The sequence below is a fragment of the Nostoc sp. NMS9 genome (assembly GCF_017114995.1).
Taxonomy (GTDB): Bacteria; Cyanobacteriota; Cyanobacteriia; order Cyanobacteriales; family Nostocaceae; genus Nostoc.
This window is the reverse complement of the sequence record NZ_JABXKL010000022.1, coordinates 1-55,329: the sequence shown is the minus strand read 5'-3', so window position 1 is coordinate 55,329 and position 55,329 is coordinate 1. Positions and strand designations below refer to the sequence as shown.

Below are 55,329 nucleotides of genomic sequence, written 5' to 3'. Positions count from 1 at the left end.
GATTCACACGGCAAAATCCATCATCTTACCATAAAATAATTTTGCAAGAGGTCTAATAATTACACTTTTATGTTTTGCAAATGTGTATTTGAGATACTGAGCATTAGTAGAAATTTTGGATGGAAGAACACCCATAATATTAATAGGCGGCTTTCCTAAACCTTCTTTATTTTCATTAATTTCTTGTTGAATAAAATTTTTAACGCTAGGTAATCCTTGATTGGAAAATGGCTTTAAGTCTGAAGGAATTATTAGGTAATCAGCAGCAGTTAAGGCAGCTTGTGCATACACATCGAGTGATGGAGGTGTGTCAATAATTACAATATCATATTCATTTTTTACTTTTTCTAATTTTTTAGCTAGTCTAGATCGGCTTGGCGCAGATTGGACAAGATTTTGCTGCAATGCAATCAAGGTGATATGTGAAGGGATAACATCAATTTCTGGATTGTTAAAAAACTTAGATTTGCAAACAATATCTGGAATAAACTTAATGTCGTTTTTTTCTAATAAATGATAAACATTGCAGTCTTTTAAATCATCATCTTCCTCAAATTGGAATTTAATCAATCCTGTAGCAAAACTTGTATTTGCTTGAGCATCTATATCAATCAGAAGAACTTTTTTTCCTTTTTTACTCAACGCAGCCGCTAAATTGATAGCAACTGTAGTTTTCCCTACGCCACCCTTATGATGGTAAATTGCAATTGTGTTCATTGAATGTTGCCTCTTAGTTTCCAAAATTAAATTATTTTCAGTTATTTGAACTTTTGGTTTATTTATCAACTCTTCTTCTTTCAGACTATCTCTACCAATTAAACTTTGAATTTTCTCTAACTTTATCTCAACTTCCTTCCCAGAACATTGAAATATTAACTGAATATCATATTGCAATTTTTGATAAATTCTAATTTCTTTGCCATTAGTCAGCAATCCATACCTGACATTCAAGCTGGTTAAATAATGCCTAAGTCGTGGGACATGATGATTTAAGTTTTGTTTGGGATGCTTTGCCTCCATGACGACACTCAGCGGTGAGTTGGCATCTAAGACAAAAGGAATCACTTGTGCGGCAAATGCTAAGAAATCTAAGCGGATGCTACCAATGGCAACTTCTTGATGCCAGGTGTCAGGAGTATAACCTAGCTGTGGTAGCAAATATTGCACTATGAGTTTGCTTTCAACTTCGCTTTCGTTACGGCATAGCTCAGGATTAAAAGGCAATATTTTTCTACCTCTAAATAATTATTGGACTTGGGACAAAACCTCATATTTGCTAGATTATGGCATAGCCTTAATTATGTTGAGTGATATAAATCACTTATAAAATCTAAAAAATCATCATAAAATTAGTACTTATGCTGATAAAGTAACCAATTTTGAAAGCTAGCCATATTCAAAATTAACAGGCTACGTATCTATTTCCCCATTATCCCTGTAAATGGCTAGAATCAAAGTGTTTACCTATTTGCGCTAAAGGTTTTGGCTACTGTATCTTGTTCCCACTGCCATCAACTTGTTGATAGTCAAGCTATTAGTTGTCCCTATTGCCGGACGACACTTAAAGCTTACGGTCATCCCGGTATTCCATTGCACCGCGCCGCTGGGGATGGGTATCTGTGCGACACTTGCACCTATCACGCTGATGATACTTGCAATTTTCCTAAACGTCCCTATGCCAAAGACTGTACCCTCTACCAAAATATTGAAGAGACAAAATTAGAGTTGGAACAGCAGCGTTACACTAACAGTTTTGCTGTAGCTGTGAAAAGTTGGGTCAAACGCAATCAGGCTTTACTGTTGCTATTGGGTTTATTATTGGTCTGTTTGTTGTTCGTGATATTAAGGCCTTGATTTGGGTTTTTTGGGAGTGGCGAATATAACGCTTCTGTGTTGAGTCTAATACAGACCTAAATAGTTACGATTTTATATTTAAATTGTCTCCCCAGCTAAATTGGAATTGATGATGTATCAAAAAAATCCGGGTTTATGCATCGGAATTATCGACTATTTTAATTTCTTGCTCGTATTGTGCGTAGTTTACCGCCGTAGGCATCGCTTCTTCAATTGTTTCATTACTAACATCTGAAATATCGGATTTGGAATAAATTGTAGCGAATATAATTCCTCGATCAGTTTTCAGATAATAAATGACTCGATAGCCTCCACTTTTTCATTTTTGAGACGAACCTTGAAAACCTGATATTTAACTCCAGCAATTCTATCACCGAGGAATAATGATAGTGTTATTAAATATCGAGTCAATTCAACCTACTTATAGTTTAGTGCGGCAATCCCTTCAAACGCTTCATCCAAAATCGCCAGTATAGGGAATGTTCAAAAATAACAAACCATGCCCAATCCCTAATAGACTTCTTGCATGAATCAATGAGCTTTCACCCTAAATCCCTCTCCCAAGCTTGGGAGAGAGACTTTGAATTTGGCTCCCCTTCTTCCAATTTTGGGAGAAGGGGTTGGGGGATGTAGCAAGATCCCGCAGGGTGGGCAGATTTTGCATTTGTGCAAGAGGTCTAATCTTCAGGCTGTGATGATTTTGGATGCTTCCGGAATTTTCAAACTGTGGTGATTTTGGATGCTTCTGCAATAGGTTCAACTTGTATCAGTGGCGCTTTTTCTTCAAAGGTAGCTAAGTCGAACCAAAAAGTTGTGCCAATGCCGACTTCACTCACTAGATGGACTTTACTACGATGTCTGTCGATGATATTTCTAACAATCGATAAACCTAAACCCGTGCCTTCTAGGGTGTGAACTCGGTTTTCTACGCGGAAGAAGCGTTCAAAAATTGAGTGTTGATCTTCTGTGGCGATGCCAATTCCTGTATCGGAAATTTCAATCCGCACTGGTGCAGATTCGGTGTGACTGGGTTTGAAATCTAGTTGGTAGGCGCGGATTGCTACTTTACCACCGGCTTTGGTGAATTTAAGGGCATTACCAATCAGGTTGCCAAACACTTGTACTAACAGATCGTAATTACCTAATACTAGCGGCAAATTAGGGGCAACTTCCTGAACAAGTTCAACACCTTTATCTTTTGCGTTGAGTTGGTAAGTACGCAGGGTTTGCTCGATCGCTTGGGCTAAATCTACGCCATCGAAGCTATAGTTGCGACCAGATTCGAGTTTTGACAAATCCAAAACATCGTTAACTAGGCGAGTTAGGCGATCGGTTTCATGGTTGACTGTTTGCAGAAACTCTTGCCGTTCTTGTAAAGCTAAGTCTTCGCCGTAGTCGTGCAGGGTTTCAATATAAGTTTTAATGTTGAATAGAGGCGTTCGCAGTTCGTGAGAAACGTTGCTGATAAATTGACTTTTTGCATCGTTTAGTTCAACTTCACGGGTTATATCTTGAATAGTAATCGCAATACCTTTGATGCTTTCCCTTTGCAGGTTGAGTACTGTAGTCAAGAGAATGCGGATCGTCCGCGGGGTGGGTTGGTTAATAAAAATTCGGAATTCGGCGCTTTCGCATTCGCCTGCTGCCATTTCGTACAAAGGACGGGTGATTTCGATTTGTACTGATGCTGGCAAGTGATGTAAGACATTGCAACCTACTACATTAGCGGCTTCCCAGCCAAAAATTCGCTCTGCTGTGGGGTTGACTAAAATCACCTGCATGTTGTTATCAATCAACACGGCACCATCTGCGATCGTGGAAACTAGGGTTTCTAGTTTGGCTTTTTCTGCGGTCAGTTCTTCAATGTTCTGTTCTTCATAGCGCTCTAATCGCTCTGCCATCTCATTAAAGCTTAAAATTAATTCCCCTAGTTCGCCGCCTAAAGGTAAATTAATGCGCTGCTTAAAATTCCCGGTAGCAATTTGCTTCACCCCAACTAGTAGTTCTTTAATCGGCTTGGTGATGGTCAAGGCGTTAATCACTCCGGCCAAAATCACCATTACCCAAATTGTGATAAAAACGGCAATGGTGACATCGCGGGTAAAATTGGTGGAGATAACAGCGGTCTGATTGGGGTTGATCCCGATCGCTAATACACCTAAGTATTTTTTATTGACAATCAGGGGAATAAATACATCGGTAACTATCCCATCTGGGGTTGTGTGTTGCCGCACCATCGGCTTTTCCCCATCACCAGGGTAATCTTCTGGCAGTTGTATCCGCCGTTTAATGGTAAGGGAGTTTTCTACCTCAGCTTCCCAAAAAGGAATGCCAAAAAAGATTTCGCCGTTTTCATCGGCGTAGAGCATATAACGCACGCTAGAGGTACTGCTATAGAAGCGTTGGGAAAATTGGGCAACCTCTGTGAGATTATTGTCAGCGATCAAGGGGGCAACGTTGGCAGCAAGCAGCAGCCCTAAATCACGACCAAAGCGGGTGTCATTCATCCGGGCATCCTGCTGAATTGTATTTACAGCCCAGAAGGTCAAACCACTCATCACCAACGAAACTACCATTGTGGCTACAGCCAGCAGTTTAGTCTGGAGGGTGAATTCCGACCACCAACTAGCGATCGCATCTCGAATTGTTTTTAACAGACTTAGCATCTTAAATAAAGTTGTTAGTAGTCTTTGTTATAAAGCCCAACAACTTAAAAATTAACAGTTAATTTGACAAATATGTTAGGGAAAGGGGGAATGGGGCATTGGGAATGGGGCATTGGGCATTGGGCATTGGGAATGGGGCATTGGGCATAACTCCTAACTCCTAACTCCTAACTCTATAACCGATATCTCTCCGGTAATACATTCCCTGAAACTGAATATGTTTGATACTAGCGTAGGCTTGGGCGATCGCTTGCTCAAAATTTTCTCCGATTCCCGTCACATTTAATACTCGACCCCCATCTGTGACTATTTCTTGTTGCTGGTTCAACTTTGTACCTGCATGAAATACAGTTGCTCCTATTGCCTCTGCCTCTTCAATGCCAGTAATCACCTGCCCCTTCTCATATTCTCCCGGATAACCACCGGAAGCGGCAACGACAGTGGCAGATGCTCCCCCTTTCCAAGCAATGGGCGGCAATTCACTTAAGCGCTGCTGTACACAGGCTAGAATCAACTCTTCTAGGGGTGTTTCTAACAATGGCAAAATCACCTGGGTTTCGGGATCGCCAAAGCGACAGTTAAATTCCAAAACCTTCAAGTCGCCATCGGGTGCAATCATTAACCCAGCATACAGCACGCCTCGGTAATCAATGCCTTTAGCTCGTAAGGTGGCGATCGCTCTTTCTAATACTTCTGTTTGAATTCGTGCCATCAACTCTGGTGTAGCAATGGGTGCGGGGCTGTATGCTCCCATTCCGCCAGTATTTTCTCCTGTATCGCCGTCACCAATTCGCTTATGGTCTTGAGCTGGCAACAAGGGTCTAATTGTTAACCCATCAGTCAACGCTAAAACTGACACTTCTTGCCCAATCAAACATTCTTCAATGACGACAAATTCACCAGCACTGCCAAATTGTCCTTGAAAAATTGCATCAACGGCACTTTCTGCCTGTGCAACTGTTTCAGCTACCGTTACACCCTTACCAGCCGCCAAGCCATCAGCTTTAACAACAATTGGCGCTCCCTGAGATTTAACGTAAGATTTTGCTGCCGCAGCCTCCGTAAATACCGCAGCCCGTGCCGTCGGAATCCCTGCTTCTTGCATCAGGGCTTTTGCCCAAGCTTTACTCGCCTCAATTTGCGCTCCAGCTCTGACTGGGCCAAATACCATCAATCCTTTGTCTTGGAGGTAATTTGTGATTCCCTTAGATAGGGGAACTTCTGGCCCAACTATTACCAGAGTTATGCCATGTTCTAGAGCATATCGGCTCATTCCCTCAAAATCATCTACTGCTAACGGCAAGTTCTGGCAACCTTCCATACTTGCCGTGCCCCCATTTCCTGGTACACAGATAACTTGCTCAATTTGCTTAGATTGCAACAGTTTCCATGTCAGAGCGTGTTCGCGCCCTCCATTACCAACAACTAAAACTTTCACTGATTTCCTCGTGCGTCCCTTGCAAAATGAGAATACCTGATTCGACTCTTGTGGATCAATTTTTTCATCAATTCTCACACTTATGCAATGTAAAAGTCCCCTAACACCCCACCTGCGGGGCTACGGTGTATACACAAGTCAAATTACCCCCCTTAATCCCCCCGTTTATTGGGGGAAACAGGAATCTAGTTCCCTCCCTTTTCCAAGGGGAGGGTTAGGGTGGGGTAAAACTGAGGCGAAAAACAGGTGAGTAAACTATTTTAGACTTGTGTATATACCGTAGGCCTGCGGGGAGGGGAGACTTTGACGTAAGTCAAAGGCGGGGTGGGGTTCTTTTATTTATCCATCACTTTAATTATTCCATTTGCTGACCTATTTTAGCCATTAAATTCTAACTGCATTTATTCTAAAAATTAACTTTCACTAATTAGTAAAGTTTTAATTTTTATTGTTACCAATTGCTAAATAAAGTTAATAACATATTTTCAATATAAGTGTATTACTTTAATTATTTTTTCTGCTGATATAACTAAAATAATCTCTAAAAAAATCCTCAATTAATCACCAATTTTTGATTATAATTATTAACTTGTGAATATAGCGGTTAATCAGGATATAAAAATCGGCAACATGTCTAAAATTATCGTTACTGGAGTCGCAGGCTTTATTGGTTCTCATCTTGCAGAAACATTGCTAAAACAAGGAAAAGAAGTGATCGGGATTGATGAATTCAATGATTATTACGATCCGATGTTAAAGCGAAACAATGTTGCACACTTATATCGTTTACCTGGTTTTGCATTAATTGAAGGAGATATGCAGTTTTTAGATTGGCAGAAACTCCTAAAAGATGTTGATGTAGTTTACCATCAAGCGGCACAAGCAGGGGTCAGAGCAAGTTGGGGTAAAGCTTTTCGAGGCTATACAGAACGAAATGTTAACGCTACACAAGTTTTGCTGGAAGCAGCTAAAGATGCTAAACACCTGAAAAGATTAGTGTTTGCCTCTTCATCTAGTGTATATGGTGATGCAGAAACATTACCTACCCACGAGAGAATTTGTCCTCAACCGGTTTCTCCTTACGGTATTACCAAGCTAGCAGCAGAGTTGTTGTGTGACCTGTATTACAAAAACTTTGGTGTGCCCTGTGTGACATTGCGCTATTTCACAGTTTATGGCCCCAAACAGCGCCCAGATATGGCATTTCATAAGTTTTTTCAATCGATTTTGCACGATGAGGCGATTCCTATTTACGGCGATGGCCAGCAAACGCGGGAGTTTACGTTTGTTAGTGATATCGTCGCCGCTAATTTAGCCGCCGCCACCACACCCCAAGCAGTGGGAGAAATCTTTAATATCGGTGGTGGTAGCAGGGTGGTTTTAGCAGAAGTCTTAGATACGATTGAAGAAATTGTTGGGAAGCGAATCAAAAGAAACCATATAGAAAAAGCGATGGGAGACGCGCGCCACACAGCTGCTGATGTATCTAAAGCGCAGAAAATTCTCGGATATCAGCCGCAAGTCTCCCTAAAAGAGGGTTTGATGCAGGAATGGGAGTGGGTAAAATCTTTATATTCCTTATCTTCCTAATTTTCCTCATTCTCTTTATCTGTTTAACCGTCTTGCCTTAGCTGGTAGTCAAAACAACACCTTGGCATACAGCACGCTTGCGATTGCTTTTACGAGTACCTCCAGCCATCTGATATTGATGGCTATTTTACCAAACTTATGAGCATTTTTTAAGACTAAAATTTGAGTAATTTTACTAATTTTTATTGAGGAAGGCAGAAGGCAGTGTTTCGACTACGCTTAACAACCTCCCTCTCTCCCTTTCATAACCCAATACGCTTGGGTTAAAAAAAATTGTAGGTTGGGTGAAGCAAAGCGCAACCCAACAAAGATAAACGAAGTTAAAGCAGAAGTTGGTAGCGCAAAAGCGGAAGTTGCTACAGAGTGCGCAAAATACCGAAATGTCAAGGCAAAAGTTCTTACAGGCTGCGCGAAACACTGAAACGTCAAGACGGAAGTTCTTGCAGGGAAAGCGGAAGTTCTTACAGGCTGCGCGAAACACTGAAATGTCAAGGCGGAAGTTCTTACAGGGAAGGCAGAAGTTGCTACAGACTGCGCAAAACACCGAAACGTCAACCCTGGAGCAATATTTTTTGATGTATTAGGGATTTCCAATAAATAATACCAATTCAATTAATGATTGCAATACATCCTTGAGTAAAGACGTGATGAATCGCGTCTCTATAAATGGTCTATTTGTCGTATTGTTTTTTCAAATTGGTATTACGATAACAAAAATCATTTCAGGATAGGCAATAGCGATCGCTTTATGAGTCTATCCATTTCAGCAATTATGAAAATTTTTCTCAATAATTTTTAGAAAACCTAAATACTTTCCTTTTTAAGGGAGGTAAAAGAGGCTGTGAAAGAATTCTTGTATTTGAGATTGGTTTCACCGCAAGCATCGAGTTTAGAAAAAAACCTCTAATGCGATCGCAAAATTCCGAAATTGACTAATTGGGGAGTGGAGAAGGAAACAACAGCGATTTTCCCAATAGTGCGAGGGTAAGTAAAAATGTTCAAAAGAAAATCTTTAATCAGTGTCGTTATTCCGATTGCTGTTTTATTAGGAAGTTGCGGAGCTAATTTTAAGTCTGTAGAAGACTTTAGCAAGAGCAAAGAAATAGTTCAACAAGCTTCTAATGATTTTGCTGAAGATATTTATCAATCTTGTTTACGACGTACTAGATATATTAAATTAGTTCCCGATAATGGAATCCCTTATCGCAACGAGCGGCGAGAAAGTTGTGAGACAACTGAACGAGTTGATTCTGATAATTTTAAAATAGGAGTCAGTATTTTAATTGATTATATGGATGCTCTAGGTGCTATAGCAAGCGGAAAAAATTTATCTTTAGATAAATCAATAGATGACTTAGGTGAAAGTCTCAAAAATTTATCTATTAACAGCAACAAACTAGATTCGGATGCAGTGGATGGAGGCAGTCAAATTCTTAAATTTTTATCTGATTTAGCAACTAAAAAAAATCGAGAGGATGCTCTACAAAAAGCGATTGTTTGTACTAATGAACCTATTCATAAATATATTACTGGTAATTCGGTTCCAGCAACCGATGAGAATGAAGTTGATCTTTATAAACCTGCTAAAGGAGGCTTAATATTTCTTGTAAACAACAACTACCTTAGTAAGGAAGGAACTTTAGGCATAGAAGCAAACGCAATTGATACTTACTATAAATCCTACTTTCTTACTTTAAATGAGCTAGGCAAAGATAAAATCAATCCAAGTAATTATCAACAATTTGTCGAGCGAATTACAGTAGGTGAAAAATTAACAGAAGACTATAATCAAGCTATGAAAATAGTGTCTGAGAAAGAACAAGCAGGCAGGGCTTATAATCAAATTCTTGTTATTACAGTTAAAGCTCATAATCGACTAAGTAAAGAATTTGCAGAAGGGCTAAAACCCAAAGATATTAATCAACTATGTCAGTTTAATGCTAAAGTTTCATTCAAGAAAATTGATGAGAAAAAATGAAACGTATTCAAAGAATACTCAATGAATACGTCATCTCAGTAAAACCTCTAGTAGAAGAAGTCGATCGCGCTTTTTAACTAGATTTTATCTAATTTTTTCCTATTGCCAATTCATTAAAAAAAAGGAGAGTTATTATTTATGTCTTTGAGAGATAAGATTAATGAACTAAAGGAAACTCTTGAAAAGAGAGCAACAGAGCTTTTCAAGGCTAAAGAAATTAGTCCGAGTGAATTAGAATCAATTAGTAATGACTGCCAAAAAGTTTTGGACTTTGCCGCCAAGATTAATAGTATAGAATTAAATAAAGTTTTAACCGATATAGATGAACCAGCCCAAAAAATAATTGAGGCTACTAATTCTCTTGATAAAGCGGCTGCAAAAATTCAAGGTGTTCAGAATTTTTTTGATATTTTAAGTCCCCTAATCAGATTAGGGGAAGCTGTTTCAAATGCCATTGTAAGCGGCGGCGTAGCTGCAATTGGCAATATAGTTGGAGAACTTAGAGATATTGGCGATCGGCTTAATACCTAATATCATTTCTTTATGAAGCAGCGCCAAATTTTCTTTCTTTGTGTCCTACCCTGCGGGAAGCCACTTCTCTACGAGACGGTGCGCGTTCGCGTAGCGTTCCGAAGGAAAGGCAGTTCGTTTCTAATATGCTTTGGTGCATCTTCATAAAGAATTGATACAAGTAGTCAGATAGTGCGATCGCCTGTCTAATTAGTTTAATCCTTAGCTTACCTATTCCCATGATTGAAATTCATCAATGGCGCTACGAATTAAGGAAGTTATTTGAGCGCGACGGGTTTCAAAGTTGGCGGCGATATAAATCAGTAAAATGCCAACGAACAAGCCAACAACCCATTTTAAAAAGGAATACTGCAAGCTGAAAATTACTGATTGATAGATTGTAGTAATTAAAAAAGTGGCTGTACCAATGTAGAGAAAAGCCCGTACTCGTAAAGCTAATCCAGCAAAAATAGCGATGAGACTAAAAATTCCCGGAATCCAAGCTGTATTTTGATGAAATAAAATTGCCCACCCACAAATTAAACCACTCCCTAACACTCTCAGAAGATGACGAGATATTTTGTACTCTGGTAGCTTCAGTTGGATATCTACTTGAGCAATATAAAGCAGTGAGAATCCAATTGGTGTTACATACCACAAAGCATCAGTCAAACGTAAGGAATCAAACCAGCGATAAAGTGCCCAATCAATCAACGCCACACTAATATAGGTGAAACGGATGTTTTCACCCACCTTTGCTAAAAAGATGTAGAATCCAGCTGCGAGTACTAAGGTAATGGGGTAAGTTTGCAGTCTGGTTTCCCATAAAATTATCAGTGGTGTGATGTATGCAGCTTGTTGCCAAGGTCTTTTAGACCAACTCCAATTTTCCCAAGGTAGGATGTACAAAAAGTAGGCTACTACACAAGCGATCGCACCATTCCAAGGAACTAATGGCCCAGCCCAAAATCGCCCTACTGCTGTCTCCCGCCAATAAATCCTCATGCCAGCTACCTCTAATAAGCCAAGGTAAACCCAAATCTCGGCGATTGTAATTCCTCCGAAGAAACTGGGGGAAGTGCGTGAATTTCGTCCCTGAAAGATGGCATAGCGAATCAAAAATACCCCAGTTCCCAATCCCACCAAACGGTTAATTCCAATGGGTGTAGTAATAGCAGCCATTAATAAACAACTACTCCAAACCCAATGAATATGGGCAATTCTTTTCAATTCTTGGGGAGTTAGGCGGAAGTAACTGACTAGCCTTGGCGACAGAATGCGGTAAGCATACATGATACTCGCGCCAAGGGCAGACATGGCAATTAATCCATCACCTAATGCTCCTCCTGAAGCTTGTGACATTTGATAAAACAAAAGTTCATAAGCAGAAATTGATACGCCAATAATTCCTAAATACAGCAAGGGTTTGAAATTTTCGCGCCGTCGCCCCACGCCAATAACAATTAAAGCTGCACCCAAGGAATACAAACCTGTCCACTCAGTGAAGGTGTCCAAACGCAGCAATATACTAAATGCACCATAAATTAATGGCAAAATGTGCAGGCTGCTAGGAAACCTTTCTAATTGATGTTGTCGTCGCCACCACTCGCCGACAAGTTGAGCAATTAAACCCAAGGCGATGTTTGCGATTGCAATTCTAATAATTGAGCGTTCCCCCAACCCTAGCACCTGAGCAATCAACAATTCCAAACACCAACCAATCCCATAAAATGCCCAATTTGTTGGTTCTCGCCAACTGCGATAAACAATGGCTGCCAAGGCGATCGCAGTAGCAATTAAGAACAAAAATCCTGAAGTAGTAAACCCTTGGTAAATCAGCACTGAGTGCAGTGTCAAACTTAATAATTCCAAACCACATAAGGCGATCGCCCATTTATCGCTAGCGGCTGCATAGATAACTGCTAATTCGTTACCACGTCGGTTCAAAACAGTCCGCGCTAACCATAGACTTAGAGTTGCGATCGCTCCGGCGACAAACCAACCTGCTACCGCTAGGCGAGGTAAACCAGGTACACCCGTCCACAGCAACGCCCCAATGAAACTTAAAACAAATCCTTCTGTAATTACCGCAGATACTTGGTTCCGCAAATAGTGCGTATTTGCAAACATCAATCCAGCACCTACAGCCAAACCAATTAATCTGATTCCTGGTAGCTGTAAAGTTAGTAGCTGGGCAACTATCACAGCCAAAACACTCAAGTAACGGCTAGTAATCCGCCGCTCTATAATTGTGGCATTGGCAACACCCGTCAAAGCTAAAGGCGTAACTAGCCATAAAACTCCCCAATCAGATCGGCTATCAGCTATGCCATACCAAGATGATTCTGCATTCATCCACAAGAGGAAAAAACTCGCTGCGGCTAATCCTAAACCGATGTCCCATGCACTACGTTGCCATAGTCCTTCCTCCAAGCTAAATCGCCATTCTGCAACCATGAGAGCCAATAAAATACTTGCCCAGGCTTGTTGACTCAGGCTGGGGAATAACCAATTAATCGTAAAGCAAAACGTCAGCACCCCCATGATGTGAGTTAGGTATACCAGGGGAAGGGATGAGGGGGAGCGGCGTTGAGTAACGAATGCGAGAGTGGCGGTGGAAAATAGCAGATTTAGCGATCGCAATGCCGGATTTGCTATAGCGATCGTTGTTAAAAAAGCTCCAAATAACAGGGTGAGCAGTTCGCCAAATTTAGCTAATTCTCGCTTTTGACTGCGATACAAACTATCTGTAAGCGCCACCATCAAAATTACGTAGGGAAGTAAAGCTATACCCAGTAGCGCCCAAGGTTCATTTTGAGAATTGGTGAGTTGGGTGCTAGTTGCGATCGCTAATTTCTGTAAGTTATCAGGTACTAATCGCCAACCTAGCCAAATCGTCTCTAAGCCGATGACAAAAACCGCTGCAAAGTCTCGCTTTAAACTGTATCGCCGCAAGCGACTCCCCACAAACCACAAACCTAAAGCACTTACAGCTATTGCTTGCCAAGGATGATTTACTACCGATACCACCCAACCCAGAAAGAGTAAAACGTCCCCAAGTCTTTCCCAGAGTAAAAGAGATGAGGGAGATAAGGAAGATGAGGAGTATATTAATGTTACTTCCCCCGCTTCCCCTGCTCCCCTGCTCCCCTGCCCCCCTGCTCCCCTTCCCTGCTGTGCTAACCAAGTCATCAACCAGCCGCAAATGCCAATAGCTAACCCCAACAGTGTGACATCTACCTTGGTAACAAAAATTGCCCGCACCAACAATACTATTAAAGAATAAATAATTACAGCAGCAGGTAAACTAATACTTAACCTACGGCGTAGGCGTAGCCCGTCGTAGACATCGCCCCGATCTTCCTCGCTGCCAGTATGAGGCTCTTGGAAAAGATTGTGATAAACGGTAATGATAGTTGTGATGAGCGTTGCCAGATAAACAGCAATTAAGGGAAATCCTCTTAACTGCCAACCCCAATGCAGATAACTCAGCCCTAAAATATTTACCAGAGGTAATTTGCCAGTATGTAAATTGGTAAAAATAGTCCGATTTTTGGAGAGTAAAACAGTTATAGCAGTCAGGGTAGGACAGGCGATCGCAACTACAATCCAATCCACAGGATTTTGCCATAACCGAAAGCTATCAATTGCCCAAAAATTCACTGGCACTAACAAAAGAGTGGCAATCAGCAATGTCTGAGCCGTCAATCTGAGGTTATCTTGCCTAGTCGCCCAAAAGCTTAATCCCCAAAAACTCAAAGTATAAGCAAATAAAACCCCGTATTGCCCAGAAGCGGGGAACCTCGCCCATTGACTAGCAGCCAGCACCCCAGAGGATACCACTACCAGGAAAACCCCTAGAAAAAGTAGCCAACGGACACTCAGTTCTGCCCCCAAGGACTGCAACATTGTGCCGATAAAGTTGGGTTTTGCTGGTTTTTGTTGTGGTTGTTTACCGCTACTAGATTGTAAAGCTCCTATAGGCAACTGCTGCACGGGGTCGGAAGTTGCAAATACTACCTTTGTTTGAGCTTCAGCCTGGGGTTGCAACACCACCGCACACACCAGAAACTCTCGACATAACTGCCTGACTTGGGCATCAGATATTAGACCTAAACGCAGCCATATATCCAGTCCTTCTAATAATTGAGGATGTGAAGATGGCAGTCTGATTTCAATTTTTAGCGGGCGCTCCAGGGGCGATGACATAAGCGGCAGCAGTACAAGTATATACTTAAATTATTTGTTTAATTAAAGTATATTTTTGCTCTAACTGTGTCACTTATAAGGCTAATTGATATTAATTTTTAACCCAATACAGTTCAGATAAGTCCAAAACCCTAATGTAGAGACGCGATTTATCGCGTCTTTCAAGACCAATTATCTACACCAATAACCCTTAATCCAAGTATATTGATTTTTAACTTACAAGCAATATTCAAATGCCATGTCTGCTTTTATTTTCCACCTTGCAATCTCCCAACCCCTAGATATGCCCGTGTACTTGGTTTAATTAGGTTTTGTTATTTTCCAGAGATAGTGGTTTACCTGCTGTAACTTTGAGTTATAAACTTTTTCAATTCCAGCTTTTAAAAAGTCAGATGGCTCGAACAAGAACAAAAATATGTCAGTAAAGCCATTAGTAATCTCTGGTAACTGATTTTTTCCTACAATTTGAAATTGCACTTTTGGGTTGATTAATTCACTAAGTACTTGTAGCGGTGGAATAATGTTATCCTCATCACTAATTAAAAGTGGTTTCTTCCCTTGATTAATAATATTAGCAATTTTAGGATATTCTTGGTATTTTTCAGGGAATTGGTTCCACCAAATCTGCGTTTGAGAGTGAACCATACAAGATACAACTTCGCCCATAACTACCATAAACGCGACAAGTGACCAAAACTTTTTTTGCCAAGCTTTAGTAGAAATAGACGCAATCTTAGTGGTAAATAGGTAAGCAACAGCTAACTGTATACCTAAAATTGAAGGAAGTGTATATCGACTAGTAGCAAATCGTTTTTGAAATACGAAATCTGTTATCAGTAAAGGAAGCCCTACAGATCCAATTAAGGTTAAGACAAATAACCAAACTTTTTTAGAGGTTTTTCGACACACAAAATAAATTGAGTAGCTGATTAAAGCTAAAATCATTAAAATAAAAGGAATTAAGGCAAACTTAAGTTTTCCCGGTTCGTTAGGACTAATACCTAAATCAAGAAACGCACGGCTAAAGATACCAGCCCACCTTGTAGCTAACATCAATAATGTTTGTTTAGTATTCGCCCAAGTGACTGCTTCAGGCTGAGGATTGGTAATAATAATCCAAATCCAAGGTACAAAAGTTATAAACCCCGCAAGCAATGATAGTACGTAGGAAATCGATATTTTACTCAATCGGAAACCTTCGATTACAACTACATAAATTCCCTGTGCAAAAGCAACCAAGATAAAAAATAGATGAGTATAAAACCCTATTGATAATGTTGCTACATAAATGCACCAACTAACATTTGTTTGAAGGCGCATGGCTCGCAGCAGTGCTACGCTCGACATTAAGATGGCTACTATCCCTAAACTGTACGATCGCGCTTCTTGTGAATACACGATATGAATAGGTGAAATGGCTACTAACCCGATGGCTATCCACCCTACTAGTGAAGACTCAAATAATTCTTGACATAGCCAATAAAGACAAGGAAAGGTAAGCAGACTAATAAATGCCGAAAAACTTCTGATCGCTGCTATAGAATTGCCAAAGCACTCTACCCAAAATCGGGTAATCAAGATGTATAGTGGCAAAATCTGCGAATCTTCTAAAATAAGCCCTTTAATTGTATCAATTACATTTTTTTCAGAATTAGGATACTGGTATTTATGTAAATCTTCTATGCCAATCAAACGACCATTACCTAATTGCATTTTCATTTCTGACTGCCTATAGCCAGATATGCGTAATGATGACAGAACTTCATCACCCCAATAAATTTTTTTGTCAATATTGACGAAGCGAAAAAATACGCCTATTACTAATAGGATGATAATTAAAAAACGTAACCAATATTTAGAAATAGTCCATTTCTGTGATAGTTGCTTTTTCATGTAGTTTTTAATTTCCTCAAAGCCTTAATCAACGTTAGTAAAAAGGCAACTCATAATTTGTTATTAGCTTGGTGCTAATGAAAAAATAAAATTAGTATCTTGAAATAGGAGAGGGGACTAAAATTAGGATTTATTTATATAATTTAAAAATGAAAAAATAAATACAAGGTATTATTTTATTTTTAACCAGTATTTGTTTTGCAGCTTTGGGCAAAACTATATTTATAGTAAATATAATTGTTTTTTTGTCATCTTATAGTATAAATTAATCAATCAATCAAATACTGGTGTTACAAATAAAAAGATTTTATAAAGTTTATATAAAAGTATTATAAATACGCCTGTGAGTAGCGAAGAATACAGAGAGGCTATTGTGGAATCGTTGTAAGTTCCAAAAAAGGCACTTGTAGCAAAAATTTAGTGCTTGCTCTATACCCATTTAATTACGTAGCTTGCTTCTTAATCTGTGTTGCGAATTTTAACTTGCCCTTGCTTGGACTAAATCGACCGTTGTTCCAGCAGTCTAAAATACTGCAAGTAGATACTACTGTAAATCTATCGGTTTATAGTATGATAATTGTCATTGCGATCGCTTGCGAACATCGCTCTATCGATCAAATTATGGAGAATTGACATGAGCAACAAACACATTGAAGTCAAACAGGTAGCAGGTTTCATCGGTGCCGAAATCAGCGGCGTAGACCTGTCGCGTCCTTTGCACGATGATGCAGTCAAAGAAATTCGTCAAGCACTATTGAAGTGGAAAGTCGTGTTCTTTCGCGGTCAAAACATCGATCATGCGGCACAGATTGCATTCACGGCTCGTTTCGGTGAAGTGACTTACGCACATCCCCACGAAGATGAGCCGATTGAAGGCTTCTCAGAAATCCTGCCCATTGACCGCAGCCGTTACGAGCGGCGCAATGGTCTGCGCCGTTCCAGCTACGAGAGCCGTTGGCACACCGATGTCACAGCAGTTGTCAACCCACCTGCGGCGTCAATTTTGCGTGCGGTTAATGTCCCTAGCTTCGGTGGTGACACACAATGGACAAATCTAGTCGCAGCCTACGAGGGTCTGTCAGCACCCCTACGGGCCTTTGCAGATACATTAAAAGCCGAACATCGCTTCAATGCGCGTTTGAATTTCCCCAGCAACAGCAAGATTGCCCAGCGCATCGCAGCCAATCCCCTGGTTTCAATCCACCCAGTAGTAAGGGTTCATCCTGAGACTGGTGAACGCGCATTGTACGTCAATCCTGGCTTCACCTCGCACATTATCGACGTATCACGACAAGAGAGCGATCTACTGCTTGAGTTGTTCTTCAACCAGATCGCCAAGCCCGCCTACACTACCCGCTTCCGCTGGAATAACGGTGACATTGCGTTCTGGGACAACCGCGCCACTTCCCATTTGGCTCCTCAAGATTTGGATCATCTGGAAGTCGAGCGCGTCCTCTATCGCACCACCATCACGGGCGATGTTCCAGTTGGTCCCGATGGTTTCCGATCGCAAGTGGTTGAAGGTGAGGCGTTCAATAGCGAACTACCAACCGTATTGAAGAACAAAGCTGAGAAGTTAGAAGCAGCACCAGCGCTTTCATAAGCTACAAAGTGGTAAACAAGGGCTGCGCTGTTCGTAGCCCAGTTTACCTACTGAAGTATTTAGCGAAATATAAATTTATTTGTGTAGCATTAAGTAATTTTTACAGCAACTCCGAATGATTCATGAGAAGATTTCGATCGTTTCTTTTGAGTGAATCCCCAGTGAGTTAATTCAGCAGATGTTAAAATCATCTCTCTTTTGCAGAAAGCTTTGAAGATCCTTTACGCTTCCCTTGACCCCATCAAATTCATCTTCAGTTCTGTCCCACTTATGGGCGATTGTTTCACGGATACCATTAAGATTAATAACTGTCTGTCGTCCATTCAGGAATAAGTGAGCGTGACGAAAGCGAACATCCACGACAGGACGCTTTACAGGCTTCTTGACCTGCCGCCCGTACACTAACTGAGTACCTGGATTGCTGGGATAAAGAAGGAAAGCTTACTGCCCGTCCGCCTGTAGCAGTTGCAAGGTAACGTCCGTCGCCGTGGGTTGGGATGAACCATAGTAGCTGCATGAATACCTTAAAACTACGGTAATTATATCGAATTACCATTATTTATAGTTTTTAGAGTATCACATTCTACTTAACCAAAGAAGAAGTTTTTCAGAAAACTCCGGTATCTCTATCAGACCAATGTATATTAGGCAGTGTTCAATAAGCTAGCGATTAAAAAAAATTGGGAATTGGGACATTGGGCATACCCCTGCCTCCTTCTTTCTTTCTCTAGGAAGAATACAGCAATAGCATCTTTGTGTATATTAGTTTACTTATGCCTAACCTTCTGTTAAATTAACCTTAATGTACGCCAAGCTGATTGACTTAATGTACTTAGTTTTCAGCTATAAACGTGGGTAGCTATCCAGTCCACTGGCAATAGGCGCAAAATTCCGTTCTGTCTCTAGGAGAAATAAGGCAATGGGGTCGATGTTTATTGCTGCCAACGATTGGCCACATATAGCGTTTAGATTGTCTTTGGCGCTCCTGGTTGGTTGCTTGATTGGATTTAACCGTCAGCAAGGGGGTAGACCGGCAGGGATGAGAACATTTATGCTCGTGAGTATGGGGGCAGCACTATTCGTGATGATTCCTTTGCAGGCTGAGGGCGAGAGTCCCTATGCTGCTACCAATGCACTGAGTCGCACAATTCAAGGTGTAGCTACCGGGGTTGGATTTCTCGGAGCCGGATTGATTTTACAAGAGTCTCCGAGAAAATCTGCAACGCCAAAAGTAAAGGGTTTAACTACAGCCGCCTGTGTCTGGACGGCGGCCGGATTGGGGGCTGCAATTGGTTGTGGTCTATGGCAAATGGGATTATTGGGAGGCTTACTGACTCTGATTACCCTAAGTGGGGTGAAGCGCCTCAATCGCGTATTTGTATTTCTGACGAGTCAGGGTAAACAGGGGACTAATCAGGATCTTACAACCACCTCTGATGAAGATGATTGATTATCTATCGTTATGCTCTAGTTGAAAACTATACTTGTATTGTCCAAAATTAGGTCAAATCGATCGGATTGCCGCCTAATATTTTCTTGAAAAATAATTTGTTGTTTCTTAGCCAATTTTAATCAGTTTATCAGGGATAATTCAGAGCGATCGCTGATTATAGTCATTCATGTAGGGAATTCCGTACTGGAATCGATTGCCCAGTGAACCGGAAAATAGAAAATAATAGATATATGGACAAACGCTATTTTTTACAGGCTAGTGCAGTCATAGTCGGCACAGCATTGTTATCAAGGTATATCAATTGGGGGTCACAGGCAATGACAACTTCTCAGAGTGGATTTGAAGTTACCAAACCGGAGTCAGAATGGCGCACGATTTTAACGCCAGAACAGTTTAATGTTTTGCGTAAACATGGAACTGAACGCCCTTACACCAGTCCATTGGATAAGGAATACGACCAAGGCACTTATTATTGTGCCGCCTGTGAACTACCACTGTTTACATCTGATACCAAATTTAATAGTGGTACTGGCTGGCCTAGCTTCTTTAATCCAATTGAAGGTGCGATCGCCACTACTGTAGACAAGTCGTTGTTTATGAGCAGAACTGAAGTGCATTGTAGTCGCTGTGGTGGTCATCTGGGTCATGTTTTTGATGATGGTCCTGCACCCACTGGTAAGCGCTACTGCATGAACGGTGTTTCGCTGAAGTTTGATCCTGCTTGATTAAGTTGCGTAGGCGTAGCCTGTCGTGACATCGCACACACAACCTAAATCATCAGATTTTTAGGCTTGACCAAGGGTGAATAAATTTTTGACAATAACTTTTCCTATTCAATGCTACTGGACGAAGTATTGTCAATTTAAGGAAATGCAACTCTTGGTCTTCGCTAGAACTATTTACCTAAATCGTCCTATTTGCTTGGGTCTTTTTTCTCCTTTTTGTCTTTGGGATCTTTTTTAGGTTTTTTAGCTTCTTTATTACTTTTTCTTTCCTTCGACATCAGCGTTCTCCAACTAGGTGAATCAGTAAAAGCTTTCGTATTCTGCCGTCAGGAAATCAGGATATTACTTACCTGATATTCTTTTATGGCAAAAAAGAAAGCATCAGACATAAATGCTACTAACTACCATGATACGGTGTTGTTTGATTTTCTTCTGACAGCCTTTTTGATCTATTTGAACCACAATCGCCTGTAGGGTAGCATAGCTAGCTATGCTACCCTAATTATTTACAGCGTTGCTACCAGATCCTGCAAGCGATCGCGTCCATCCCGAAAGACCGGCCAACCATCCCCCACCAGTACTGCTTCTACCCGACTCAGTTGAGCCAATCTGCGAACAGAAGCAACAGCCTCCTTTCGATTCAGCAGCTTGTCATCTGGTAAAATCGTTAAGCTACCTGCTTTGCGTGCCCGGACTAAATCCCCTGTAATTAAAGTTGTCTCCTCTAGTAACAGAGCCAACTCACCGGGAGTTTTAGAACCATTGAGTTCAATCACCTCCAGTCCTGGGACAAATTCTTCACCATCAGATAGCCAGCGATCGCAAGGTATAGGAAAAGTGTCTTTTTCTGCAATAGGGCCAGCAATCTTAGCATAAGTTTGATCGGCAATTTCTTTACTTGCCCTGACATGCTCAGAATTCGTCAGCACAATCCAAACCACACCACCGAGGGATTTTAGATGATTCCAATCATGGTTTGATAGGGCTACTGGGTCAATCAAGATGTTGCCATCTGGGCGAATCCAGGCAATCCCATTGAAATCAATATTTCTTGCCGGATTGAAATTAGACCAGCTATACAGATCGGGACGGTGCAAAGATTTCATGATGATTCTGGATCAGTACTTCAATAATTGACTATTAATCTCAATAATTCAGTATATAGATAATACGGGCATTGGGCATTGAAAAGAGGCAGTGGGGCAGCGTGCTGTTCTTGCTGAGGGGAAAACTCTTCTCCCTTGCTCCCTGCTCCCCTGCTCCCTTCCTTCTTCCCCTGGATCTGAAATTTGAGTATACTACGATAAATCTATCAATATTATGGGTTTCGTCTGGTTTACAGAAATTCCCGGATAACAGCAATCAAGGATTAAGGGAGGTATAGGGGTGGGTAAAATTAGGCGGCAAAAAATATCAGCGAAGGCAGAACAGTTTACAGAGTCGGTGATTCGAGAAATGACCAGGGTGGCACTGCAACACGATGCAGTAAATCTGGCGCAGGGATTCCCTGATTTTCCTTGTCCCTTGGAGTTGAAACAGGCAGCATATCAGGCCATAGAGGCAGATGTTAATCAGTATGCCATTACTTGGGGCGATCGCCCATTTCGTCATGCGATCGCTAACAAAGTCCGTTGGTATCTCGGCTTAGATATCAATCCCGAAACCCAAATCACCGTTACCTGTGGTTCCACAGAAGCAATGGCAGCTGTAATGCTGGCGACAGTCGATCCGGGTGACGAAGTAATTGTATTTGAGCCATATTATGAAAACTACGGCCCCGATGCGATTTTAGCTGGTGCTATACCCCGCTATGTGACACTGCATACTCCTCATTGGACATTTGATGAATCACAGTTGCGTCAAGCTTTCAATGCCAATACCAAAGCGATTATTATCAACACACCCCATAATCCCACAGGTAAAGTCTTCACCCGTGAAGAACTCACCCTAATTGCTGAACTTTGTCAAAAATGGGATGTGTTAGCGTTCACAGACGAAATCTATGAACATATTCTCTATGACGGCACTCAACATATTGCCCTAGCTACCCTTCCTGGAATGGAAGAACGCACCGTTACTATTAACGGTTTATCCAAAACTTATAGCGTCACTGGATGGCGAGTCGGCTACATTCTGGCAAACCCTGAATTGACAGGGGCGATTCGCAAAGTCCATGATTTTCTCACCGTTGGCGCACCTGCACCATTGCAACGAGCCGGAGTTGCCGCCATGCAACTGCCACCATTCTATTATCAAGAACTAGCCAAACTTTATCACCAGAAGCGAGACAGCATTTTACAAATTCTAGACCAAGTTGGCATTCCCTATTTCGTTCCCAAAGGAGCCTATTACGTTCTTGCAGATATTTCCAAATTTGGCTATAACACAGATGTTGAATTCACTTACCATCTGATTAAAGATATTGGTGTTGCTGTCGTTCCCGGTTCCAGCTTTTTCAGCCAACCAGAAAAAGGACATTCATTAATCAGATTTTGCTTCAGCAAAAGACCTGAGACATTACAAGCAGCGAGCGCTCGCTTACTCAAATTGCAATCAAATCTATAACCGACATCTTAATATAGATTTCTTCTCTTATTTCAGAAGGCAGAAGTACTCTCGTCAGAAGGCTTTTATGGAACCCCACTTTTAAAAACGTGGGATTGAAGCAAGGACGTCTTGTGTCTCGTGCTATGCATCTCGACACAAATTTTTTTATATTAGTGGGCTTTATACCCAAAAACTTTAGTTTTTATTAATACTTCTTTCCTTCTGCCCTCAGCAAAGCTGGCTTTCTTTGTAAGTTGTGAAAATTATTTTTTTTGAGAGAATTTTGTTTTAAGTGCAGTTGAAATTCTATTATGAATTACGAATTTTTCAGGACATATATCTTCAAATTAATATAAGTTAATAAAACACAGGTTAATATAAATTTATAAATGCTTAGTTTAGGCATTCATTTGTTAAAAACAATAACATTATTTTCGAGTTAAATTTAACTCTAACTTTTGATCACCGAGCTAAAGTTGACTTGCCAAATGAAACCACACTTGTAAATGAGGGTTTATAAGCCTTAATGTATAGTATTTCCCAGAAAAATAACACCAAACTAGTGTAGAATTCCTTCAATTTACCGGTAATTATATCGGGATAGTAGGCTTAAAAATTCTGAATTAAAAACCCCATTGACTATTTAAAAGGATAGGACTAATGTGATGAGTAGTCCTTCCGAGGACACTGTTTATGCATCAAAAAATCAGGAGGTATTTCCGATGATGATGATGATGATGACTGAAACCATGACTCCAGAAATGCAAACTTGCATGGATGTTTGTATGGACTGTCACAAAATGTGCATGGAAACCATGACTCATTGTATGAGTAAAGGCGGTCAGCACATGGACAAGAGCATGATGAGCATGATGAGTATGATGCGTGATTGCTCTGAAATGTGCATGATGTGTATGAATATGATGATGAGCGGTTCTGAGTTCATGGAACGCACTTGTATGCTTTGTGCGGAAATGTGCGATCGCACTGCAATGGCGTGTGAGATGATGAGCGATGACGCAAAAATGATGGAATGTGCTGCTGCTTGCCGCAAGTGTGCAGAGTCTTGCAGAAGTATGCACATGATGCCCGCATAATTCTATAACGATCTAGCAGAAGTTTCTCTGCAACCTAATATTCAAGCGCTCAGACTCTTTGGGGTCTGGGCGCTTGAAGTAAGGACTTCTAAAATTATCGGTTGATACAAGTCTAAACCAATACTTTAACAATAATTAATATTACTTAAATAATTTCGGGATTAGAGCGATGTCTGCGACAAGACGTTCGCCTAGCGTCTCCGACAGGAGAAGCGTCTACGCACAACAGGTTAGTCTTATCCAGTACAATCTTGTCACCTTGGGATCTGTTGAAATCACTAATGGTATTTAGACCAATAGCAGAGCTGTTAAAAGCAGCACTGATGATTGTCAAGGAATCTATCAGTCGCTGCACCACCTGTGAATATGTCATTACCTGCCCAGTTTCTCGCGCTTCATATCTAGCAAGCTTTTTGCCTTTTTTTAACCGTTGAACTCACATTAATTTAATATTTTTTAATCAAGGTAAGTGATTTTACTGAAGTTATGCCTAAAGATAGATGTTAGATTTACGGCATACAGCAAGTACATCATTCTTTGACTTTCAGACCATATTTCATACTCGAATGCCTAGCCCTATAAGGGATTGAAGGCATTAATTTTGCAGCGACTGGATACACTACCACATCAGAAGTTATGTCAAATTGTCAATCAGTGGTTGCATCAGTTACGTCCTGCCTACGGAATAATTCGGAAGATAAAGATTTAGTAAAAAGGTTTTGGCAACAATGGCAGGAATATCGAGATTATCTTCATCGTTGCTGTCTCAAGTGGATGGGTGGGAATCCGACGGATGCTGAAGATGCGCTAAGTCGGGCGATGCTCAAAGCTTGGGAGAAGGTGCAAAAGTATGCGGAGGAAATTGCTAATTTTAAGGCTTGGCTGACTCGACTAACTCATAATCTCTGTGTGGATATTCATCGAGAACGCGATCGCAGTACCAATAGAGTTGAGAATATAGAAGTATACGCCTCGAAAGAGGAGCAAGGACTGGTACGGAGTGAGGAAACGCCAGAAAGTGCAATGGAGACTGGCGAGAAAAGGATTGTGATTCGTCGTGCCATTGATAACTTACCGACTAGGCTGCGCGAGACGTTTATCCTGCACTTTTATCAGGAACTGTCTTATCAAGAAATTGTCCAACAGCAAGAGATTTCTTACCAGAATGTCTGCAAGCGCATCTCCCTGGCGCGGGCAATTCTGCGAGAGGAATTGAGGGGATATTTTATCGGAGAGGATGGAATTGATACGGATAAATCTGTTACGCCAACAATGGAAGTAACTGAGTCTGCAATTGGGGAAATGTCCAAGGGGAATGCGGGAGTTGAACCGATTGCGATCAAGACTATGACATTATCCGTTGCGGTAGAGGAAGTGGAGAGTGTTGTGGGTGAGGAATCGATTGAGGTAGTGCGATCGGTGATTGCGACTCTATCGGATGGGAAGTTAGACGTAAACAAAGATGGTTATCGGTGTGTTGAGGTGGCGAAGTGTGAATTGCCGCCAGCACCGATTTTGACTTTGGCTCAATTAGATGAAGAAACTGGAAGTTGGGGGAATTCTTGTCTGGTGGTGCATAAAACAGCTTTTAATAAAACCGAGCAAGAAGTCGAAAAGATCAGACAAGTGATATCAGCTGAGTTTAATATAATAGCTGCTCAAAATAGTACTACCACATCTGTAAAATCATTGCTGGTCATGATGCCGGGTGTTCCCAATGCGGATATAATTGTTAACCCACTAGCATTAAAGGATCTTCCAATTGACATGGTTTCAACTCTAAAAATCAAGGCAGGATTGGAGAATTATCGATGGATGATATCTGAATCAGGACAAAGCTTACAAAAAGTCAAGGAATAGTTATCTATGAAGATTTAAAAGTGATTGATTAGTTTTCCTGTGAAAGTTGTTTCCAAACAGTCGATTGTACAAGACATTGTAAAAGTGGGTTTCCGCAAAAAATGAAAAAGGAGAAGTGATTATGGCATTAGAGGAAGATAGTGTTCTTAGTTTCCGAGAACTGATTGCTGGGCCTTTGATTGCCACACTGTCGGCGGACTTTGACGCAGGTGCCAAATTTGTAGAGTTTTTTCAAAAATATGGAATGGAAGAGACGGTTGTAACCGGAACAGAAGCGCCAGTCCGCCGCTTAAAAATGGTGACTTTTAGCTACAACCAAGGCGGCAGAGAATACCGTGTAGAAGTTCCTCTGTTGTCACTCATTCCTCTGCCTCTGCTACAAATAGATACCGCAGAGTTTGAATTTAACATTCGCGTTTTTACAGAAGTTCCCCCAAAAGTTTTGGAATCTTTCGACCCCAATAAAACTGGAGATGAAGCGGAGAAAAATAACCCGACGGCTAATCCCCCATACCAGGGAATGAAGGCAAGGTTAGCCCCAACAGCAGGAAAATCGGAGGATGGGAAGCCAATCCCATCCATCGATTCAAACATGAAGGTGACTGTGAAAATGAAGCAAGCAGATTTACCAGTAGGAATGATTAAGTTAATGAAGGTATTTGAAAATAGTACCAATGTTATCCCAGAGGGCAGTCGAAGCCAAACATCTGGGACGATAGAAGCCAGTTAAACAGAGAAAAAGGCAGAAAGTGCGCTCGAAACTGGGTAATCAACTCCAATAGTCATGAAGACAAAAAATTCATAAAGGAAGTTAAGGAAATGAGAAAAAGAGAAGAAAGGCAAGAGAAACAGGTACAGCAACGTACCCCAGGAATGCCATGTCCAGAGTGCGGGTTTCAAATCGAAATGTCGATATATAGTTTACTCACTCAGGCAGAGTTCAAGTGTCCGGGATGCTTGTTGACATTAAGTATGGATAGGGAAGTATCGAGACCCGCGTTGGAACTCCTGCAAAAGGTCAACACGCAGAGAGAGGAGATGGAAAAACATAAGAAATTTTCGTGAATCAGGAAGTGTAATCGTGGGATAATACACGCCGCGAAAGGACGAGGTGGAGGCAGAGAGAGGGGATGAAATACCTATCAAGGGGATGGAAGGGAGAACAAAAGTGAGTCACCCCCCCAGTTGGGATAGAGACGACAAGAATCAAACGGAGAGTGTAAGAAAAGGTGAAAAAGTATGAAAGAAAAAGGGATGCTGAGTAAAATATTCGGAAGTTGTAGTGTGAAGAAAGGAAAAAAGTATGTAGAACAAGAGCGTAAGGAGGTAGAAGAAGAGGAAAAAGAGGAAGAAGAGTCATCGCGGTCGGGGAAAAAATTCATCGGCGCTAAGTATGTTGTCATCGATTAGATGTGCACGCGAAATAAAAGATGGGAGGTCTTGTACATAACACACCATCCCGACGGCTTTAATGCGAAAGGGGCGATGCGGGGGCTTCAGAGATCTTAGAGGGAAATGAGCTGACGTGGAATGAACGTGGATATTGGTTCACAGAGAGTAACAAACAAACCCGAATGAAGGCTTGCAAGAGGAAATGATAGACGATGTCAAATAAGGAACATACGACTTGGTAATGCTGGAGGCCAACTTCGGAAAAACAACCGCAGAGTCACCGTGGACAGAGGCAATGCTTTAGACGTTCCGAGAACCCGAAGAGGTATTAAGTGGCAGTGGAACGTGTTATGAGCCGAAGGAAATCAGTATGATAGGAAAGACAATGTAATAGCGGTAGTAAGAGAGCATCCGTTGATGTCAAAAAGCCTCACAGACGCGGAAGTGCAAAAGAAGTTCTATAAATGGTGGAATACGAATCTGGGAGAATTAAGAGTGAGGAAAGAATGTCGAGAACCGCGCCATGAAAGAAAGCAACTTGTGAAGGGCAGAAGTAAAAAACACAAAATAAAAGGAAAGGAATGGGTTGCGAAATCAAGCGTACACATGGAAATAGTTCAGGTTATTTTTACACAAGCCTTTAACCCAAGTTGCAATCATTCGTCCCAACAAACCACCCTTCACCCATCGCCACCAATTCCGCACATATTCCCCAATGCGCTCAAATGACGCACCTTGCTCATAAAGCCGGGAAATCCGCTCCACGCAGCGCTCGACCGTCTTCTGGGCAATCCCCAACCCCGACGGTGAAAACCAATACCCCAAAAAATCAAAGCCCCGCGATATCCGCCCGATAAAGGTCTTATCCGGGTGCTTTTCTCCTACCCGCAAATCCGCCATTACCTCATTCACCGCCTTAATTGCCTTCCGCAACTTCCAGCGCGTCGGGGACAAAATTACCCAATCATCCATATACCGCACGTAAAAGCAGCCCAGTTCCGCCATGCGGTCATCCAAAGGCTTCAGGTACAGCGCCCCCATCAGTGGCGATAACGGACACCCCAAGGAAATCCCCTGTACGATATCCGTATATTCCCCTCCATCCGAAACAAATCGCTGGAGGTACTGCCCCACCAAATCCAACACCACAGGGTCTTGTACATAGTCAGCCACCAATTTATAGAGAATCTCATGATTAATACTGGCATAGTAGCCCTTGACATCCGTGCGAAACACAAACTCAAACTTAGACACACAATCAGCCACTTCCCGCACCGCCCCCTTTAGCCCACCCCTTCCCGCCAGATGAAAGCAACGAGTGGACAAATGGGGTTGCAAATAATCTTGCAGAACTATAGACACCGCCTTCAATACCAGGGCATCTAACGCTGCCCAAATTTCCTTCACTTCACCCTGACTCGTTACCCGCCTCTGCTCCCGAAAGCGATATTTCCCCGCCCGCAGTTGCTCGACAAGTTGCGGTTTTTTCTCCTGCCACCAGCGCCGGAGCTGCCAAACATCATTGTTATAATGGTAGTTCTCTCGGCGATCGCACAACCACGCATACGCCGCATCCATTACCTCATTGCTGGTGACTTGTTCAATTAACAACATTTGTTCCCTTTTCTGCACAGCTGCCAGATAAAAACACTAGGGAAGTGTGGCGACAATAACAACCGAGCGATCGCGTCCTCTTTGAATAATTTTTTATATATCGGGTAAAACACAATCTTTCTATCAGCAACTGCAAGACGTATTGGTTGTGTTTGTAGAATTGAGATCGCGACGTATATCTCTGCGTTCACTCCATCAAAATCAACCGCAGAGGATCTAAACGCACATACCAAGGAAAAGCTTGGTCTTTCATAGTCGCCCATTTTTCTTTAAAGACTTCAGCTTGCAGATGGTAATCTTGAGAATTCTTGCCAGCCGAATGTAATTTGAGAAATAATGTCATTCGATGAGGCGTTTCACTTGTTCGTACTACCCAGCAGGGAAAGGTATTTTCCTGTGATGAGTCGTTGGTAAAAATGAACTGATGGGCACGAATGCCGACGTGAGATAATTCGCTTTTGACAGGTTCAATTACTTGCAGAGTACAACCCCAATCAATCGCTTCCACCTGTTGAGATGACTCGAGAACAGCGCGGGAGAAGTTTTTACATCCGGTAAGTTGGGCAACACTCACAGTAGCAGGATGCTGGAAAATATCATATTTGCTGCCATAATGAACGGCTCTACCATGCTCCAATACCAATAGATTCGGGCAAATCCGATAAGCTTCTTCCATATTATGAGTGACAAATAGAGTCACACCTTGATAGTCAGCTAGAGTTTCTGTCATTTGCTCCTCTAATTGACTCCGTAGATGGGTGTCAAGTGCCGAAAACGGTTCATCCAAAAGTAACGCTTCCGGTTGACTAGCTAATGCTCTTGCCAAGGCTACCCGTTGTTGTTGTCCCCCTGAAAGTTGGTGCGGATAGCGATCGCCTAATCCCTGCAACTGCATCGCTATTAGTTGCTCCTCTACCTGCACCCGAATACTCCCAGCAGATAGGTTTTTGGGCAAACCGAAAGCGATGTTTTGCGCCACACTCATGTGCGGAAACAGAGCGTAATTCTGCACTAAAAAACCGATGCGGCGATCGCGACTGGGTAAATTAATTCCTTGTTCTGAGTCAAACAGAACTCTGCCATTTAAAACTATCCGCCCGATTGTGGGCGTTTCTATGCCTGCAAGGCAGCGCAAAATCATGCTCTTACCTGCTCCAGAACCCCCTAACAATCCCAAGGGTTGCTCATCAGTAGTGAAAGCAACTTTTAAATGAAAGCTAGGAAGTATTTTTTCAATGTTGACTAACAATCCACCAGATTCAAAGCTGGATCGCGGGGTATAAAGAATTTCTCCCCCTGCTTCCCCTGCTCCCCCTGCTTCCCCTGCTCCCCCTGCTCTCCTCTTATCTCTCAATTCTTGCCAGAAGTTGACTGCAATAATTCCAGATAGAGAAATCACCATAATTGCGATCGCCCAGAACCAAGCCTCATTCATTGCTCCCGCTTCCACAGCAAAATAAATCGCCATTGGGATTGTCTGCGTTTGTCCGGGAATGTTACCAGCCAGCATCAAAGTTGCGCCGAATTCTCCCAAAGCACGGGCAAAAGCTAGCATTGTGGCGGCGACAATGCCGGGCAGTGCTAGGGGTAAACTGATGCGCCAAAAGATTGTGGTTTCAGTTGCACCAAGGGTTCTAGCTACTCGCAGTAGATTACCATCTATTTGTTCAAAGGCTCCTAGTGCAGTTTTATACATTAAAGGGAAAGAAACTACTGTAGCTGCGATTGCAGCACCATACCAAGTAAAGACGATGGTGAAGTCAAAAGCCTCCATGAATTTCCCTACAGGGCCATTTTTGCCGAAAAATAGCAGCAACAAGAACCCGACAACTGTGGGCGGTAAAATCAGGGGTGCAATAAAGATACCCTCAATCAACGATTTACCTTTGCCACGATATCCCAGCATCCAGTAGGCAGCAGCGATACCCAAAAAGAAGGTGATAAATGTGGCAAGTAATGAAGTTTTGAGTGATATCCAAAGAGGCGATAAATCCAATGGCATAGTTGCGTAGGGAAGAATTAGCTCAACTAATCCCTAATTTACCAACTTTAGTCTATATATATTGGTAAAAGTTGGTAAACTACATTACAATAAATAAAGGAAATCCCAAAAACTATCCAAACTTTAAACAAAATTCGCGTTCAGTTGAGTATCAAATATCAGAATTCGATACGGTTTATTATCATTTGATACTCATCTTGGGCGTTGCATATAGGAGTTTAGACTAAATAATCATACTCAAAGCAAAAAATAATAGACAAAGTTCATAGTCCTTCATTGTAAAAATAAAAGCACAACATTGTTGTGCTCTTGTAGATTATTTGTATTCAGTTCATTGTGACAACCAGAAAGTTTCTTAATTTAGTCCAGTTGAGTACTGTAGGCACTAAAACCATAAGCCAAAGTTTCTTTTAAATTATCTGATGGCTTGAGACTTCTGTTGATAGCATTAGCAAACGGCACCGGAATCCCTTTGATGGTTTCCGGTAAAATTGCATATTCTGCTGTTGGTTCGACAATGTATTGTGGACACTTGGCTTTCATCCCAGCAGTAGCTAACATTTCTTCTATTTCAGCAGCTGAATATTGCTTGAGATATACTGGATTTCTCACAAATGGGTTCAGCCTTCTAATAAAATTATGGATAATATGAGAAGGACAGGATTTATTGTGAAAGGAATGATTAAAAACAAAAATTCCACCAGGTTTTAGCACACGAGAGATATCAGCCAATAAATTTCTTAATTGTGCATCTGGGATATGCATAAAGACGCAGTTAGAAATTACCAAATCTATAGAATTATCTTCTAAAGGCAATGTTTCAGCAGAAGTACAAATCAAGTTAAATTCAGCTTCGGGGAAAAAATTGTATTCTTGTTTAACTTTGATTAACCGCCGCAATAAAGGTTCAGAAATATCAATGCCGTAATATTTCTCACATCTCAGATTTTTCGCTTTAGAGAGATGTAAAGGTGCACGACCATAACCAGAACCAATTTCTAGAATAGAACCGACAGATTTATTCAACGGAAATTTGTTCCAAGTACCTCCAGGCGTGCCAGTTAGCAGAGTGTAATCTTGTTTAATGGGCGATGTCTCTGCAACTTTTTCAATTTTTTGGGAACCATAATATGTTTTACCAATTGCGTCCCATGTTTTTTTATGTTGAGTATTAGTTAATTGTTCATAGTCGCTAGGAAAATAAATCCCATCTCGCAATTCAAAGTCATTCAGACTAAATTTTGCATTTGCTAATTGACTCATTATGATTATTCCTCATGAATAGTTAAATCTGTTTTCTGTTATACTCTTAACTCAGCATTACCCGCAAGTGATTTTTACTGAACCCCTTCTCCTGAGCCTTTTTTTAAAGTCTATAGCTATTTTAATTCGATGGAATATGGTAAGGCTGCACAAATATGCTACCAAAGCGCCCATTGCATCCAAACGAAAATCGCTATAATAATCAACTCTTGCTCGATCAAAACACAAGTTCGTATACATTAGTTGATGGACTGCAACAATTGGAGGCTGAGATGGTAGGAGGGTTACAACAAAAACGGGTGGTAGTTGTAGGTGCTGGTTGGGCTGGTTTAGGAGCAACCTACCATTTGGCAAAACAAGGTTATGATGTGACACTTCTAGAAGCAGGCCCCTATCCTGGTGGATTAGTGGCAGGTTGGCAAACGGCAGCCGGAAAATCTGTTGAAGCTGGCATTCATGGGTTCTGGTATCCTTACAGAAATATTTTTTCTTTAATCAATGAATTAGAAATTAATCCTTTTACTACTTGGACTCGTTCTTCACAATATTCGCCAGCAGGTTTGGAAGTTGAATCACCAATTTTTCAAGATTTACCGCGACTCCCCTCGCCACTGGGAACTTTTCTCTACACTCAGTTTAAGCGGCTGCCACTAATTGACCGTCTCAGCGCCCTGCCTTTACTTTATGCTGTCGTTGATTTTGATAATTCTGATGCAGCTTGGCGGCGCTATGATTTTGTAACTGCCCGTGAATTGTTCAAAGACTTTAACATTTCTGCACGACTTTACCGCGAGGCTTTTGAACCGATGTTATTAGTGGGCTTATTTGCCCCTGGCGAACAGTGTTCAGCCGCCGCAACTTTAGGGATGCTTTACTTTTTTATTCTGGCTCATCAACCCGATTTTGATGTGGTTTGGTGTCGGGGAACTGTTGGAGAAAAGATATTTCGTCCTTGGGTGGAACGTATCGAAAAAGCTGGGGTGCGAGTGTTACCCAAGCGTCGGGTTACAGATTTAATTGTTGATAGTAATCATCGAGCCAAGGGTGTGGTTTGCGGTGATGAAGTAATTGAAGCAGATGCCGTGATTTTTGCGGTTGGAATCACGGGGATGAAGAAAATTGTCTCAACTAGCCCTAGTTTACAAAGCCGTGAAGAATTCCGTAATTTGAGCAATTTAGGAGCAATTGATGTTTTAGCAACGCGACTATGGTTTGACTGCAAAATTGATATTCCTCGTCCTTCTAATGCTTGCTTTGGATTCGACGCAACTACAGGTTGGACGTTTTTTGATTTGAATGCCCTACATGATGAATATCGGGATGAATCGGGAACAGTGATTGAAGCTGATTTCTATCATGCGAATCAGTTTCTCAATTTGAGTGATGAGGAAATTTTACCAATAGTTCAGGGTTATTTAGCAACTTGTGTACCAGCATTTCGAGAGGCAAAGATTATTGATAGTAGTGTAATTCGGCTACCTCAAGCGGTGACTCACTTTGCACCTGGCAGCTATCGTTATATGTTGCCCGCTAAGACAAGTTTTGAGAACGTGTTTATGAGTGGGGATTGGATTGTGAACCGTCATGGTTCCTGGTCGCAGGAAAAAGCTTATGTTACTGGTTTGGAGGCGGCAAATTTGGTGGTGTCTTATTTGGGAGAAGGTCAGCCATCTGAGATTTTAGCTGTAGAAGAGGATGAAGTGCATATACAAGTGGCGCGATCGCTCAACCAAACTTTAGGTAACTTGAGCAAATCTATCCTGCCTAACTTTTGGTTGCCGTAATTTGTAGGGCAGCAGTATATCTCGCAAATCTAGTTAATCATCAATTGTAATTTAAATTCGGTAAGCTAAAGAAAGCGATCGCGATACCATCTTTATAATGTAAATCAAATCACATAAGCTTATGGAGCCAGACTCTTTACAAACTGAGGTGATTCTGACGCACCCGCGTGAGTCCCTTGGTAGAGTGCAACTTGATTGGACACCCCAACCCGGAAACTATCTCGATTTTGAAGGTAAAACCTACGCAGTTTTAGAGCGCCGCCATAGATACAAACTTCAAGCTGGGCGCTACCGCTTGCATAATATTGCCATTTATGTACAGTCTGCTAAACGACCATCTGAGAAAAGTTTGGTAGCGGGACGTTGGGTAATCGGTGATGCCACCTGCTGCTATAATGCTCATTCAGAACTCATTCGCTGTGCAGTCAACCCAGATGGGCCTTGCGAATCTTGCCGCTTTTATGAAAGTTAGGAGTTAGGAGTTAGGAGTTAGGAGTTGGGAGTTAGGAGTTAGGAGTTAAAAGTTATTCTCCCTCATCTCCCTCATCTCCCTCATCCCCCTGATCTCCCACCCTACGGGAAGTTAAAGCTACATCTTTCCCAGTCTTTTTCTTCAATTTTGAATTTTGAATTTTGAATTTTGAATTGATTTCTCCCTCATCTCCCTCAACTACCCGCACCAAAAACTTCTCCCACAGTTAAGCGGGTACCATTAACAAAATCCCATCCCGACTGGGGACGTTTACCAGCTAACTGAACCTCTCGCAACAGCAATAAACCTTCCCCTGTTTGGATGATTGCGCCAATTCCTTTGATAATGCTTACTACAACTCCCGGTTGATCTGATACATTTGACAAATCAGGCAATTTATGCATTAATTCTTGCAATTCTGGTGGGAGATCGCGATCGCTTACAGAACCAAGAGGAGCAGAAGCGGTGATTTTCAACAAGTTTTCACGAAAGGTAGCCGTACAGTTAGGGTAGAAGCCTCTAATTTGATTATGTAATTGGATCGCGCTTTTTGACCAATCCAAAGCATAATCTTGTTTTTGAATCAGAGGTGCATAAGTCGCTGCTAAATTATCTTGGGGAATTGGTTGAATTTCTTTACGTTCCAACTTCAACAGAGTTTCCACCAACAAATCCCCACCGATCCCCGCTAGTCTGTCGGCTAAATCTTGGGCATTATCCAGTAATCCAATCGGTGTAGTGGCTATTTGGAGCATTGCGCCGGTATCCATCCCCACATCCATCAACATGGTGGTGATCCCCGTTTCTCTCTCCCCGTTATACAAACACCACTGAATCGGTGCTGCACCGCGATATTTGGGTAAAATCGAGCCATGCACATTAATGCAAGCTAATTTTGGCATATTTAAGATTTTTGACGATAAAATCTGTCCATAAGCGACAACAACAAACACATCTGCATCTGATTGTTTGAGTTTGCTTAAAGTTTCAGTGTCTTTTTTCACCCGTTCGGGTTGCCATACTGGTAAATTGTGAGCATTTGCGATCGCTTTTATAGGTGAAGGCGTAAGTTTATTTCCACGTTCCCGGCGTTTATCTGGTTGGGTGACAACCGCCAGCACCTCAAATTCTGAATGATTCAATAACTTTTCCAAGGTGGGTACAGCAAACTGGGGTGTACCAAAAAATACAATTTTCATTAATAATTAGTAGTTGTTAGTCGTCAGTCATTAGACTTCTTGCATGAATCAAAGAGCTTTCACCCTAAATCCCTCTCCCAAGCTTGGGAGAGGGACTTTGATATTTGGCTCCCCTTCTCCCAATTTTGGGAGAAGGGGTTGGGGGATGTAGCAAGATCCCGCAGGGTGGGCGAATTTTGCATTTGTGCAAGAAGTCTATTAGTTAATCGTAAGTGCGCCCCTCATAACTGACAACATTTAAGTTGCATGTTGAAACAGAATTCACTCAGCCAGCATCTAGCAGCCTCCGGAATTCGGAACAGCAGTTGCAAAATACAGTTGTTAGCTGTAAATCATATTGGCTATTTGGTGGTAGAATATTTTCGTATTCATGAAACCAAAGGCTGCTTGATTAACTTAATAGTTAAGTTGACAAGCATAACAGCTAGTATCAGCCGCATTTGCCTCTAGTGAAACTAATCACTTAGTGGTTTTTCTTTGCGAGTCGCTAGAGCATCTACCGAGTGAATTTTGTTGTGTTCCCGATCGTCTTCCCGAAATTAGCTTTAAATGTAGTTAAATTTCCGAAAAACCATTGCGTCTTTTAACTATCTTTGTAGTTTAGATAGCAATTTATAACTTTGGGTTGCTGATAGCAATATCTTCTGAGTATGATGTATTATGCGTCCGCTTTCCCAGGTTTTTAATTAACGCCTCACGTTTACTATCATGAGGGTTTGCGCTGTTATATTTAGTGTGTAACCTAGCTTATTTGCTGTGTACTAGCGATCGCTAGTACGATCCCCGGTAGCTAAGTTAGATTATCTCTTATTTGCCAGCGTCATTCCTCAAACTATATCCTAAATATCCCTTAACCAAGACTTATTTTTGGTGTATTTGGGTATAGGGACATTATATATCGTGTAGTAATTACTGAGTTCTCAGCATATTTACTATACTCGCATATTTTTGCAAAAAAATATTCCGTACCTAAGTAATAAAAGGTGTAGACAATGATACTTAATTTTTGTAAAACTCTGCAAACTTTGAAGATATTATTTCGTCATTACTTTTAGTTTCTTGTTATACATATAACTACCACCTGCCCCATTGCTGTTGATGTATTGCTTCTCACATAGCAATTGCCCCCTCTAGAGAGTCTACAAATGCTTAAACCCCTTTTGCTGTCAGGATGGTTCCGCACACAACCATTTCTCAATTACGTTGTCGTTGTGATACTGATTGCACCCTTATTAGGAGCATCGGCTCACTCGATCCCAGTAAGATCCGAAGTACATAAACTAACTTCGATGGCTGGAGAATCTGACTCTGTATCAAAGGAAATAGCTGTAATTGGGGAACCTGAGATAGCTGAAACATTAAAAACAGATCAAATCGAATCGATAACAGAAGAATTTGACTCTGTGGCAACACAAAGTACTGCTGTTCAGGAACCGCAAGTATTACCAGCGAATAAAATTGAGTCTTCGGCTGAAGTAGATAATTATCTCTCAAGCAGCGATTTAGATTTAAGCGATGTAACTGTTCCCGATTCTTTGGCAGCAGTTGAACTCGCACCATCAACAGATGTTCCTGTTAGTCAACTTAATTTAATACGCAAACTTAAAGCTGCTAATGTCAAGTCTTTGAGAGGACAAGAAAATTATCTTTCTAGAGAAAAGTCTTTTACTGAATCATTGACAGCAACTCAAGTAGCACCAACTATTAGAGAATCTCAATCAACCACAACGACCGAAATACCTGTTGTGGAACCAGTTAATGAGTCCCAAGCAGAACAAATAGATCCCATCGGTAGTCCTCATCCGATTCCTTGGAAATGGATTACAGCAACTCAAGAAGCTATTGCTTCTAATGGTGGTTCTGGAGTGCGTCACTATCGCAGCGTACCCGTGATTTCTCCAGATGGTAAATATGCTGTTTATAGTCGGGTGCAGCTGGAAGTAAAACCCCAAATGTACAACAGCCGTGTCACCAGCGTTATGTTTGTCCAAGATATGCAAACTAAGAAATTGTGGGTGATGGCTTCAACGACTCCAGTTAGCGATCCTTTATTAAAGGTAAAGGCAGCAAAAGCGGAGTCTTCAGAAGAAACTGATCCGAGTGGTAAGATTGGGGTATTAGTTCCAGTTAGCTGGTCAGAAAAAGGCGATCGCTTCTTAGCACGCAAGTTTGAAGGTCTATTTAACACAGGTGATTCTACAGATAGTGCAGTGATTTGGGATCGGCAAAAAAATCACGCTAACACAGTTGCTCCTGTGAGTGAGGAAGAACATGAAAAAATTGCCGTATTGTTAGGCTGGAGTAAAAGCCAACCGGATCATGTGTTATTCCGTGCAGGGGAATTGGGCGAGGAAAATTGGCCATTGATGCAAGTTGCTAATGATGGCAAGACTATCACTACAACAGACAACGATCGGCCGATTACTTTTGGTAAAAAGGTGACAGAAATTTGGGCAGGCCCACAAGTTGCCTACCGATAGATTATAAAAAACCCTACATACTCCCGTTGTCATCGCTGCTGACAACGGGATTTTTATTTTGTACAGTTTCACATTTTATCCAGAAAACAATCCATATAATTAATTTGTTAGGTGGATTAGGTGTTAACATTTTTTTTAATCACAGCGTTCGTGCTATGAGCATAGGTTTTAGGGTAACTGTAATCGTAGATTGATAGGAGTAAACAGTGAAGCGTACACGCGGTGTAAGAATACTGTTTCTAGTTGCTGATCCGAGTAACGCTTCTAGACTGCGTTTAGGGCAAGAAATTCGAGAGGTTGAAGAAAGATTAAAACTTGCCAGAATGGGAAGTAGTTTCTCTCTAATTACTAGAATGTCGGTAAGACCAGGGGATGTCACCCAAGCTATATTTGATACTAATCCACAGATTGTTCATTTTTCTGGACACGGAATGAACACTGGAGAATTATGTTTTGAAGATGAAGCAGGAACAATTCAGTCTGTGTCTCCTGATGCACTAGCTTCACTATTTGAATTAATTTCTAGTCAAGTCCAATGCGTAGTTTTAAATGCTTGTTATTCTGAAATTCAAGCAAGAGTTATAGCCAAACATATTGATTTTGTTGTTGGAATGAATGAAGCGATTGGTGACAAAGCTGCGATTACTTTTGCTTCCGGTTTTTATAAAGCTTTGGGTGCTGGTCGTTCTGTTGAAGATGCTTATAACTTTGGAATTGTTGAATTAAAGCTATTAAGTATTCCTGAGTATTTAACTCCTGTTCTAATAAAAAAGAATGCTAACAAAAGTATCGTATTGAATGAGTGGGATGATTACACTTCTAAAAAATATATAGACTATACAGTCTTTAGTATGGATTTTGGTTTTAGGAGTAAGTCACCGATTATTCTTATGAATCCGAGTGCATACTATTCGATTCGGTCAATGTTAGATGATTTATTCATTAACTACCTTTCAAATATAGTTAAACCTTATAGTTACGGTGAGGAATGGATAATAGCTGGAGAGCCTTCTAGCACTCGAATACTGGCACCTTTTTCATGGATAAGTAATCCTGGAAGTCCTATCACTGAGTTAGACCCTACTTGGTTTGGGCTAAATCCGTACTATGAACTCGATATAAAACCGAATACTCGTTGGGAAATTTGTATAAGGGACGGAGTTAGGAGTCTATGGTTTCAATCAACTTTAGAAAATTTGTATGCATTTGCCTCAAATAATGAAGAGCTAGCTAAATTACTTTTGTCAAATGCAAAAGCAGTTGCCTTTTTGTATGAAAAAAACTACTTTTCTTTTCGTTCATTAGATGAATTTGACGCGCAAAAATATAAATTCAAATATGTTTTTCGAGATTGGCTTGGAATGGGCTTGAAAGGAACAGTGCTTGAAGGCAAGAACGAAAAAGTTACAGATCAAATCAAATCAATTCTCCAGTGGTAAACAAGCTAACCGAACCGTGTTATTACTCTTCCGATAAGTCTCTGAAAATAATCAACTACAGAATAGTTCTTGCCCTACTCAGTTTCCGAAGAGTATCATATAATTCACCTTTAGCTATGAACCTAAATAAAAATACTTAAATTCAAGCTAGAGAGGCTTATCACCTCTTTCCCATTCAGGTATGGCACCCTTCACCCGGCGAATGGGCAAATTGGCAATTAAAGCTGTGGTTCGTTGGTTGCTTTCTAAAGAGAACTCCAAGCCCTCTGTCTCAATTTCTACATAGCGACAGACTACATCTAGGATTTCCTTCCGCATTTTTTCCAACGTTTGAGGGTCTATATCAGCGCGATCGTGAGCAATCACCAATTGCAGGCGACGTTTGACTTGAGTTCGACTGCTATCAGGGCCGCGAAAAAAAAGTTTTTCTAGAAGTTCAATCATTACGAATAGGTCTGGGGCGGAGACTGGAAAGGTAAGTTAAACAATCTTTGTCCACAACAACCTTCGTAGGCGGGCGAAGATGCTGTCTTGGGACGAGTCGATCTCCAGAAATTCGACACTTTCCCCTTCTAATCTACGAGCAATGTTCTCAAAGGCTGTGGCAGCTAAAGAGGGATTTTCCGCTAACACTAAGGGTTCGCCGCGATTGGTAGATACAATAACACGCTCGTCGTCAGGGATTACCCCGATCAGGGGAATGGCGAGAAGTTCCTGAACATCTTGCACTGACATCATATCATTTGCCTGCACCATTGCGGGTCTGATGCGGTTAATTATTAAATGAACACGCTTGATACCTTGTGCTTCTAGTAACCCTACTACCCGATCGGCATCCCGAACTGAGGAAATTTCTGGTGTGCTGACAACTAGTGCTTCTTTGGCCGGGCCGATCGCATTTTTAAACCCATTTTCAATCCCCGCAGGGCTATCAATAATCACGTACTGATATTTTTGCGCTAGTGCATTCACCAATAACTTCATCTGTTCGGGTGTGACTGCATCTTTGGAGCGATTTTGGGCTGCCGGCAGGAGTACGAGATTGGGTTGGCGCTTATCTTTCACCAAGGCTTGTTCTAAACGGCACTCTCTGGCTAAGACTTCTACCGCAGTATAAACGATGCGGTTTTCCAGCCCTAAGAGCAAATCCAAATTTCTCAGACCAAAATCCGCATCAACCAAAGCAACTTGACGCCCCATTTTGGCTAAAGCCATACCCAAATTTGCTGAAACTGTGGTTTTACCCACTCCTCCTTTACCGGAGGTAATCACAATAATGCGAGTCATGATAGAAATGCGGTCAATGAGGGTTCAGGAAATATAAAACAGTAAATTGCAGTATAAAGTATGAAGTATCGTATCAAGTATGAAGAAATATCTGTTCTCCCTGATCAGGGTGAGGCATGAATATTTGTTTTATTTCATCCTTACTTATATACTTCATTCTTTAAGTAAATATTTATGGCTCTTGATTGCTCTTGGTGAATTGGTTTCTGGAAAAATCAGTCGCCCTAGCGATACGAATTCCTTGGGGCGTAATATGTGCCACCTCTGGAGAAAACTGCATTGGCGGTTTTTCTGGTGCTCTAGCTACAGCATCTGCGATCCGCAGTTGAGTTGGTTCCATTTGCAAGGCCATAATCAGACACTCACTATTGCCTCCAGCCCCAGCATGAGCAATTCCACGCAGACGACCCCAGATAATAATATCTCCATCTGCAATTACAATACCACCTGGATTTAAATCTCCCAAGAGAATTACTGTCCCAGGATGACGAATTTCTACTCCAGAGCGGACTGTCATTTCTAAATAGAGGGCATCTTCTTGGGGGATCGCTGTAGCTGTTGGCTCGGAACTCAGGGAAGTTACGGGCTGTAATTGTTCTACAGAATACCCAGATGTCACGGCAGCGATCGCAGTTTGCCGCCGACTTGTCGAGACAGATATCAGTCGGAGTTGGACTTCACTCAAAGCCTCGGCGAGTTCTTGGAGTTGTCTGGCATCTACCAAACGGTCTTGTGCCATTAAATGCACAGGTGTATTAGATACACGGAAGCGCTCGCCTGCACTCAGACGTTGCCTTATTTGTTGCCAAATATCAGACCAAGTGAGTTCTGAGGCAGATACTTGAGATTCCGAGGGCAAAATTAATAAAAGTCGTCCCTCCTTACTTTTTAACTGGACTTGACTATTATCATTTACACGATGCCCTGGTAATGCTAACTCATCGGGATTTAAGTCAGTCAGGATAAAATCCGATCCGGCATCAGTATTTGACTCTACATCTGGGTCAGCAGGATTTGACTCTACATCTCCAAGAACAGTATTTGATTTTAAATAAAGGAGAACAGATTTTAACTCAGCATCCGGGAGAATAGAATCTGACTCTACATCAGAAAGGATAGAGTTTGATTCTGCATTAGGAAGTGCAGAATTTGACTTTAGATTGGGAATCACAGAATCAGAAGTCATACAGTACTAGCCAAAAGACAACAAATTTTCAATTTTGGGTCGCACCTTTGGTGCGCTGACAGCGCAACTTGGATTTTGGATTTGTGTCACTCACACAACGATCAGCTCAGTAACCACAAGGGGTGTTGGCGTAGCGGAATATTAGTCCGACATTAACCAAAAGACTCTTTAATCTCAAATCTCAAATCTCAAATTGGCACCGTCAACCTCTGATAAACTGTCACCAAGGCATCAGCATCGCCGACATTACCTGGAAACAGCACCACAGGCAAATCAGGAAACTGGGGATGATCGGATGACGTTAATATCATTGAACAACCAGCTAAAATTTGACCTAGTAAACGGGCTGAAGTTAAAGCTAATCCAGTACTCAAGACATCGTTTGAAGTAATACCACCCTTGCTGATTAAAAATCCGATATCAGATGGTAAAGCCCGTACAATATCCATCAATAAACCTGAAACCTTAGTACCAAACTCCAATCGTGTCTTGACATCTTTAAAATTCAGTTCCTGACGGCTAGTATAAACTACTAATGTTTTGCCAGCTTCGTGTACCGCCCGTGTACTTTCTTTGATTTCGGTTAGCAATGCCGCAGATTGATTTGCATCATCAAGTAATCGCGCTACATTCACTTCGATTCCTACAGTTCCCTCTACTTGCAACAGCGCCTCTAATTGCTGAGTAGTCTTTTTCACATGAGAACCAACAATCACCGCACCTGGTTTGCCTTGGCGCACGTACTGCGCCATGTTTTCGGCGGCAATGGGTTGGGGTGGTAAAGCGGCTAAAGCCGTTAAAATACTTGCTGCACTGCGAAACAGAAAGCGTTTCCCTTGACTTGCAGCTGCTAATATATCTACTGCAAAGCGGTTGAGATCGGCTTGAGTTTCACCATCGACGACAGCGCACTGATTACCATGAAGTTGTAACAATCGTTCCAAACTACCAGCACGAATATCAGCTAGGAGAAACCTTTCTACAGCTTCGGCACTAATTCGTCCTTGAGTCTTTTCTTCGACGTACTTGGGTAAGTAACTGTGATGATAGCTGAAGACTGAATCACGGGCAAATTCGGTTTCATGGACTGGGGTGGGTACACCGCCAATAATTAAGTAATGCACGCTATCGCGGGTGATGCGTCCGCCGTCAAAAAATGCTGGTACGAGAAAATGAGCATCAAAGGGGCCAAGTTCTTGTGCGATCGCATCTGTTTCAATAGGATAATGTCCCCGCAAAGTAGAATCAGAACGGCTGACAATCAGAAAATCGTCGATTCCTTCAGCATTCAAAGCGATTTTCAGGTTCTGGCAAACTTCTTTAGTGACAGATGCAGCTGACTCTGGCGTTAGCGATCTAGTATTAGTCAGCACAAAGAAAATCGGCGAATCATCCTGCAACCCGGTGCGTAAAGTCTCCACATCCCAGTGCATTAGCAGCAAGCAGCTGTGGACTGTTTGAGAACCTGTAGGGTCATCATCCAGGACAATTATTTTGGGTTTGTTGCTCATTTAAGTCAACGGGGCGATTGTTTTCTGGGAAATTTATCAACAGAGGTAATCTCTACTCAGCCTTTCTGCAATTTTCTGATTTCTGCTTGGACATCGATCGCAATTTGCAATGATTGATTTAGCAGTTGAGCATATTCGCCTGCTTGATTACTAACTTGTAAAGCTCGCAGACTGGCTAAATTATTCACAAATAACTCTTGGTTATTAGCAAGCAATTTTTTATTATCTCGCAAAATTCGTTCCGTTTTCAGAGCGCGGACTAAATCTTCTCTAATTAGTTGCAAGGCGGCGGTTACTTTATCTCGGTCATGAATACTGCTTTCTACGTTTCCTGATGCTGCCAATTGGTCATTAATATCGATGGCAGCAACCAGGTCATGATATTTATCAACTTCATCTAAAAGTATTGTCAGTCCTTCAGGACAGGTTAATTGTCGCCACAGCCATCGCCCGACTAATATCGGCATTGGCACTAAAATTAGTAAAAGAATTCCTAGTCGAATTGAAGAACCAATTGTTGGCAGAATAATAAACGCGTAAACAAAGCCCACAATTATTGGCGTTAACGCCAACGTCACCAGCATTTCACTGATAAAAAACCCTAATCGCTTTTTGCCATCTCGCAAAACAGAAGGTCTAAAAACATCTTCTGGATCGAATCCAGTCAAACGTCTTAGTTCCCCCTTACTAATTTCCAAGCCTATTAAGTCCGGCTGCACGTCTGCATACTCCTATGGAAACCCAAGTTGCGTATTCACTCTCTGGGGATTAGACTTTAACCACTATTTCTACGTCCACCAGAGACGTTGTGTTCTCAGTATTACAAATGGATGGCTTTTTACGCACCCGTCCAGAAAAAAGAACTGTGTGAGCTATTTCCTGAGATTCAAACACGTTTTACTGAGCGCGTTGGCTGATAATGTACGCAGCGAGTCTAGCAAAGCTATAGCAAGTATACTGACCACTTAAGAAATTCAGCCAAAAGGAATGCGGTTGGTTGCTGTTTACTCTATTAGGCGTAATCTTTCATCATATCATGTAGAAGAAAAAAATATTCTTTATTATTGATAACAAGCAATATTCGATAATATGGATTAAAAATCTTCTCTTGTGAATGGAATCGATAATATGGTTGATACCCATAGAGCAGGTAAATACGTAGAGCAACTTGCTGGATACAAAGCTTTTATACCTAATCCTTTGCCGCCTAAACCTAAATTATGTATTGACGATGAAATGTTTGAACTTTTATCACAAGCAGATAGAGCGTTAGGTCGTTTAGATGGCTCGACAGACGCTTTACCTAATCCTGACTTATTCGTGTTTATGTATGTTCGTAAAGAGGCAGTATTGTCAAGTCAGATAGAAGGAACACAAGCTTCTTTAATAGATGTTCTTGAATTTGAATCTCGTACAGTAGAACCAGACAACCCGCAAGATGTAACTGAAGTTGTCAACTATATTGCAGCAATTAATCACGGACTCAAAAGATTAGAAAATAATTTTCCTTTATCACTGCGATTGATCCGTGAAATTCATAAAGAATTATTGAGAGAAGGTCGAGGTTCTGAAAAAGGGCCAGGAGAGTTTCGTCACAGCCAAAATTGGATTGGCGCTGGAAAATGTTCTTTAAAAGAAGCTACTTATGTTCCACCTCCACCTCATGATATGCAAGAAGCTTTAAGTAATTTTGAGAAGTTTTTACATGACTCTGCCCCAATGCCAGCTTTAATTAAAATTGGATTAGCTCATGCTCAGTTTGAAACAATTCACCCTTTTGAAGACGGCAACGGAAGAACAGGACGTTTGCTAATTACTTTTTTGTTATGTGAAAAAAATATATTAAAACGCCCATTGTTGTACATATCTTATTACTTCAAAAAACACCGTTTACAATATTACGATTATCTCCAATCTATAAGGGATACTGGGGATTGGGAAAGCTGGCTTAAGTTTTTTCTAAAAGGTGTATATGAAGTTGCTCAGGAAGCATCTACTGTTGCTCGTCAAATAGTTAATTTAAAAGAGGAACATCGTAGAATAGTAATAAAAGAAATCAGCAGTCGCAAGTCAGGAAGTGCTATAGCTTTACTTGAAAAACTTTATTTCCAACCAGTTTTTAATATGGAAGTTGCTCAAGCAATTACCCAATTATCATATGCTAATACTAACAATTTAGTCAAAGAATTATGTGCCATAGGAATTGTGCAAGAAATTACCGGAAATAAACGTAACCGAGCTTTTACTTATGGCCCATACCTATCTATTTTTAACGAGCGCTAACAAATAAGGATTAGTATTTCATATTTGGCAAGATTTCTACATCCTCTAATCCTTTGTTAGGAGAGTTACTTAAGAGGATTTACAAAAGTTTTGCGATGCCATTCGTTTAAGTTGAATTCTCAACACTGGGTCAGTGAGGCATTCTTGCAGGAATTGGTCGGGTGGGGATTCATTTTAATCGGGTTTACCGTGATGATTGTGGTTGTATTCAGCAAACCAGTTTTTATCTAAGATTTGTTCTAAAGAGCCAATGGGTATAGAGGGGAATATGTCAATGGCAAGTTGACAGCGATCGCTTGCTTCTGTTCTTGCATCTTGATAACATTTATCAAATATTTCTAAGATGTAAGGCTTAAGACTAGGACTATCTTTGAGTTCATCCTTAATCTCTCTACGGAATGTCCTAATTTCACCTTTCCAGTGCCCTTCATTTCGCTCTCGTTCCACATTCCAGTATGTGAGCTTAAGCAGATATTCAAAAAGTCGAATTAACAAACTTTTCACCGTTCGCTTCTGGCTCCTGCCCATATCTTCCAACTCTTCAATTAAGTTATTTAAATCCACAGATGAAAACTGACTAGTGCGAAGTTGGTTGATGGTTGTCCTGAGCCAAAGGTAATAATCTTGGTCATATAAAGTCTGAGTTATTGGTTGTATTTCGATCACCATACACTTGTTAAACTCCTATTGTTTGTATTATACACTGTGTATTTTATACACCAATTTTGCTTCAGGTTGTGAATACTCAAAGTTGCCTCCAATCTCTCACCAAAATGAAAATATTCCCTGTGACACCATCATAATAAAAAAAGTTTAGTTGTTGGTTGATTGATTATATAAGCGACTGGTCTGTAGGGAAATCTTCAGTTGGTGTTCCAGGTTGGGATCGTAGCCTTGGGCTGCTAATGCTCCATACTCAGTATCCATCATGCCAAGGTTATGAATTTCAGTTAGAGTGCAATACCAGAAATATTCCTTAAGTTTGAACTAAAGCTTACTGAAAGAATGAGGTTTTAATTTACCAAGTCACTGAGAATATACGAGATATCATTCATCAACCTCCAAATTCTCAGCCTTAGAAATTGATTATTAGTGAAGGGAAAAGATAGCTAAAACTAAAGCAACAGACATTCTTTCATTAATTGAAGCAGATAAACAGTTATCCATAACTTGCACGTAATTAACGCTATGTGCGACTTATTGTTAAAACCCCGCTTCCATTCCTCTCCCCGAAACAGAGAGAGGCTTTGATTCTTTCTCCCCAACGCTAGTAGGGAAGGGGTTGGGGGTTAGGTTTGAGAGTAAAGTTGCACATGGCGTTAATTAGGGCATTAAAATTACCAAGCTATTCATTCATCATGAGGTATAAAAATGACTGCTACAAATGATCAGCGTAAAATTCGTTATGCCGTTGTTGGTTTAGGTTGGTTTGCTCAAGAAGCCGCCTTGCCTTCCTTTATCCACGCCGAAAACTCAGAATTAGTCGCACTGGTTTCAGATGACCCCACAAAAAGCGAAGAACTGAGCAAAAAGTATGGTATTGAGCATACTTACTCTTACGAGGAGTATGAGGACTGTCTGGCAAGTGGCGAGGTTGATGCAGTTTATATTGCGCTGCCCAATCACTTGCATTGCGACTACACTGTGCGGGCTGCTAATCAGGCAATTCATGTGTTATGTGAAAAGCCAATGGCAGTGACAGAAGAAGAGTGTGAGGCAATGATTAAAGCTGCCAATGACAATAATGTGAAGCTGATGATTGCCTACCGCTTACATTTAGAAGAAGCCAATTTACAAGCAGTCGAAATTTTGCGCTCAAAGCAAATTGGTGAACCACGAATTTTCAACTCGGTTTTTACTCAGCAAGTAGAAGAAGGCAATATTCGTTTACGAGATGTCACAGGTGGTGGCACGCTCTATGATATTGGCATCTATTGCATTAATGCTGCACGTTATCTCTTTCAAGATGAACCAATTGAAGTATTTGCTGTAGCTGCGAATAAGGGAGAAGAACGCTTTAGCGAAGTGGAAGAAATGGCTAGCGTCATCTTGCGTTTCCCCAATGAGCGATTGGCAACATTTACCTGTAGCTTTGGAGGGGCAAGTGTTTCGACTTATCAAATTGTAGGTACTCAAGGCGATTTGCGAGTAGAACCTGCTTATGCTTGGCAGGGAGAACTGAAGCATTACCTAACAATTAATGGTGAAACCCAAGAGCGTACTTTTGAGGATCACGATCAATTAGCAGCTGAATTTACCTACTTCTCTGATTGTATTCTGCAAGATAAAGACCCAGAGCCATCTGGTACGGAAGGATTGATTGATGTTAGTATCATTCAAGCACTTTATCAGTCAATTGAAACTGGTCAACCTGTGCAGATACAAACTCGCGATGCCTGCGGCGGTAAACTACGCCATCAACGTCCCACATTGGCTCAAACTATTGAGCGTCCTCCTGTTGAGGAGACACCAGACTTGATTCATGCTGCTGCACCTTCTGGTGAGTCATAAAGTAGCTTTAAAATATCCTTGACCAAATAATATTAGCTTGGTGAGACAAGTTACTCTGAGTAGTTGGTTAAAGGTAGGCAAACTTGGGCGACAGTGTAGTAGTCATGTTATAGCGATCGCTCAAAAAAAGGCAGATAAATCACTGTCGGTTCAAGTAAAATTACTGCCGACAATGATTTATTCTGCCCCATGAACAACTAAAAAAACTAAGGATAAAGACCTCTGTCAGTTAGTGCCTGAGCCACTCTACCTACCCCCAGTGTGTAAGCTGCTAACCTTAAAGAAATTTGGCGCACCTCCGACTGATGAATCACCTTGCGGTACGCTTGTACCATCAAATGTTCCATTTCGCGGTTGACACGCTCCTCATCCCAAAATACGTAAGACAGACCCTGCACCCACTCTAAATAACTGACTACTACACCGCCAGCATTTGCCAAAATATCGGGTAGCACTATCACACCCCGCGCCTCTAATGCCAAGTTAGCCTCAAGAGTAACCGGGCCGTTAGCTGCTTCTGCTACAATCTGCGCCTGCACCTGATTCACATTTTCTTCAGTGATTTGATTCTCCAAAGCCGCTGGTATTAAGACATCACAGGGTAAAGTTAATAAATCTGCATTGCTAATTGGTACAGATTGTGGGAAGCCCACAATACTCTTGCGATTTTCAGCGGCGTAGACTTTCAACTTGGGAATATCAAGACCAACTTCAGAGAATATTCCCCCAGCACCAGTTGAAACAGCGATAATTTTCGCCCCTGCTTCATATAATAATTCTGCTGCGGCACAGCCGACGTTACCGAAACCCTGAATAGCTACTCGCACTCCTGCCAAGGATTTACCTCGATCTGCTAGCGCCTCACGTACAGTAATCATCACGCCACGTCCAGTTGCCATTTCTCGCCCTAGAGAACCACCAATCGAAAGGGGTTTTCCAGTTACAACTCCTGGTACAGCATGACCAATATTTACAGAGTAAGTATCCATCATCCAAGCCATCTCACGGGCAGAAGTACCCATATCTGGCGCAGGAATATCTACGGAAGGCCCAATATCTTTAATCAACTCACTGATATAACGGCGGCTGATTCGCTCTAATTCACCAACACTGTAGCGTTTGGGATCTATAGCAATGCCACCTTTCCCACCACCGTAAGGAATACCTAACAAGGCACATTTCCAGGTCATCAGCATTGCTAAAGCGGATACTTCCCGCAGTGTCACAGCGGGATGGTAACGAATTCCACCCTTGTATGGGCCTAAGACATCAGAGTGCTGTACCCGATGTCCGGCGAGAACCTGTATTTCCCCATCATCTAGCTTCACGGGAATGGAAACCGTGACAACCTTACGCGGGTGGCTGAGAATTTCTAACAAACCCTGATTTAAATTTAATTCTTTCGCTGCCGCTTCTAAGTAGCTACAAGCTTGGTCAAATGGACATATATGCGCTGGAGAAGCAGTTTCCGCCAACAACAAGGATTTTGAAATCATAAAATTTTCTCCTAATCACGGTATCTTTACGAACCGGATATCATCTGTACTTAAGCTTATCCTTTTTTTTTTGGAAAAATAACAGTTTTGTAGTTTTTGTTACAGTTTTATATTGTACATCCTGCTTTGTGTGCAAAGCAGTATACGGCTACATTCACTCTAGACAATTTAGATTTTCTCTAGTTCGCCCAGTTTCTCGGATGTTGAAATTGCTTCATATTGTCATCAACCTAAGAAACCTAGCCTTCAACTGGAGTGGCTTTTACCTCCTTATCTTTAACCCGAACTCAGGTTGGTTACGATCGCCTTATCTGGCGGATTCCGCCAGATAGCTCAATGGCTGCGATCGCTCTCCATAAATAAAGGCGCCGCACTCAGTCGCCTTTTCCTGTAAGAAATTGATCGCTTCCCTAGTTTGATCCACCCTGTGGTTCTGGTGCATTTGTTCTAGGAGAGTAGTTTACTGCTGTAGGCATCGCTTCGCACCGTTGATTGCCTACTTCCTCTAAAGTTGCTATGAAAGGCTTTGCCTGTAATGAGAATTGGCTTGTTAGCTGCCGATGATGTAGGCTTTGACAAAATCTATAAAAAAGGCGATCGCATCACAGTGCGATCGCTTTTTGATCTAGTTTGAACGAAAAATCATCGTTTCAGGCACTTGAAATAATCAAATGTACAAAAAGCCTTGCAATATCGTAACCAGATGAATTTCTTCATCCACTATGAATAATGCTATCGAGTTGGAGTTCAAGATAGATAGTTTTAAATCCGCTGTTGTTTGGAGATTCACCAATTTGGTAAAAACCGCGTTTGAGATAAAGCATCCGGGCTACATACGAAGAGGGATGTTCCCAAGTATACAACCGTAAGTACCTTTTTGCTTTTGCTTGTGCTAAGTCGATGGTAAAGTCTAATAGCTCTTTTCCAATTCCTTTTCCTCGAAATCGTGATGCTACACAAAACCAGCCTAACCAGTCAGCTTCTTGTTCGTCTTCGCTTTTGCAGTATAACCCAGTTAGCCCAATTACTTGGAAAGATTCCTCATCGATAGCAACCCAGTAATTAAGTTGGGTAATTCTACTGGTTGAAAACCATTGAGCATATTTATCTCGATATAAACTTGCCACCAGCGATTGCCCATTACTACTATTACTCACGCCTGGGAAAACTTCCTCTCTTAAGTGAATTGCTTGCTCCAAGGTTGCTATCGATAATGATTCAATGTACATAGCACTAGTCACTCAAACTTACAAGTAGCCATACCTATATCTAGGCTACTATCTCAATTAATCTGTAAATTTTTCGGTGAGCAGGCAGACTTAAGTGGGAACCATTATTGCTGCCATTCTCTCTCTTCATCCCGAAGAACTAATTTTACCCTAGCTTTCATACCTAATTTGCTTTTCCTCTTTGAGTTTGTTTTTTTTCCTAGTTGAGCATGGCACCAAATCGAAACGAAATACGAGCAAGTCCTGAATCTGAATGCTGTTTTCGTAACTTGGCTCCGGTAGATACCAAAAGTAGTCCTGGCGCACATGATCCATCCGAAATCCGCACTTTTGATAAAAAGCAATGTTGGCGATACTTGAATTAGACGTGCCGACGAGTATCTGCCTCTTGCCGCGTTGCCTCGCCTCTTGAATCAACCAAGCAACGAACTCCTTACCTAAACCCTGCCTTTGAAACTCAGGGGCTATACCAAGTTCCATAATTTCGCAGGGGTCGCTGCGCCATTTCATCGTTGCTGCACCAACCAAGTGTTCGCTGTCGTCCATGCGATATACAGCATCAACGAGGTTAGCAAGCCCCCATCGCAGTGCACGCTCCGATTGTTCTGCCAATAGTAGTATTGGAATCAGCGCTTCAAGTTCGTCGTCACGAGCTTGTCGAATAGCAATCGCCATTCATATTCCTTTTTAATCACAATTTATTTTTCAAAACTATAGTACCAAGTTGAATTAATCGATATAAACCAGGAAAAAGTAAATTAATCATCTAATAGTAGATGGGCCAGCCGATTTGTCTAAGGCCAGCAGAGCAATATTATTTAGAGCTGATTTAGCTGTAGTTCCCTGTCAGATCGCAGAGTTAGAATTTACAGTCTGCCAGTGACGCTGTGCAATTAATTAGGCAAGCTCAGTCTGTGCGTGGTGGTGCTTCAGCAAACCAATCCTAAAGAACTGACAATCAGCTTATCCCGAACTCAGGTTACTTAAAAAGTAGATTTTGAACGTTTTAGGTTTTTGACTTCAGGAGGCGACAAGGGAGCTAAAGAGCACACACAAGTTTTTACCTTGCTAACGCGATCGCAGCATTCTGTCCCCCAAAGCCAAAACTCAAACATAATACCTGCCGAATTTTACTTAGACGTGCTGCTGTCACGATATCTAAATCAAACTCTGGCTGCTGCAATCCGAAACAAGGTGGTAATATTTGATGCTTTAGCGCCATGAGAGAAAAAGCTACACCTAAAGCTCCAGATGCCCCTAATGTATGACCTGTGCTTCCCTTGGTGGAACTAACTGCCACGCCTTGGGGAAACAAACGCTGGATTACCATACTCTCCATCTGGTCATTTAGCTGGGTAGCTGTGCCATGAGCATGAATGTAATCGATATCGGTTGGTGACAGACAACTACGTTCTAGACATTGTTTGATAGCAGCGATCGCACTTTTCGCTTCAGGTTCTGGTGAATTACTATGATATGCGTCGTTAGTTAAGCCAAAACCGAGAATTTCACCATACACTTTTGCTTGACGCTGCTTTGCAAACTCTGCTGATTCTAAGACAAACACAGCTGCACCTTCACCCAACACTAAGCCTTCCCGATACAAATCAAAGGGATAAGCCCCAGTTTTCGCCAAAGCACCCATTTGCTGAAATCCAGCTAAAGTTAGGGGTGTAATCGGTGCTTCCACTGCACCTGCGATCGCTTGTTGACATTGCCCAGTTTGTATAAGTAAAGCTGCTTGGGCAATAGACCAAATTCCAGTAGCACAAGCTGTCATCGGTGCCAAAACTATCCCCGATGCACCGATTTGCCTGGCAGCTGCGATCGCATTGATATGAGGTAATATACCTAGCCAATTTCCAAAAGAAGACACAGGAAAATTCTTCGCGTTATACATTTGCCGCGCCAGCATTTCCCAAGAGGCTTGATAAGAGCGACTTGATCCAATGACTACAGCACAATCAGCTAAAGGTGCAACTAACCCAGAATCTTGTAAAGCAGAAGCAACAACCATCTGAGTTAACATTGTCAACTCAGATGGTTGTTGACCAATCAAACCTAGAGGAAGTGGTGTAAGTTCTGGAAATGGTTGATGTAACCGAATTCCAGACTTACCTGCGATTAAATTTCGCCAGCTATCCTCTAAGCTTCCACCCAAAGCGGAAACTAGACCAATACCAGTAACAACAATTTTGACCAATTTAGGAGTTAGGAGTTAAAAGTGAGGAGTTAAGAGTAGGAGTTTTTTTACTACCGCCCTCGCCCCCTTCCTCCCCTGCTCCCCTGCCTCTTACTCCTACTGTCCAGGCGTTTTCAGGTTTTCAGCACCTTGGGTGACTTTAGCAGAGTCAATGCGATCGCCTTGCTGAATTTTGTTTACTACATCAAAGCCTTGAGTGACATTGCCAAACACGGCGTAGTTACCATCCAAAAATGCTAGATCCGCCAAAGCAAAGTAAAACTGGACAGAAGCTGAATCTGGTGATTGCGATCGCGCCATCGCTACTGCACCTTGTTTATGGGGCAATACGACAGCTTGAGCAGTAGCATCAAATGGTTTATTGTAAATCGGAGTATCTGAACCTTTGGGCTTAACTTCTAAAGGTATATAACGAGCATTTCCCGTTTTTGGGTCAATATAGCTACCTGTTCCCAGTCTATCTGCTGGAACTTTCGGGTCTTTGCTTTGAGGATCGCCCCCTTGAACTACAAACGGTTGGGGTTCGCGCACAACTCGATGGAAAGCTAAACCATCGTACACACCCTTTTGCACTAAATCTACGAAGTTGCCAGCTGTAATGGGGGCATCAGTGCCGTCTACTTCGATAGTAATCGGCGAACCTTTAACCGTGATTACCACAGTAGCCTTGCCTTCTAGTCTTGGTAAATCTGTTATTCCAGGAATACTCTCACTAATAGTTTGAGATACAGAAGTTGCTTCAGTAGTTGTCTTGGTGCTTGCCTCGCCTGTGGCCGAGGCAGCTGTCGAGTTTGGAGAAGAGCTATTAGAAGCGACTTGCTGTGTTGAACATCCTCCCAACATCAAGACACTGATAATCACAAGAGAAAGTAAAAATTGTGAAATTTTTAACCGCATTGCCTGTTACCGATTTAACCAGAGTATCTTATCGTTTTGAGGGGCATTGGGCATGGGGCATTGGTTATTGCCCTTGTCCCCTTGTCCCTTTGTCCCCAATCCGCAATGCCCAATGCCCAATTATTTAAAGTCCTTCTAACGATACTCCCAAAAAGCGGGCTAACTTTGCGCCTTCTGTTTCCAACTCTGTTAAAGATAAGGGTTGTCCAACCCGTGTTAAGGGTATATCTCGCCGTCCCTTAATGCGTAGATAGAGGGCACGACGGGGATTAAGACCTTCTTTTACGTCTATTAGTACAGATTGCACATTATCTATGCGGCTATCAATCTCAATTCGGCGGTTTTTGCCAGGAAACCCCCAGCGGAAGATTTTGATTGCGCCAGTTTCCCGATCGAATTCGTTGTAACCGCCTCCAACATCCAATAAAATCACTAACCACAGGTATGTGGCTAATAGCAAGCCAGCAGTACCATATAACCCCATCACTAATCCTTGGGGAACGAATACCAGTTGAGTTGGATCGGAAACTATGAGTAAATTAACTTTTAAATAACTGGATATTCCAGCCAATAAAAAGCCGCTTGCTCCCAAGGTAACGATAGTTGCCCACCAGTAGTTACTGAACCGACGAGAACCGAGAACATTTTGGTGCAGGAGGCGATCGCCTTGGTTAATCGTTGTTGATGTCGTCATTGAACTACCATTGCCCGTGAGATACTCGCTGTCACATACTCGCACACTGAATGCTTTTGCATAGAGTGGTGGGTTCCTGTGCCAATCCGGCTATTGCTTAGGAGGCACCCAGAGCTATGTTTGAAGTCCACCGGAACCCTGCCGCAGACTATGAATTTTTTACCCTGTACTCTACAAATTTTACTGTCCCGGATAATGCTGGCTTACTTGTACTACGGGACAAACCACTTAGGCTATTTGTATTTAGTCAAGATATGCCAACTTCCCTTCTCCTTGTCTAACGTTTCACATAGGTTTTCCAGAGGTGTATCAACGACCGTGGCGGCGAAGTGACTATCTGCATTTTACCAAACATCGTAGACAAAAACTCAACTGCGCCCTTCCATGTTCCTGCTACCGATATAATTTTTTAGGGAATGTTGTACTATTTTTTCACTCAATGGCTGATAAAAATTCTTTCTCCCTGCCCTTCTGCCCCCCTTATTCCCTGCTACCCTCTCCCTGCCTATTTTTGAACTCTTGAAATGAGTTACCTACCTACGTCTATCTACATTAAATTTTTTCAGATTTCTGAGAAAAGTTGTGTCAAATTGTAAAATTTCTGATATTCATATTATTTATAAGGTTCGTGTTTCATGCCTAATTTGCTTCTGTGTATCAGGCAAAAACCCTGAGTAGTGTGATAAGTTAAGAATCATTAAGTTACCACAAGCTAGATTACTAGCCGATGGTACGTGTAATGTCATAACCCTGAGAAATAATGACTTAACTAGTCAGCAAGCTCTCAGAATCTCAGTTGGTTGAAAGCAGTTGAGATTGTCAAAAAAACGTTAATTCCTCACGGCAGTCGGTTACACTGGCTCTCCGTACAGTCTTAGAAACGTTGCAATTTTAGTAAAAAAAGAGGATTTTGCTCTAATGACCATCGCAGTTGGACGCGCCCCCAGTAGAGGGTGGTTTGACG

44 protein-coding genes are annotated in these 55,329 nt (G+C 41.6%); 18 read left to right on the top strand and 26 right to left on the bottom strand.

What is annotated here, in order from left to right; translation table 11 throughout:
* Window positions 1-3: 3 nt before the first annotated feature.
* On the bottom strand, window positions 4-1,224 hold the full coding sequence (locus HWQ40_RS08795) for an AAA family ATPase (protein WP_292776691.1): 1,221 nt from the start codon (window positions 1,222-1,224) through the stop codon (window positions 4-6).
* A gap of 258 nt (window positions 1,225-1,482) precedes the next feature.
* On the opposite strand from HWQ40_RS08795, the gene HWQ40_RS08790 reads away from it, so the two are divergent.
* Window positions 1,483-1,854 (top strand): zinc ribbon domain-containing protein, encoded by a 372-nt coding sequence (locus HWQ40_RS08790; protein WP_292776690.1) that lies wholly within the window; start codon window positions 1,483-1,485, stop codon window positions 1,852-1,854.
* Between the two features lie 719 nt (window positions 1,855-2,573).
* Here the strand turns inward: HWQ40_RS08790 and nblS are convergent.
* Together nblS and purD are read right to left on the bottom strand one after the other, a co-directional pair.
* Entirely contained in the window at window positions 2,574-4,520 is a 1,947-nt protein-coding gene (gene nblS / locus HWQ40_RS08785; RefSeq protein WP_292776689.1) for a two-component system sensor histidine kinase NblS, read from the bottom strand.
* A 160-nt stretch (window positions 4,521-4,680) separates the two neighbouring features.
* Window positions 4,681-5,958, bottom strand: a complete 1,278-nt coding sequence (purD, locus tag HWQ40_RS08780) for a phosphoribosylamine--glycine ligase (RefSeq protein WP_292776688.1) — start codon at window positions 5,956-5,958, stop codon at window positions 4,681-4,683.
* A 630-nt stretch (window positions 5,959-6,588) separates the two neighbouring features.
* Here purD and HWQ40_RS08775 point away from each other — a divergent pair.
* The 3 genes from HWQ40_RS08775 to HWQ40_RS08765 all read left to right on the top strand — a co-directional run bounded on the left by HWQ40_RS08775 (window position 6,589) and on the right by HWQ40_RS08765 (window position 10,057).
* Window positions 6,589-7,548: an NAD-dependent epimerase/dehydratase family protein gene (locus HWQ40_RS08775; RefSeq protein ID WP_292776687.1), complete on the top strand. Its 960-nt coding sequence runs from the start codon at window positions 6,589-6,591 to the stop codon at window positions 7,546-7,548.
* Between the two features lie 994 nt (window positions 7,549-8,542).
* Window positions 8,543-9,526, top strand: coding sequence for a hypothetical protein (locus tag HWQ40_RS08770; protein ID WP_292776685.1), 984 nt, complete (start codon window positions 8,543-8,545; stop codon window positions 9,524-9,526).
* A gap of 138 nt (window positions 9,527-9,664) precedes the next feature.
* Window positions 9,665-10,057 (top strand): hypothetical protein, encoded by a 393-nt coding sequence (locus HWQ40_RS08765; protein WP_292776683.1) that lies wholly within the window; start codon window positions 9,665-9,667, stop codon window positions 10,055-10,057.
* A 10-nt stretch (window positions 10,058-10,067) separates the two neighbouring features.
* Here the strand turns inward: HWQ40_RS08765 and HWQ40_RS08760 are convergent, their stop codons facing one another.
* The 3 genes from HWQ40_RS08760 to HWQ40_RS08750 form a co-directional block, all read right to left on the bottom strand.
* Window positions 10,068-10,277, bottom strand: a complete 210-nt coding sequence (locus tag HWQ40_RS08760; RefSeq protein ID WP_292776681.1) for a hypothetical protein — start codon at window positions 10,275-10,277, stop codon at window positions 10,068-10,070.
* Window positions 10,268-14,245 (bottom strand): DUF2157 domain-containing protein, encoded by a 3,978-nt coding sequence (locus HWQ40_RS08755; RefSeq protein ID WP_292776680.1) that lies wholly within the window; start codon window positions 14,243-14,245, stop codon window positions 10,268-10,270. Before HWQ40_RS08755 ends, HWQ40_RS08760 begins: the two co-directional genes overlap by 10 nt.
* A gap of 300 nt (window positions 14,246-14,545) precedes the next feature.
* A complete protein-coding gene (locus tag HWQ40_RS08750; protein WP_292776678.1) occupies window positions 14,546-16,138 on the bottom strand; it encodes a glycosyltransferase family 39 protein in 1,593 nt (530 codons plus the stop codon).
* Between the two features lie 634 nt (window positions 16,139-16,772).
* Here HWQ40_RS08750 and HWQ40_RS08745 point away from each other — a divergent pair.
* Complete coding sequence (locus tag HWQ40_RS08745; RefSeq protein ID WP_292776675.1) at window positions 16,773-17,741, top strand: TauD/TfdA family dioxygenase; 969 nt, start codon at window positions 16,773-16,775, stop codon at window positions 17,739-17,741.
* A gap of 301 nt (window positions 17,742-18,042) precedes the next feature.
* Here the strand turns inward: HWQ40_RS08745 and HWQ40_RS08740 are convergent, their stop codons facing one another.
* Window positions 18,043-18,258: a hypothetical protein gene (locus tag HWQ40_RS08740; RefSeq protein WP_292776695.1), complete on the bottom strand. Its 216-nt coding sequence runs from the start codon at window positions 18,256-18,258 to the stop codon at window positions 18,043-18,045.
* Between the two features lie 402 nt (window positions 18,259-18,660).
* Between HWQ40_RS08740 and HWQ40_RS08735 the strand changes: the two genes are divergently transcribed.
* Together HWQ40_RS08735 and msrB are read left to right on the top strand one after the other, a co-directional pair.
* Window positions 18,661-19,191: an MgtC/SapB family protein gene (locus tag HWQ40_RS08735; RefSeq protein ID WP_292776673.1), complete on the top strand. Its 531-nt coding sequence runs from the start codon at window positions 18,661-18,663 to the stop codon at window positions 19,189-19,191.
* A 233-nt stretch (window positions 19,192-19,424) separates the two neighbouring features.
* The gene (gene msrB / locus HWQ40_RS08730) at window positions 19,425-19,919 is read left to right on the top strand and encodes a peptide-methionine (R)-S-oxide reductase MsrB (protein ID WP_292776671.1); all 495 of its coding nucleotides are present in this window, start codon (window positions 19,425-19,427) and stop codon (window positions 19,917-19,919) included.
* Between the two features lie 506 nt (window positions 19,920-20,425).
* Here the strand turns inward: msrB and HWQ40_RS08725 are convergent.
* Complete coding sequence (locus HWQ40_RS08725) at window positions 20,426-21,025, bottom strand: MBL fold metallo-hydrolase (RefSeq protein ID WP_292776668.1); 600 nt, start codon at window positions 21,023-21,025, stop codon at window positions 20,426-20,428.
* A 280-nt stretch (window positions 21,026-21,305) separates the two neighbouring features.
* Between HWQ40_RS08725 and HWQ40_RS08720 the strand changes: the two genes are divergently transcribed.
* A complete protein-coding gene (locus HWQ40_RS08720; RefSeq protein ID WP_292776665.1) occupies window positions 21,306-22,484 on the top strand; it encodes an aminotransferase class I/II-fold pyridoxal phosphate-dependent enzyme in 1,179 nt (392 codons plus the stop codon).
* Window positions 22,485-23,191: 707 nt separating this feature from the next.
* Window positions 23,192-23,563 (top strand): four-helix bundle copper-binding protein, encoded by a 372-nt coding sequence (locus HWQ40_RS08715; RefSeq protein WP_292776694.1) that lies wholly within the window; start codon window positions 23,192-23,194, stop codon window positions 23,561-23,563.
* A gap of 145 nt (window positions 23,564-23,708) precedes the next feature.
* On the opposite strand, the gene HWQ40_RS08710 is transcribed toward HWQ40_RS08715, so the two are convergent.
* Complete coding sequence (locus HWQ40_RS08710) at window positions 23,709-23,936, bottom strand: hypothetical protein (RefSeq protein WP_292776664.1); 228 nt, start codon at window positions 23,934-23,936, stop codon at window positions 23,709-23,711.
* Between the two features lie 263 nt (window positions 23,937-24,199).
* On the opposite strand from HWQ40_RS08710, the gene HWQ40_RS08705 reads away from it, so the two are divergent.
* From HWQ40_RS08705 to HWQ40_RS08695, 3 genes are all read left to right on the top strand, one after another.
* Complete coding sequence (locus tag HWQ40_RS08705) at window positions 24,200-25,423, top strand: sigma-70 family RNA polymerase sigma factor (RefSeq protein ID WP_292776662.1); 1,224 nt, start codon at window positions 24,200-24,202, stop codon at window positions 25,421-25,423.
* A 121-nt stretch (window positions 25,424-25,544) separates the two neighbouring features.
* The gene (locus HWQ40_RS08700; protein ID WP_292776660.1) at window positions 25,545-26,153 is read left to right on the top strand and encodes a DUF2589 domain-containing protein; all 609 of its coding nucleotides are present in this window, start codon (window positions 25,545-25,547) and stop codon (window positions 26,151-26,153) included.
* Between the two features lie 509 nt (window positions 26,154-26,662).
* Window positions 26,663-26,833, top strand: a complete 171-nt coding sequence (locus HWQ40_RS08695) for a hypothetical protein (protein ID WP_292776658.1) — start codon at window positions 26,663-26,665, stop codon at window positions 26,831-26,833.
* A gap of 576 nt (window positions 26,834-27,409) precedes the next feature.
* Here the strand turns inward: HWQ40_RS08695 and HWQ40_RS08690 are convergent.
* The 3 genes from HWQ40_RS08690 to HWQ40_RS08680 all read right to left on the bottom strand — a co-directional run bounded on the left by HWQ40_RS08690 (window position 27,410) and on the right by HWQ40_RS08680 (window position 31,694).
* Window positions 27,410-28,429: a reverse transcriptase/maturase family protein gene (locus HWQ40_RS08690; protein ID WP_292776656.1), complete on the bottom strand. Its 1,020-nt coding sequence runs from the start codon at window positions 28,427-28,429 to the stop codon at window positions 27,410-27,412.
* A gap of 187 nt (window positions 28,430-28,616) precedes the next feature.
* Window positions 28,617-30,431, bottom strand: coding sequence for a molybdate ABC transporter permease subunit (gene modB, locus HWQ40_RS08685; RefSeq protein ID WP_292776653.1), 1,815 nt, complete (start codon window positions 30,429-30,431; stop codon window positions 28,617-28,619).
* Between the two features lie 360 nt (window positions 30,432-30,791).
* Entirely contained in the window at window positions 30,792-31,694 is a 903-nt protein-coding gene (locus tag HWQ40_RS08680) for a class I SAM-dependent methyltransferase (RefSeq protein WP_292776650.1), read from the bottom strand.
* Between the two features lie 272 nt (window positions 31,695-31,966).
* Here HWQ40_RS08680 and HWQ40_RS08675 point away from each other — a divergent pair, with 272 nt between their 5' ends.
* Both HWQ40_RS08675 and HWQ40_RS08670 read left to right on the top strand, forming a co-directional pair.
* The gene (locus tag HWQ40_RS08675) at window positions 31,967-33,478 is read left to right on the top strand and encodes an FAD-dependent oxidoreductase (RefSeq protein ID WP_292776693.1); all 1,512 of its coding nucleotides are present in this window, start codon (window positions 31,967-31,969) and stop codon (window positions 33,476-33,478) included.
* Window positions 33,479-33,599: 121 nt separating this feature from the next.
* Window positions 33,600-33,950: a DUF6464 family protein gene (locus HWQ40_RS08670; RefSeq protein WP_292776648.1), complete on the top strand. Its 351-nt coding sequence runs from the start codon at window positions 33,600-33,602 to the stop codon at window positions 33,948-33,950.
* Between the two features lie 52 nt (window positions 33,951-34,002).
* Here HWQ40_RS08670 and HWQ40_RS08665 read toward each other — a convergent pair whose 3' ends face one another.
* Both HWQ40_RS08665 and fmt read right to left on the bottom strand, forming a co-directional pair.
* A complete protein-coding gene (locus tag HWQ40_RS08665; protein ID WP_292776646.1) occupies window positions 34,003-34,158 on the bottom strand; it encodes a hypothetical protein in 156 nt (51 codons plus the stop codon).
* On the bottom strand, window positions 34,145-35,149 hold the full coding sequence (gene fmt / locus HWQ40_RS08660) for a methionyl-tRNA formyltransferase (protein WP_292776644.1): 1,005 nt from the start codon (window positions 35,147-35,149) through the stop codon (window positions 34,145-34,147). The genes HWQ40_RS08665 and fmt overlap by 14 nt, the downstream gene beginning before the upstream one ends.
* A 1,145-nt stretch (window positions 35,150-36,294) precedes the next feature.
* Between fmt and HWQ40_RS08655 the strand changes: the two genes are divergently transcribed.
* Complete coding sequence (locus HWQ40_RS08655) at window positions 36,295-37,629, top strand: hypothetical protein (RefSeq protein ID WP_292776642.1); 1,335 nt, start codon at window positions 36,295-36,297, stop codon at window positions 37,627-37,629.
* Window positions 37,630-37,835: 206 nt separating this feature from the next.
* Window positions 37,836-39,068, top strand: coding sequence for a CHAT domain-containing protein (locus HWQ40_RS08650; protein ID WP_292776640.1), 1,233 nt, complete (start codon window positions 37,836-37,838; stop codon window positions 39,066-39,068).
* A 147-nt stretch (window positions 39,069-39,215) separates the two neighbouring features.
* On the opposite strand, the gene minE is transcribed toward HWQ40_RS08650, so the two are convergent.
* The 5 genes from minE to HWQ40_RS08625 all read right to left on the bottom strand — a co-directional run bounded on the left by minE (window position 39,216) and on the right by HWQ40_RS08625 (window position 43,771).
* Complete coding sequence (minE, locus tag HWQ40_RS08645; protein ID WP_292776638.1) at window positions 39,216-39,512, bottom strand: cell division topological specificity factor MinE; 297 nt, start codon at window positions 39,510-39,512, stop codon at window positions 39,216-39,218.
* Between the two features lie 36 nt (window positions 39,513-39,548).
* Window positions 39,549-40,355 carry a septum site-determining protein MinD gene (minD, locus tag HWQ40_RS08640; RefSeq protein WP_012410009.1) on the bottom strand — a complete coding sequence of 269 codons (807 nt, stop codon included), beginning with the start codon at window positions 40,353-40,355 and terminating at the stop codon, window positions 39,549-39,551.
* 172 nt (window positions 40,356-40,527) lie between these two features.
* Window positions 40,528-41,541, bottom strand: coding sequence for a septum site-determining protein MinC (minC, locus tag HWQ40_RS08635; RefSeq protein WP_292776635.1), 1,014 nt, complete (start codon window positions 41,539-41,541; stop codon window positions 40,528-40,530).
* Between the two features lie 188 nt (window positions 41,542-41,729).
* Window positions 41,730-43,052: a four-carbon acid sugar kinase family protein gene (locus tag HWQ40_RS08630; RefSeq protein ID WP_292776633.1), complete on the bottom strand. Its 1,323-nt coding sequence runs from the start codon at window positions 43,050-43,052 to the stop codon at window positions 41,730-41,732.
* Between the two features lie 56 nt (window positions 43,053-43,108).
* Window positions 43,109-43,771, bottom strand: a complete 663-nt coding sequence (locus tag HWQ40_RS08625) for a hypothetical protein (protein ID WP_292776632.1) — start codon at window positions 43,769-43,771, stop codon at window positions 43,109-43,111.
* A gap of 409 nt (window positions 43,772-44,180) precedes the next feature.
* On the opposite strand from HWQ40_RS08625, the gene HWQ40_RS08620 reads away from it, so the two are divergent.
* Window positions 44,181-45,335: a Fic family protein gene (locus HWQ40_RS08620; RefSeq protein WP_292776630.1), complete on the top strand. Its 1,155-nt coding sequence runs from the start codon at window positions 44,181-44,183 to the stop codon at window positions 45,333-45,335.
* A gap of 174 nt (window positions 45,336-45,509) precedes the next feature.
* Here HWQ40_RS08620 and HWQ40_RS08615 read toward each other — a convergent pair whose 3' ends face one another.
* Window positions 45,510-46,004, bottom strand: a complete 495-nt coding sequence (locus HWQ40_RS08615; RefSeq protein WP_292776628.1) for a DUF29 domain-containing protein — start codon at window positions 46,002-46,004, stop codon at window positions 45,510-45,512.
* 702 nt (window positions 46,005-46,706) lie between these two features.
* On the opposite strand from HWQ40_RS08615, the gene HWQ40_RS08610 reads away from it, so the two are divergent.
* Window positions 46,707-47,846 carry a Gfo/Idh/MocA family oxidoreductase gene (locus HWQ40_RS08610; protein ID WP_292776626.1) on the top strand — a complete coding sequence of 380 codons (1,140 nt, stop codon included), beginning with the start codon at window positions 46,707-46,709 and terminating at the stop codon, window positions 47,844-47,846.
* A 206-nt stretch (window positions 47,847-48,052) separates the two neighbouring features.
* Here the strand turns inward: HWQ40_RS08610 and HWQ40_RS08605 are convergent, their stop codons facing one another.
* The 6 genes from HWQ40_RS08605 to HWQ40_RS08580 form a co-directional block, all read right to left on the bottom strand.
* Window positions 48,053-49,342 carry a Glu/Leu/Phe/Val dehydrogenase gene (locus HWQ40_RS08605; protein WP_292776624.1) on the bottom strand — a complete coding sequence of 430 codons (1,290 nt, stop codon included), beginning with the start codon at window positions 49,340-49,342 and terminating at the stop codon, window positions 48,053-48,055.
* Between the two features lie 713 nt (window positions 49,343-50,055).
* Window positions 50,056-50,571, bottom strand: a complete 516-nt coding sequence (locus tag HWQ40_RS08600; protein WP_292776623.1) for a GNAT family N-acetyltransferase — start codon at window positions 50,569-50,571, stop codon at window positions 50,056-50,058.
* 150 nt (window positions 50,572-50,721) lie between these two features.
* Window positions 50,722-51,246 (bottom strand): N-acetyltransferase, encoded by a 525-nt coding sequence (locus HWQ40_RS08595; protein ID WP_292776622.1) that lies wholly within the window; start codon window positions 51,244-51,246, stop codon window positions 50,722-50,724.
* Window positions 51,247-51,631: 385 nt separating this feature from the next.
* Entirely contained in the window at window positions 51,632-52,774 is a 1,143-nt protein-coding gene (locus tag HWQ40_RS08590) for a beta-ketoacyl-ACP synthase (protein WP_292776621.1), read from the bottom strand.
* A gap of 96 nt (window positions 52,775-52,870) precedes the next feature.
* Window positions 52,871-53,671: a peptidylprolyl isomerase gene (locus HWQ40_RS08585; RefSeq protein WP_292776619.1), complete on the bottom strand. Its 801-nt coding sequence runs from the start codon at window positions 53,669-53,671 to the stop codon at window positions 52,871-52,873.
* A gap of 124 nt (window positions 53,672-53,795) precedes the next feature.
* Complete coding sequence (locus HWQ40_RS08580) at window positions 53,796-54,365, bottom strand: photosystem I assembly protein Ycf4 (protein ID WP_292776617.1); 570 nt, start codon at window positions 54,363-54,365, stop codon at window positions 53,796-53,798.
* Between the last annotated feature and the right edge of the window lie 964 nt (window positions 54,366-55,329).

What these genes read in the sequence shown, in the direction of transcription:
- nblS (WP_292776689.1), bottom strand. Translation starts at nt 4,520, where the DNA reads ATGCTAAGTCTGTTAAAAACAATTCGAGATGCGATCGCTAGTTGGTGG.
- HWQ40_RS08775 (WP_292776687.1), top strand. Translation starts at nt 6,589, where the DNA reads ATGTCTAAAATTATCGTTACTGGAGTCGCAGGCTTTATTGGTTCTCAT.
- HWQ40_RS08770 (WP_292776685.1), top strand. Translation starts at nt 8,543, where the DNA reads ATGTTCAAAAGAAAATCTTTAATCAGTGTCGTTATTCCGATTGCTGTT.
- HWQ40_RS08765 (WP_292776683.1), top strand. Translation starts at nt 9,665, where the DNA reads ATGTCTTTGAGAGATAAGATTAATGAACTAAAGGAAACTCTTGAAAAG.
- HWQ40_RS08760 (WP_292776681.1), bottom strand. Translation starts at nt 10,277, where the DNA reads ATGGGAATAGGTAAGCTAAGGATTAAACTAATTAGACAGGCGATCGCA.
- HWQ40_RS08755 (WP_292776680.1), bottom strand. Translation starts at nt 14,245, where the DNA reads ATGTCATCGCCCCTGGAGCGCCCGCTAAAAATTGAAATCAGACTGCCA.
- HWQ40_RS08750 (WP_292776678.1), bottom strand. Translation starts at nt 16,138, where the DNA reads ATGAAAAAGCAACTATCACAGAAATGGACTATTTCTAAATATTGGTTA.
- HWQ40_RS08745 (WP_292776675.1), top strand. Translation starts at nt 16,773, where the DNA reads ATGAGCAACAAACACATTGAAGTCAAACAGGTAGCAGGTTTCATCGGT.
- HWQ40_RS08740 (WP_292776695.1), bottom strand. Translation starts at nt 18,258, where the DNA reads ATGCAGCTACTATGGTTCATCCCAACCCACGGCGACGGACGTTACCTT.
- HWQ40_RS08735 (WP_292776673.1), top strand. Translation starts at nt 18,661, where the DNA reads ATGGGGTCGATGTTTATTGCTGCCAACGATTGGCCACATATAGCGTTT.
- msrB (WP_292776671.1), top strand. Translation starts at nt 19,425, where the DNA reads ATGGACAAACGCTATTTTTTACAGGCTAGTGCAGTCATAGTCGGCACA.
- HWQ40_RS08725 (WP_292776668.1), bottom strand. Translation starts at nt 21,025, where the DNA reads ATGAAATCTTTGCACCGTCCCGATCTGTATAGCTGGTCTAATTTCAAT.
- HWQ40_RS08715 (WP_292776694.1), top strand. Translation starts at nt 23,192, where the DNA reads ATGATGATGATGATGACTGAAACCATGACTCCAGAAATGCAAACTTGC.
- HWQ40_RS08710 (WP_292776664.1), bottom strand. Translation starts at nt 23,936, where the DNA reads ATGACATATTCACAGGTGGTGCAGCGACTGATAGATTCCTTGACAATC.
- HWQ40_RS08705 (WP_292776662.1), top strand. Translation starts at nt 24,200, where the DNA reads ATGTCAAATTGTCAATCAGTGGTTGCATCAGTTACGTCCTGCCTACGG.
- HWQ40_RS08700 (WP_292776660.1), top strand. Translation starts at nt 25,545, where the DNA reads ATGGCATTAGAGGAAGATAGTGTTCTTAGTTTCCGAGAACTGATTGCT.
- HWQ40_RS08695 (WP_292776658.1), top strand. Translation starts at nt 26,663, where the DNA reads ATGAAAGAAAAAGGGATGCTGAGTAAAATATTCGGAAGTTGTAGTGTG.
- HWQ40_RS08690 (WP_292776656.1), bottom strand. Translation starts at nt 28,429, where the DNA reads ATGTTGTTAATTGAACAAGTCACCAGCAATGAGGTAATGGATGCGGCG.
- modB (WP_292776653.1), bottom strand. Translation starts at nt 30,431, where the DNA reads ATGCCATTGGATTTATCGCCTCTTTGGATATCACTCAAAACTTCATTA.
- HWQ40_RS08680 (WP_292776650.1), bottom strand. Translation starts at nt 31,694, where the DNA reads ATGAGTCAATTAGCAAATGCAAAATTTAGTCTGAATGACTTTGAATTG.
- HWQ40_RS08675 (WP_292776693.1), top strand. Translation starts at nt 31,967, where the DNA reads ATGGTAGGAGGGTTACAACAAAAACGGGTGGTAGTTGTAGGTGCTGGT.
- HWQ40_RS08670 (WP_292776648.1), top strand. Translation starts at nt 33,600, where the DNA reads ATGGAGCCAGACTCTTTACAAACTGAGGTGATTCTGACGCACCCGCGT.
- fmt (WP_292776644.1), bottom strand. Translation starts at nt 35,149, where the DNA reads ATGAAAATTGTATTTTTTGGTACACCCCAGTTTGCTGTACCCACCTTG.
- HWQ40_RS08655 (WP_292776642.1), top strand. Translation starts at nt 36,295, where the DNA reads ATGCTTAAACCCCTTTTGCTGTCAGGATGGTTCCGCACACAACCATTT.
- minE (WP_292776638.1), bottom strand. Translation starts at nt 39,512, where the DNA reads ATGATTGAACTTCTAGAAAAACTTTTTTTTCGCGGCCCTGATAGCAGT.
- minD (WP_012410009.1), bottom strand. Translation starts at nt 40,355, where the DNA reads ATGACTCGCATTATTGTGATTACCTCCGGTAAAGGAGGAGTGGGTAAA.
- minC (WP_292776635.1), bottom strand. Translation starts at nt 41,541, where the DNA reads ATGACTTCTGATTCTGTGATTCCCAATCTAAAGTCAAATTCTGCACTT.
- HWQ40_RS08630 (WP_292776633.1), bottom strand. Translation starts at nt 43,052, where the DNA reads ATGAGCAACAAACCCAAAATAATTGTCCTGGATGATGACCCTACAGGT.
- HWQ40_RS08620 (WP_292776630.1), top strand. Translation starts at nt 44,181, where the DNA reads ATGGTTGATACCCATAGAGCAGGTAAATACGTAGAGCAACTTGCTGGA.
- HWQ40_RS08615 (WP_292776628.1), bottom strand. Translation starts at nt 46,004, where the DNA reads ATGGTGATCGAAATACAACCAATAACTCAGACTTTATATGACCAAGAT.
- HWQ40_RS08610 (WP_292776626.1), top strand. Translation starts at nt 46,707, where the DNA reads ATGACTGCTACAAATGATCAGCGTAAAATTCGTTATGCCGTTGTTGGT.
- HWQ40_RS08605 (WP_292776624.1), bottom strand. Translation starts at nt 49,342, where the DNA reads ATGATTTCAAAATCCTTGTTGTTGGCGGAAACTGCTTCTCCAGCGCAT.
- HWQ40_RS08600 (WP_292776623.1), bottom strand. Translation starts at nt 50,571, where the DNA reads ATGTACATTGAATCATTATCGATAGCAACCTTGGAGCAAGCAATTCAC.
- HWQ40_RS08595 (WP_292776622.1), bottom strand. Translation starts at nt 51,246, where the DNA reads ATGGCGATTGCTATTCGACAAGCTCGTGACGACGAACTTGAAGCGCTG.
- HWQ40_RS08585 (WP_292776619.1), bottom strand. Translation starts at nt 53,671, where the DNA reads ATGCGGTTAAAAATTTCACAATTTTTACTTTCTCTTGTGATTATCAGT.
- HWQ40_RS08580 (WP_292776617.1), bottom strand. Translation starts at nt 54,365, where the DNA reads ATGACGACATCAACAACGATTAACCAAGGCGATCGCCTCCTGCACCAA.